The organism is Rhodococcus sp. MH15 (assembly GCF_019266045.1).
GTDB lineage: Bacteria > Actinomycetota > Actinomycetes > Mycobacteriales > Mycobacteriaceae > Rhodococcus_F > Rhodococcus_F qingshengii.
This window is the reverse complement of sequence record NZ_LPNP01000054.1, coordinates 1-57,671: the sequence shown is the minus strand read 5'-3', so window position 1 is coordinate 57,671 and position 57,671 is coordinate 1. Positions and strand designations below refer to the sequence as shown.

The following is a 57,671-nucleotide window of genomic DNA, read 5'->3' as shown; positions in this document are numbered from 1 at the left end:
GCTACGTAAGTTGGGTGGATTCCTGCCTTCATGGTGTCCCTTTCAATGGTCGCCGGGTCGACGTCGCCAATCGACATCGTGAACCGGAACCGGACTCGGCCGTTCAGTATGCCAGATGCGGTACCTCACCGGATAATCCGCGTCTCGCACGCCTCGGGGTGGCTGTACGAAGTTGTCAACGCACTGTCGCTCGGTTTTGTTCCGCCCACGCAAAAGGCCCACAACCAGCTGGTTGTGGGCCTTTTGACGTCGAATCGATCAGTCGTCGATCGCACCCGGTGCGGTCTTGGAGACCTGCATCAGGAACTCGAGGTTGTTCTTGCTCTTCTTCAGTCGATCGATCAGCAGATCGATGGCCTGATGCGAGTCCAGACCGGACAGGACGCGACGGAGCTTGTGCAGCACCGCAGCTTCGTCCGGGCTCAGGAGCAACTCGTCCTTACGCGTGCTGGACGGGTTGACGTCCACGGCCGGGAACACGCGGCGTTCGGCGATCTTGCGATCGAGCTTGAGCTCGGCGTTGCCGGTGCCCTTGAACTCTTCGAAGATCACGGTGTCGCCGGTGGATCCGGTCTCGACCATTGCGGTAGCGATGATGGTGAGCGATCCACCGTTCTCGATGTTGCGGGCAGCACCGAGGAAACGCTTCGGCGGGTAGAGCGCCGTCGAGTCGACACCACCGGAGAGGATGCGTCCCGACGCCGGCGAGGAGTTGTTGTACGCACGACCCAGACGCGTGATGGAGTCGAGCAGTACGACGACGTCCTTACCCATCTCGACCAGGCGCTTCGCACGCTCGATTGCCAGCTCGGCAACTGCGGTGTGATCTCCCGGCGGGCGGTCGAAGGTGGAGGAAATGACCTCACCCTTCACGCTGCGCTGCATGTCGGTCACTTCCTCGGGACGCTCGTCCACGAGGATGACCATCAGGTAGCACTCAGGATTGTTGGTGGCGACGGCATTCGCGATCGCCTGCAACACGCTGGTCTTACCGGCCTTGGGCGGGCTCACGATGAGGGCGCGCTGGCCCTTACCGATGGGCATCACCAGGTCGATGACACGCGTGGTGAGAATGTGCTGCTCGGTCTCGAGGCGCAGACGCTGGTTCGGGTACAGCGGCGTGAGCTTGTTGAACTCGGGGCGCTTCTTCGCGGCCTCGACGTCGCCGCCGTTGACCGTGTCGATACGGACCAGCGGGTTGAACTTCTGACGCTGGCTGCCCTGCTCACCGTCACGCGAGACGCGGACGGCACCGGTGATGGCGTCGCCACGGCGAAGGCCGTTCTTGCGGATCAGGTTCATGGAGACGTAGACGTCGTTGGGACCGGCGAGGTACCCGGACGTACGCACGAAGGCGTAATTGTCGAGGACGTCGAGGATGCCGGCGACCGGCTGCAGGACGTCGTCCTCACGAATCTCGGTCTCGCGTGAATCGTTGGGTGCGCCACCCTCACCGCGGTCACGACCACGGCCACGGCGCTCGCGGAAACGGCGTCCGCGGCGTCCGCGTCCACCCTCTTCGTCGTCGTCCGGCCCGTTGTTGCGGTTGTCCGTGCGAGGACCGGCGTTGTTCTGGCCGGCGTTGTTCTGATTGCCGCGATCCTGACGGTCCTGGCGATCCTGGCGATCCTGGTTGCCCCGGTTGCCCTGGTTCTCGCGCTGGCCCTGGTTGTCCCGCTGGCCCTGGTTGTCCCGGTTTCGCTCGCGGCGGGGACGCTCGTTGCCCTGCTCGGCGGGAGCCTGATCAGCGTCGGACTTGCCCTCGGTGCGCGCAGGACGCTCGGCCGGAGCCTCGGCCTTGGCGGTCTCGGCGACCTTCGAAGAATCGGCGGCCTTCGCGGTGTCCGCGTCGGACTTCACCGAAGGAGCTTCCTGCTCGATGCTCAGTTCACCCTGGTCGGGTGAACCTGCACGACGAGCGGCGCCACGACGCTGACGTCCGCGACGGGGTGCGCTCTGATCGGAATCCTCGGCGGATTCCGTACGCGCAGGCGCGGCCTCGGCAGGAGCCGATTCGGCTGCCGGAGCTGTTTCGGCTGCGGGGGTTTCGGTGCGTGCGGCGCGAGTGCTCTTGGCACGAGTGCGCGCAACGGGTGCGTCGTCGAGAGTGAGTTCACTCTGTGCGGGTGCAGCCTTTGCGCTGCCGCCCTGGCGCTCCTTGATGGCTGCGATCAGGTCACCCTTGCGCATGCCGGAAGTGCCTTTGATGCCCAGTTCACCCGCAAGAGTGCGGAGTTCGGTGAGCACCATGCCGGAGAGTCCGGCACCACGGCGCGTTTCGGCACGCTTCGTGGAGGTCGCCACCGCACCGTTCGATGCTGAAGATGACGCCTGAGAATTGTCGCCTGATTCCGACCCGGCGGGTGCAGAAGTGGCGATGAGGTCCGTATCGGTCACGGAGGTCCTTTCCTTCCCTCACTCGCACTGCGCAAAGTCGAGGGTTCGTCCCGCAGTTCGATTGAATACCGAACTCGGTGGTGCCGTACGTGGTTGCTGTCCAGAACTGCCGGCTTGTCCGCCGTCACATGATTGTCGGAAACTCTCGCCTCAAACTTTTCATGCGCTCGCAAACCTGCCCAACGCGCCTTCGTCGACGATTCACTCCCCCGTGTGTTGAACCCCAGAGTGATGGAACCTCTGAGTGTTCGATCCGCGGAGGATTCAAACCTTCGGAGAAGGTACAAGCGTGAGGATCATGCCTGCGAGAATCATGCCAAGGACTGTGGACCCCGATTGGGAAGGAGTTTTGCCCCCTGGTGATGCACCGGCGACTGACGCGCACGATGTACGGACATAGCCCAGGATAGCGCCCAAACCTGAGTCCGGCAAGAATTTGGACGACTGGGTGTGTCAGTTCACTACCGATCGGTAGTGGGCGATCACCTGGACCAAGGCAGGGATCAGACCGTCGTCGTGGATACTTCGACGCCGTCGGCGATGTCCAATTCGAGCACACGTAGTCCGTCTGCCCGCGCCGCTTCCGCGAGTTCGACGGGGAAAGGTTCTGTGCTGAGCGCCAACACGGTGGGGCCGGCTCCCGAAACGGTCGCAGCAATACCCGCCTCGCGCAGGATCCCGATCCATCGCGTCGTGAGCGGAAGCGCGGGTGCGCGCTGTGCCTGATGCAGGCGATCCTCGGTGGCCGCCATCAACAGATCGGGCCGAGCAGTGAGCGCAACGACGGCGAGCGCGCTGCGGCTCGCGTTGAACGAGGCATCCTGGTGCGGAACCAATTCGGGCAGGAGCCCGCGAGTGTGTGCGGTGGACGACCGCTCCTCGGGAACCAGTGCCACAGCACGGATGTCGGGATGGACGTCGAGTTTCGCCGCGGAGTAGATCGGCTCGTCGCCTTCGACGGCCGGTGGGCAACTCCACGAGACGACTGCGCCACCGAGAACACTGGCAGACGCGTTGTCCGGGTGACCTTCGAACTCGGACGAGAGTTGAACCAACTGCTCTTCCGTCAAGCCGATCTCGGCATCGAGAGCGCGCGCCAGACCGTTGGCTGCTGCCAATCCACCGACAGCCGCGGAAGCCGAGGATCCCAACCCGCGCGAATGTGGAATCGCGTTGCGGCACAACACGTCCAGGCCACTGGCCCACACTCCGGCCGCCTCGAGACCACGCTCGATGGCGCGGACCACGAGATGCGAAGGACCCCAGGGCACGTCGGCAGCGCCTTCACCTTCGACGCGAATCTGAAGGCCTGAATCCGTTGTGGTGACCACGATTTCGTCGTACAACCCCAACGCCAGGCCGAGGGTGTCGAACCCCGGCCCCAAGTTCGCACTCGAGGCCGGGACGCGAGCAGTCACCGAAAGGCCGATAGGCAGGGTTATAGTCATGTCAGACACCGGATTCCGCGGAGTGGTCGATGAATCCACGGACACTATGCAAGCTCGAGGGCAGCCGCGACGGCAACGGGATCGACACCGATCGGCTCGACGTTCGGCATACCCTTCAAAGCCGTGTCAGGATCCTTGAGACCGTTACCGGTCACCGTGCACACGACGGTCAGGCCCGGCTCGAGCCAGCCCTCTGCACGTGCGGCGAGCAGGCCGGCGACGCTGGCTGCCGACGCCGGTTCGACGAAGACGCCCTCGGTGGCGGCGATCAGACGGTAAGCCTCGAGGATCTTCTCGTCGGTGGCGGCACGGAATGCACCGTTCGACTCTTCCTTCGCGGCGACAGCGCCGTTCCAGGAAGCGGGAGAACCGATTCGGATTGCGGTGGCGATGGTTTCGGGATCCTTGACGGGTGCACCGTTGACCAGCGGAGCCGCTCCGGCTGCCTGGACGCCGAGCATGCGGGGCTTCACCGTGGTCAGACCGTCCGCGTAGTACTCGGAGTATCCGCGCCAGTACGCGGTGATGTTTCCGGCGTTTCCGACCGGGAGTGCGTGCACGTCGGGAGCCTTGCCGAGGACGTCCATGATCTCGAATGCCGCGGTCTTCTGGCCTTCGATGCGCACCGGGTTGACCGAGTTGACGAGACCGATGGTGGGGAATTCGGCCGTGGTCTTGCGTGCCAACTCGAGGCAGTCGTCGAAGTTGCCCTGGACCTGAATGATCTTGGCGCCGTGCATGACTGCCTGCGCAAGCTTGCCCATGGCGATCTTGCCCTGCGGGATGAGCACGGCGCAGGTCATGCCGGCCTTGGCTGCATACGCAGCGGCCGAGGCGGAGGTGTTGCCGGTGGACGCGCACAGAACTGCGCGCTGGCCACGGGCCAAGGCGTCGGTGACGGCCATCGTCATGCCGCGGTCCTTGAAGGAACCGGTGGGGTTGAGGCCCTCGACCTTGAGGTAGACGTCGCAGCCGGTGATCTCGGAGAGGTGGCCGGCCGGCAGGAGCGGGGTGCCGCCTTCGCGCAGGGTGACGGTCTTCCAGTTGTCACCGATCGCGAGACGGTCCCGGTATGCCTCGATGAGACCCGGCCATGCCTTGTGGACGGGGTTGACGATGCCGGTCATTGTTCAGTGCCTTCCAGTCGCAGCACGCTGGTCACAGCGGTGACGAATTCGAGTTCGTTGAGGGCCGCCACGGTCTCGGAGAGAGCCGCGTCGGTTGCTACATGAGTGACGACCACCAGACGCGCGCCGGCGCCGGCGCCCTCCTGGCGGACGACGGAGATGCTCACGCCGTGCTTGGCGAACTCGGCGGCGACTGCGGAAAGCACACCTTCCTTGTCCGCGACCTCCATGTTCACGTAGTAGCGCGTGAGGATGTCGCCCATCGGGGCGACCTTGAGCTTGGCGTACTTGGACTCGCGGGGGCCGCGGCCGCCGTGAACCTTGTTGCGCGCAGCCATCACCAGGTCACCCATCACCGCGGAAGCGGTGGGGGCGCCGCCTGCGCCCTGGCCGTAGAACATGAGCCGGCCGGCGTTCTCTGCTTCCACGACAACGGCGTTGAACGCGCCGTTGACCGAGGCCAGCGGATGGCTGAGCGGAACCAGCGCCGGGTACACGCGAGCGGAAATCCGCTCCTTGCCCTTGGGCGTGACGATGCGCTCGCAGATCGAGAGCAACTTGATCGTGCAGTCGAGTGCCTTCGCCGACGCCAGGTCGGCGGAGGTGATCGTGGAGATTCCTTCGCGGTACACGTCCGCGGCAGTGACGCGGGTGTGGAACGCGATCGACGCGAGGATCGCTGCCTTCGCCGCGGCGTCGTAGCCTTCGACGTCCGCGGTCGGGTCGGCTTCCGCGTATCCGAGGCGTCCGGCTTCGGCCAAGGTCTCTTCGTAGTCGGCGCCGGTCTCGTCCATCGCCGAAAGGATGAAGTTGGTGGTGCCGTTCACGATTCCGGCGACCTTGTTGACACGGTCTCCGGCCAACGACTGTGTGAGCGGGCGGATCACGGGGATCGCGCCGGCAACAGCGGCCTCGAAGTACAGGTCGACAGAGTTGGCCTCTGCAGCCTCCGCCAATTCACCGGTGTGGTCCGCGAGCAGCGCCTTGTTGGCGGTCACGACCGACTTACCGGAGTTGAGGGAAGAGAGAATCAGCTTGCGAGGGAGCTCGATTCCGCCGATCACCTCGACCACGATGTCGACGTCGTCACGACCGACCAGGGACTCGGCGTCCGTCGTCTGCAGTTCCTCGGGAATTCCGCGGTCCGAGCCGATACGGCGGACGGCAACCCCCCGCAGTTCCAACGGGGCGCCGACGCGAGCTTCGAGTTCCTCGGCCTGCTCACGAATGATCCGGACGACCTCGCTCCCGACGTTGCCGAGGCCGAGAACGGCCACACCGATAGCGCGATGCGCCGATTCGCTCGTCACTGCGATACCTCCAAGCTGAGCAGATCTTCCACTGTTTCCCTCCGCAGAATCACGCGTGAGACTCCGTCACGCACCGCCACCACGGCTGGGCGGGTGAGCAGGTTGTACCTGCTCGACATCGAATAGCAGTATGCACCGGTCGCTGCTACCGCTAGTAAATCACCGGGCCCGACGTCCTCGGGCATCCAGGTGTCCCGAATGACCACGTCACCGGACTCGCAGTGCTTACCGACGATACGTGCAACGACGGGATCAGCCTCGGAAGTTCGCGAAACCAACTTGGCTTCGTACTCCGCACCGTAGAGGGACGTGCGGATGTTGTCGCTCATCCCGCCGTCGACGCTGATGTAGCGGCGTGTCAGCGAGCTACCCACCGTGACGTCCTTGATGGTGCCGACCTCGTAGAGCGTCACCGTGCCAGGTCCGGCGATGGCGCGGCCGGGTTCGACGGCAAGCGTCGGCTCCGGCAATCCGGCCAGTGCGGACTCGTTGCGCACGATGTGGCCGAGCTTTGCTGCCAGTTCGTCGACGGGCGGCGGGTCGTCGGAGGGGATATACGAGATCCCCATGCCGCCGCCGAGGTCGATGATCGAAATCTGCTTGGTCTTCTCGACTCCAAACTCGGTGACGACGTCGCGGAGCAAACCGATCACGCGGTGCGCTGCCACCTCGAAACCGTCGACGTCGAAGATCTGCGAACCGATGTGGCTGTGCAGGCCGACCAGGCGCAAGTTGTCGGCAGCGAAGACGCGACGGACCGCGTCGATCGCCGCTCCCCCGGCCAGCGAGAAACCGAACTTCTGGTCCTCGTGTGCGGTGGAGATGAATTCGTGAGTATGCGCTTCGACGCCGACGGTCAGTCGGATCAACACGTCCTGAACGACACCGGCCTCACCGGCGACACGATCGAGTCGGTCGATCTCGATCGACGAGTCGAGCACGACGTGTCCGACGCCCGCGGCGACACCAGCGGCCAGTTCGGCGACTGACTTGTTGTTGCCGTGCATGGCAATTCGCTCGGCCGGGAAGTCCGCGTGCAACGCGATCGCCAGTTCGCCGCCGGAGCAGACGTCGAGCGAGAGGCCTTCGTCGGCGACCCAGCGTGCGATCTCGCCACAGAGGAATGCCTTGGATGCGTAGTGCACCTTGGCATCCGGGCCGAAGGCGCGGGCCATGTCACGGCAGCGTGAACGGAAGTCGTCCTCGTCGATGACGAACAACGGAGTGCCGTACTTCTCGGCAAGTTCACCGACCTTGACACCCGCGAGGGTCACTTCACCGTCGTCGCCGCGAGAAGCGTTGCGCGGCCACACCTGCGGTGAGAGTTCGCCGAAGGCTTCGGGGCTGGTCGGACGGTCGGGCAAGCCGGGGGCCTGCAACTGCTCGGCATGCTTGGGGCCGGCGGGGTGCGCGTTCACATTTGCTCCGGTGCGGTGACGCCGAGCAGTTCGAGACCGTTGGCCAGGACCTGTCGGGTGGCGGCGCAGAGAGCCAGACGCGCGCGGTGCACGTCGGTGGCGTCGTCGTCGCCTTGCGGAAGGATGCGGCACGCGCCGTAGAAGCGGTGGTACGCACCCGCGAGTTCTTCGAGGTAGCGGGCAATACGGTGCGGCTCACGCAGATTCGCAGCGCTCGACACGACGCGTGGGTACTCGCCGATCGTGCGGATGAGGTCACCCTCCTGCTCGACGGTGAGCAGGGCGAGGTTGCTCGCGTCGGCGGACAGACCGAGGTCTGCGGCGTTGCGAGCGATCGCCGAGAGGCGTGCGTGCGCGTACTGCACGTAGTAGACGGGGTTCTCGCTGCTGGTCTTGGTCCACAGGTCGAGGTCGATGTCGATGCTCGAGTCGACCGACGAGCGGATCATGACGTAACGCGAGGCGTCGACGCCGATTGCCTCGACCAGGTCGTCGAGGGTGATGACGGTGCCTGCACGCTTGCTCATCTTGACGGCAGTGCCGTCCTTGACGAGGTTGACCATCTGGCCGATCAGCACCTCGACGGTGTCCGGATCGTCGCCGAATGCGGCAGCGGCAGCCTTGAGACGGCCGATGTAACCGTGATGGTCGGCGCCGAGCATGTAGATACAGAGGTCGAACCCACGTGCGCGCTTGTTCTGGAAGTAGGCGATGTCACCGGCGATGTAGGCGGCGTTGCCATCGCTCTTGATGACGACGCGGTCCTTGTCGTCGCCGTAGTCGGTGCTCTTGAGCCACCACGCACCGTCTTCGTGGAAGAGGTTGCCCGAACCCTTGAGGGATTCGACGGCCTTCTCGACCGCACCGGATTCGAAGAGCGAGTTCTCGTGGAAGTAGACGTCGAAGTCGACGCCGAAGTCGTGCAGGGTCTGCTTGATGTGCGTGAACATCAATTCGACGCCGATGGCGCGGAAGGTTTCCTGCTGCTCGTCGGCAGGCAGATCCATGACGTCGGGACGCTGCTTCAGAACCGAGGCGGCGATGTCGGCGATGTATGCACCGGCGTAACCGTCTTCGGGAGCAGGTTCACCCTTCGCTGCAGCGATCAGCGAACGCGAGAAGCGGTCGATCTGGGCACCGTGATCGTTGAAGTAGTACTCACGTGTTACCAAACCACCCTGCGCGGACAGAATGCGTCCGAGCGCGTCTCCGACTGCGGCCCAACGGGTTCCACCGAGGTGAATCGGTCCGGTGGGGTTGGCGGAGACGAATTCGAGGTTGATCTTCTTGCCGGCGAGGGAGTCACCCGAGCCGTACGACGCACCGGCTTCGAGAACCGACACGACGATCGCGCCCTGGGCGTCCTTGTCCAACCGAATGTTGAGGAAGCCGGGCCCGGCGATCTCGGCGGATTCGATTCCGTCGGCAGCGGTGAGGGCTTCGGCGATCCAGCCCGCCAGCTCGCGGGGATTCGTGCCGACCTTCTTGGCTACCTGCATGGCAATGTTGGTGGCGTAATCGCCGTGCTCGGGGTTGCGTGGTCGCTCGACGGTGAGGGTTTCGGGTAGCACGGATACGTCGAGGCCACGATCGGCAAGGACGCTCGCTGCGGTTCCGCGGAGCAGTTCGGCAAGGTCAGCTGGAGTCACAGGTATTCATCCTATTGCCTGCACACCGGAAGTGGAGACTCGCCTCACGCCTCGCTCTCCGTGAACGTGCGCGGGGCCGCTGTGGCGTGTCGCACGCCACTCTCAAAGTTTGCCCTCAGACTCGGAAAGTACAGTGGTAATGCCCGAGCTACCACCGCGTACCTTCATGCGCGGGCGCGCCACACCTCAAGCCCACACACCGAAAGAGCCCAATCGATGCCAAGCGGTTCCGATAGTCGCGGTCCCAACAAGAACTCCGGGGCCAAATCAGCCAAGGCCATCAAGGCCGCCAACAAGAACAGTCGGCCGGCCAAGAAGGGCAAGGGCGGCGTCCCCGCTCCCCGCCAGATCCCCTGGCTGTCGATCGGCGCCGGTGTGGCTGTGCTCGCACTCATCGCCGTGCTCGGTATCAATCTGTGGCCCAAGGTCGAGGAGCGGCAGGCCCTCGAGCCGTACAAGTACAGCTCCGAGAACAAGGATCCGTCCGACAAGATCGACGGCGTCCTCAAGATCGAGTACCCGGCCGGCCAGCACGTCGATTCCACTCAGCGCGTGGCGTACGACCAGACCCCGCCGTTCGGTGGCCCGCACGACGCCACCTGGGCTAACTGCACCGGAACCGTGTACGCCGACCCGATTCGCACCGAGAACGCCGTCCACTCGCTCGAGCACGGCGCCATCTGGATCACGTACAACCCCGATCTCGTCGACCAGGACCAGATCGACAGTCTCGCCGGACGCGTGAACGGCAAGTCCTACATGCTGATGTCGCCGTACCCCGGTCAGAGCAGCCCCATTTCTCTGCAGTCGTGGGGCCATCGCCTCGAGATCGACAAGGCCGACGACGATCGCATCGATCAGTTCATCACTGCGCTGAACCAGAACCCGAACGTCTATCCCGAGGTCGGCGCGAGCTGCACCAACCCGCTGTTCACTCCGTCGACGTCGCCGTTCGATCCGACACCTCCGGGCGCCGACGCCATCCAGATGGACGGCACGGGCGCTACCCCGGCCACCGACGAACAGATTCCCGCCGGTGGATAGTTCGACGAACACCGATCAGTCTTCGAAGCCGAGTCAGCGCACCGCACTGCTGATCATCGGTCTGATCGGCGCGATCGCCGTCGGTTTTGCGCTCGGCGCACTGACCAACCTCCTCGGACCCGATGCGAAGTCGTCACTGACCGTTCCGGCTTCGGATTCGGTGGACGTGGGCTTCGCGCAGGACATGAGCGTGCATCACAGCCAGGCCGTCGACATGGCGTCCATCGCCCTGACGAAGTCCACGGACAACGACGTACGCACGCTGGCGTTCGACATCTTGACCACGCAGCAGAACCAGCTCGGTCAGATGCAGGCGTGGCTGACCATGTGGGATCAGCCGCTGTCCAAGGTGGGCCCGTACATGGAGTGGATGTCGTCGGATTCGGGCTCCGGCCATGGATCGCACGGGACTTCGGCCACGATGGACATGAGTCATTCCGGGCCGGTCGACACCATGCCCGGCATGGCGTCCCCCGAGGACCTTGCGGCTCTCCGCGCAGCGGAAGGTCTGCAACTCGACACCTTGTTCCTGCAGCTGATGCTTCGTCACCACGAAGGTGGGCTTCCGATGATGGAGTACGCAGCAGCCGACGCCACCGAGGGGCCGGTGCGCAGCCTGGCGCAGACGATGGTCAACACGCAGCAGAGCGAGTCCAAGCTGATGACCGACATGTTGGCAGCTCGCGGCGCAGTGCCACTGCCCATGAACTGAGCAGAACTGAACTGAGCCGAGAATGTTCAGACCCAACTGGGCCTGGTCCTGAATTTCAGGACCAGGTCCAGTTTTCTACTTCCGGCATGTCTTCGAGGTGCTCGACGATGTAACGCGAGTGCTTTTCGAGTTGTGTGCGGCAGAACTCCGCCAACTCGGACGCCCCGGCCGGCCGACGCTTGGAGCGTCGTAGCGCCTCGATCACCAGGTGGTAGCGGCTCATCTTGTTGAGGACGACCATGTCGAACGGTGTTGTGGTTGTTCCCTGTTCACTGAATCCGCGAACGTGGAAGCGCTCGGGACTCGGACGCCCGTGAATCAGTTCGTGCACGGCACGCGAGTATCCGTGGAATGCGAACACGACGTCGGTCTGCGCGGAGAACAGATCGAGGAAGACCCGCTCCCCGAATCCGTGGGGATGCTCGGTTGGCGTCAGCAAGGCCATCAGATCGACGACGTTGACGACGCGGGTGATCAGTTCGGGTGTGTGATCGCGCAGCAACTGTGCAGCAGCCAGGATCTCCTGCGTCGGCACATCTCCCGCGGCGGCCAGGACCACGTCCGGTTCCTGTCCGCGAGCCTCGGTTCCGGCCCATTCCCAGACCGAAGCGCCCGCCGCGCAGTGCTCGTGCGCTTGCTCGAGCGTGAGGTACTGCAGGTGCGGTTGCTTGTCCACGACTATCAGGTTGACGTGGTCGGTACTACGCAGGCAGTGATCCGAGATCGAGAGCAACGTGTTGGAATCCGGCGGCAGCCACACGCGGATCACACTGGGTGCCAAGGGAATAACGGCGTCGATCATGCCGGGGCCCTGATGACTGAATCCGTTGTGATCGTTGCGCCAGCACGTACTGGTCAGCAGCACGTTGAGCGAAGCAACAGACGCCCGCCACGGCAGGTCGACGGCATGTTGGAGCCACTTGGCGTGCTGGATGAGCATCGACACGCTCACCATCGCAAATGCTTCGTAGCTCGCGAACATCCCGTGTCGGCCCGACAGCAGATAGCCCTCGAGCCATCCCTCGCAGAGGTGCTCGCTGAGGACCTCCATGACACGACCGTCCGCGGACAGCCCGTCGTCGTAGTCGGTGATCGGCAGTTGCCAGCAGCGATCGGTTGTCTCGAATACGGCGCCGAGGCGATTGCTCGACGTCTCGTCCGGACAGAAGAGTCGGAAGATCCCGCCGCTGTCCTCGGTTTCCGTGGCGGCGTAGATGTCGCGCAGAAGCTCGCCGAGCACTCGCGTCGTCTCGTGGAAGGTCGAACCCGGGGATTGGATGGGAAGCGCGTACTTTTCGAGCGGCGGCATCGGGAGATCGACGCGAAGTCGTCCACCGTTCGCGTAGGGAGTGCTCCCCATGCGCTTGTCCCCCGTCGGCGACAGCGCCGCCAGTTCCGCGACGAGTGATCCGTTGGCGTCGAACAACTCGTCCGGACGGTACGACCGCATCCACTCTTCGAGTTGCCGCAGATGTGATTCGTTGCTTCGCACGCCGGACAACGGCACCTGGTGCGCACGATGTGTGCCCTCGACCAAGATTCCGTCGACGGTGTGTGGACCGGTCCATCCTTTCGGCGTCCGCAACACGATTGCCGGCCACGAACCCGTCCACTCCTCTCCGCGGCGTGCGGCACCCTGCATCTCGCGGATCTTCTCGTACGCCTGCGAGATCGCTTGATACAGCTGAGGAAACACCGCGTCGGGGTCGTCACCGGAGACGACGATCGGCGCCCACCCCTGTCCACCAAGATAGGCCTGGATGTCTTCGTCGCTGCTGCGTCCGTAGACCGTCGGCCCGGCGATCTTGGCACCGTTCACGTGCAGGATCGGCAGCACCGCGCCGTCGCGTCGTGGATTCAGGAACGCCGGGAGCTTCCACGAACCGGACAACGGCCCGGTCTCCGCTTCGCCGTCGCCGATCACACAGGCCACCACGAGGTTCGGATGATCGAAGGCAGCGCCGGCCGCATGGGCAAGGGCGTAGCCGAGTTCGCCGCCTTCGTGGATGCTTCCGGGTGTCTGCACACTCACATGGCTGGGCACTCCGCCGGGAGCGGAGAATCGCCGACACATCCGGTGGATGCCCTCGGCGTCGTCCGAGACTTCAGGATAGATCTCCGAGTACGTTCCCTCGAGATACGTCGACGCGACCAGCGCCGGACCGCCGTGCCCGGGACCGGTCACGTACAGCCAGTCTGCGCCGGTGGCGACGATGTGCCGATTGAGGAGCGTGTAGATCATCGACAAGCCGGGGCTGGTCCCCCAGTGCCCGAGCAGTCGGGGCTTGATGTGCTCGGCACGCAACGGTTCCCGCAGAAGCGTGTTGTCCTTCAGATAGATCTGCGCGACGGTCAGGTAGTTGGCCGCTGCCCACCACTTCAGGTCGAGCGCGAGCTGGTCTTCGGAATAGTGGTGATCGGTCATCAACGACTCCCGTACCTCACGAGGGTGCCCGAGCAGTCCGCCCGAGCCTGTGCTCAGAGCCGAGCCTAGGCGTAAAAAGCATCCGAGTCAGTCGGTACAGATGATTCGACGACCATGGTCCCCGGCCGCATCCTCGACTACCTCCCGCGACGACGCCATGCCGAGGCGGGTGCCGGTTTGGTCTTGTCCCCCCGCAATGCGCTACGCTAACGCAGCCCAATCGGCACACCGAGTATTCGGTGCGCCCCCGTAGCTCAGGGGATAGAGCGTTCGCCTCCGGAGCGAAAGGTCGCAGGTTCGAATCCTGCCGGGGGCACCACGAAGACGCAGGTCAGCGATTGATCGTCGACCTCTTCACGGTGCCACACCAAAATATTCAGGGCAATCTACCCGACTACTGTCGATCTCATGCCTCGCATCGATCCTGCTCCCACGTACACGATGCGTCAGCTTGCTGCGTTTGTCGCGGTAGCCGAGACCGGAACGATCAGTGCCGCGGCCGAGCGCCTGCACCTCTCTCCTTCCGCCCTGTCCGCGGCGCTCACCGAACTCGAACGCGCGCTCAAAGTTCAACTGTGCGTTCGCCGTCGCTCATTCGGCATTCAACTGACCCGCACCGGTGAATCCGTTCTGGTGCGCGCCCGGGCGCTACTTCAGCAAGCCGGGGAACTCGAATCCGATGCGCTCGGAACCGGCGGAAGCGTGTCGGGGCCCATCGCGATCGGCTGTTATCCCGCTCTGGGGCCGACGGTGTTGCCGTCGATGATCGCCGGGTTCACCCGTGAGAATCCTGACGCGCAGGTGGAGTTCCGCGAGGACACTCAGAATCGGCTCCAGACACATCTCGAGAACGGCGAGTTGGACCTCGCAATCGCTTACGACCTGGACCTGTCTCCACAATTGCGCACAGTTCCGTTGGCCATCCGCGAACCCTTGATCGTCCTGGGTGCAGAACACCCACTCGCGCGGTCCGAGCGACCGATCCATCTTCCGGACCTCGCGGAACACCCGATGGTTCTCCTCGACGCGCCGCCGAGCACCAAACACGCGCTCGACGTCTGTCGCGCAGGCGGATTCGCCCCGAAGGTTGCCTACAGAACTGCGAACTTCGAGACGGCGCGGGCATTTGTCGGCCGTGGCCTCGGCTGGACGCTGCTACTCCAGCGGCCCAAGATCGACGTCACGTACGAGGGGCTCGAGGTGGTCGTCAAGACCATCGCTTCCCCCGCCGTGCCGTCGGTGCACGTAGTTCTCGCTTGGCACCAGAACACTCGCCTCAGCCGCGTCGCACGCGCTTTCATAGAATTCGTTTCACCCTCAGAAACTGCCCAATAGTCCCGCTACCAGGCAGCGGAGCTGGTTCCACGTATTTTCCGTGCAAGAACCTCCAATTCTTTCGCTTTTCAATTGTTGTGGCGCACGTCATTGTTTCTTCAAGCCACATTCATCTCGAAAGGCACTTCATGACCTCCATCGCCTCACCGACCGCAACGCGCGCCGCCGCGACGGTCAAGGCGCGTAAGGCCGCCCTCGGCAGCTTTGTCGGCACCGCCATCGAGTGGTACGACTTCTTCATCTACGGCACCGCCGCCGCACTCGTGCTCGGCAAGCAGTTCTTCCCCGGCACGTCCGATCTGGCCGGCACCCTCGCCGCCTTCGCCACCCTCGCCGTCGGATTCGTCGCGCGTCCCATCGGCGGAATCGTGATGGGCCACTTCGGCGACCGCATCGGACGCAAATCCATGTTGGTCACCTCGTTGATGCTGATGGGCTGCGCCACCGTTGCCATCGGACTGCTACCCAACTACGCCGCTATCGGCGTCTTTGCCCCCATACTCCTGGTGACCTTGCGATTCGTTCAGGGACTCGGTGTCGGCGGCGAGTGGGGCGGCGCAGTTCTGGTCGCCACCGAAAACGCACCGGAGGGCAGGAAGGGGCTGTACGGCAGCGCACCACAAATCGGTGTTCCCGCAGGCGTACTGGTGGCCAATCTCGTCTATCTCCCCCTCGCCGCCTTCATGGACGACGATTCATTCAACTCCTGGGGATGGCGAATCCCGTTCCTGCTCAGCGCAGTTCTGGTGGGCGTTGCGATGTGGATCCGTCTCGGCCTCGAGGAAAGTGACGAGTTCACCGCGTCGAAATCCGAGGCACCGGCGGAGTCCATGCCGATTCTCGAGGTTCTCACCAGACACTGGAAGACTGTGCTCCTCGCCGGTGGAACCTTCATCGCCACCAACGGAATCGCGTACGCGTACATGGTTTACGTCCTCAAGTACGGCGAGACCGAACTCGGCTTCAGCAAGACCACGATGCTCTTTCTTCTCATCGCATCCTGCCCGTTCTGGATGGCGGGAATGGCTTTCAGCGCTCACAAGTCGGACACTCTCGGACGCCGGACCGTCTACATCCGCAGTTCGATCACCCTGGTAGTGGCGGCAGCGGTGTTCTTTCCGCTGATCGACACAGCGATCGTTCCGGTGATGCTCGTATCGATGATCGCCCTCGGCTTCACGCTCGGCTGCTGCGCCGGCCCACAAGCGGCACTGTTCGCCGAATTGTTTCCCGCACACATCCGCTACAGCGGAGCGTCACTCGGCTACCAGATCGGCGCAATCCTCGGCGGCGGTCTGGCCCCGATGATCGCCACCGCGCTCTACGCCGCCTTCGACACCTCGTTCGCCATCACCGCCTACTTCGTGATCATTGCCGTGATCAGCCTGGTTTCCATCCTGCTGCTCCCGGAACCTCAATTGATCCCGAAAAACACTGCCGCACAGAAAGCCTCGTGACCATGTCGACCTACTTTCATCCGAAGAAGTACGCACCCGAGGACTTCGCCTCCCTGGCGCCTTCGGCCGACACACTTCCCGTCGTGATCGTCGGAGCCGGCCCCGTCGGCATGGGCGTAGCCATGGGCTTGGCGCAGCGCGGCATTGCCGTCACGATTCTCGAAGCGGCCGATCAGGTCTCGTTCGGCAGTCGCGCGATCTGCGTGTCACGCCACAGCCTCGAAGTTGCCGAACGCCTCGGCTTCGGTGCCGAGCTCGAAGACATCGTTCTGCCGTGGGTGGGTGGTCGGAGTTACTACCGCGATCAGGAAGTACTGCAGTTCCGCATGGCATCCGCCGAGCACGACGCGCGTGGACCCATGGTCAACGTCTCGCAATCCGAGTTCGAGCAGATCATGACCGACAAGCTGCTCGCTCACCCACTGGTGAAATTCCACTGGTCGTCGTCGATCGCCGGCATCTCCGTCGGTGACAACGAGGTGACTCTGACCGTCGACACCGCGTTCGGAACCCGCGAACTGCGCGCGGCGTGGGTCGTTGCCGCCGATGGTGGACGCAGCAAGATGCGCGAACTCAGCGGAATCCGCTTGCAGGGCAACAGCTACGAGGGCAACTACGTCATTGCCGACATTCATTGGGAATCGGAACTCCCGGCCGAGCGTCTGGTGTGGTTCGACGCACCCAGCAACCCGGGGTCCACGATCATCATGCATCGCCAACCACGGGACATCTGGCGCATCGACTACCAGCTCGACGCCTCGGACGATCCGGAAGCGGAGACGCAAGAAGATCGCATCCGTGACCGCATCACGCGTCACCTCGAATGGCTCCAGAGCGACATCCCCTGGACCCTGGAATGGTTCGGCTTCTACCGCGCCCACGCACTCGCTCTGGAAGATTTCACTCACGGCCGTGTGCTTTTTGCCGGCGACGCCGCGCATCTCGTTCCGATCTTCGGTGTTCGCGGCCTGAACTCGGGCATGGAAGACGCCGAGACCTTGGTGTGGCAACTAGCCGCCGTCATCAACGGAGCTGCCGATTCCACCATCCTCGACGCGTATTCGAAGGAACGTCGCAGCGCGTGGCAGCAGAACGTCGACAACGCAGGCAAGTCGACGCTCATCATGTCGCCGGGAAGTCACGGCTACCGGACCACCCGCGATGCCGTACTCGAACTCGCCACCAAGCGAAGCGAATTCGCGCACCTCATCAACCCGCGCCAGTCGAGTGCGACGCACGCCCGGCTCTCCCCGCTGACGTGGCCGACAGCTGCGGGCGCCGAGGGCCTACTACCCGGCGATCCGTTGGAAGACAGGGTCGTCCAGGTCTCGGCGGACGGTTCATCTACCTCCTTGAACAGTCTGCGCGGTACTGGATTCGGCCTGCTGGCTTTCGGACTGTCAGCTGAGCTGGTATCCGAACTCGACACGCAAGCCGAAATCCTTGCTCAGGCCCTTGCACCGGAAACCGTACGCGTGATCACCGTGGGAACTACCGACTCCACGGTTCCCGATGCCGAAGGCAATCTCGCATCTGCCCTCGGCGCTCGTGTCGGCGAGATCTTTGTGATTCGGCCCGACGGATTGGTGCTGTGCCGCATCAGCGATCCCACGCAATTGAACGACTTGGCCAAACACCTCACCGCCGGCACTGCGCCGACGCACTTCGATACGGCACAGTCGGCGACAACTGCGGTGGTCGACGACGAGGGCCACCGCGAACACGTCTGGTTGGCACTGTCGAACGCACTGGATCAGGCTGATCCGTCCGACCGCGAAGCCATGTTGGTGCGCCTTGCCTTGATTCTCGGTTCGCAAGCTACGTCGACGACCTTCGACGTAGCACTGAAAGACGCTGCCCTGAAATCTGCCACGCGATAGTTCAGACACAGCAACTCGGCCGCGCAGGATTGTCCCCTACGCGGCCGAGCGCATTCGCGGATGAAGCGAGTATTCAGTTGACCTCGGCCAATTCCTTTTCTTCCTCAGCGCGCATTTCACGCACGGATCTTCCCCGCTGCGACCTTCCACGTACCAGCGGCGAGACGGTGATCGCCAAGCCCACCAGCGCGACCCCGGTGACCAGGATCAGTCCGGGATGGAACTGCTCGAATCCGGCGGTACCGGCGCCGGATGCGGTGTGCGATCCAGCGGTTACGAGGGCAGTGGTCAGAGCGAGCACGAGCGCCGCACCGACCTGAGCGGAGGTGTTCACCAGCCCGGACGCCAAACCCTGCTCCGAGTCGTCGACACCCGAGGTGGCCTGGGCCATGATCGAGGTGTACCCCAGCGCGAATCCGAGTCCGAGCAGGATGACGCTCGGCAGAATCGCCACGACGTACGACGGTGAATCGCTGCCCGCGAAGAGGAACCAGAGGTACCCGACGCTGAGCGACGTCAGTGCCGCGATGATGAGCTTGGCACTGCCGTACAGGTCGACCAGCCGTCCGACGAACGGTGATCCGAAGGCGACGATGATGCCCGCGGGGAGCAGTGCCATCGCCATCTTCAGGGGCGACCAGCCGAGGGCCGACTGCAGGAAGATCGTCATCATGAACTGGAAGCTCAGGTAGGAACCGAAGAGCGCGATGATGGCCAGATTCGCACGAACGATAGTGCCGACGCGCAGAAGCCCAAGTCGCACAAGCGGATGCGCCACCTTCTTCTCCACGAAGAAGAACGTCGCCAGAAGCACGGCTGCGACGGCGAACGAACCCAGCGTCATCGGGTGTGCCCATCCACGGGTCGGAGCCGAAACCATCGTGTACACCGTGAGAAGCATTCCCGTCACCAGGGTGACGGCGCCGACGAGATCGTGTCCCCCGGTATCTGCGGGACGGTCCCGCGGAATGAGGAAGTACCCACCGATCAGCGCGATGACGGCAAACGGAACCGGCATCAGGAACGTGAATCGCCAACCGGCACTGGTCAACAGCCCACCGAGGATCAGACCGGACGAGTAACCACTGGCGCCGAACACGGAGAACACCGACAGCGCACGGTTACGGGCCGGACCTTCCTTGAACGTCGTGGTGAGAATGGACATTGCGGTAGGAGCGGTGAAGGCCGCGGCCAATCCCTTCACGAATCGTGATGCGATCAGCAGTGTTCCGTTGTCGACAAGGCCACCGACCAGCGAGGCGATTGCGAACACGGTCAGTGCGATCAGGAAGACCTTCCTGCGCCCGAGAAGATCGGCGGTACGTCCACCGAGTAGCAACAGGCCGCCGAATCCGAGGACGTAGCCGTTGATGATCCACTGCAGCGAGGTAGTGGACAGGCCCAGTTCATTGCCGATGGACGGAAGCGCGACGCCCACCATCGACACATCGAGACCGTCGAGGAACAACACGAGGCAGAGCACCGCGAGGATGCCCCACAGCTTGAGGGACCAGCCCTCCCCTGTGGCCGGATCCGAGGATTCCGTAGAAACCGGGGCTTCCGGCGAATCGAATGGTTTGAGTGTCGAGTCTGTGCAAGTCACGTCAGCGAGAATAGATGCACATGCACATAATGCACAAGCATTTAATGCAATTGCACGTAATCGAGTCTTCAACTAGAATGCGGTCGTGACGTCGGAATCCGAATTGCGCAACACCTGGCGCTCGCTGTCGACCAGCTACAACGACATCGCGTGCGAACTCGATCGCCAGATGCAGTCGGCGCATGGGCTGAGCATGAGCGACTTCGAGGCCCTCGACCGACTCATGGACGCCACGTGCGAACGTCCACGCATGCAGGAGCTTGCCTCGGAGATGTACCTGAGTCCCAGCGCGCTCTCCCGTAGCGTGGCCCGTCTCGAGAAGGCCGGACTGGTTCAGCGAGCACTGTGCGAGGCCGACCGGCGCGGAGTCTTCGTCGACGTCACCGACAAAGGACGTCAGGTACACGCGGACGCCAGCAAAATCCAACTGGCCGTACTGGATTCACGCCTGCGGGAGCAGTAGCCACACGTCAGCGGAGCACGACACAGCGCCCGGCCACCGGGCGAGGGCCGTTCCGGACTAGACTGAGCACATACCGACGCGCCTTTCTGTTGCCGTCGGCGATCGACAGCAGCGCAGCCAGCACGCTTTCACGCGGTCCTGGCCGAGGCAATCTGCCAGCGTTCCTGCGGCTTCTGCTAGTCCCTCAGGCTCCTGCCTGACATCTCTACCTGCTCCTATCGAGAGATACACAATTGAACAACGCACGCACCCTTGGAGTCATCGGACAGTCGAGCAAACCGGCAGAACGCCGGTTGCCGATCCATCCTGCGCATTTCGATCGCATCGATGCCGAACTACGTTCTCGGATCTACCTCGAAGAAGGCTACGGCCACCCCTTCGGCTACTCCGACGACTACCTCTCGCGCCTCGTTGCCGGAATCCGCACGCGCAAGCAGATTTTGGCGGAAACCGATGTGGTTCTGCTACCGAAGCCGTTGGTGCGTGACCTCGCCGAACTACGGTCAGGTCAGGTTCTTTGGGGCTGGCCGCACTGTGTCCAGGACACCGAACTGACACAGATCGCGATCGACAAGAAACTGACTCTCATCGCCTTCGAGGCCATGAACTTCTGGCACAGCGACGGATCGTTCAATCTGCATGTGTTCCACAAGAACAACGAGCTCGCCGGTTATTGTTCGGTACTGCACGCCCTGCAGTTGATCGGTTCCACCGGTGACTACGGCCGGCGTCTCACCGCTGCCGTGATCGGTTTCGGAGCCACTGCACGCGGCGCGGTCACAGCACTCAAGGCGCACGGTATCCACGAAGTGGACGTCCTCACCCAGCGTGGAGTCACCGCCGTCAGCTCCCCCATCCACTCGGCGCGCATGGTCTCGTTCGACAACAACAACGGTGACGTCCGTGGCAGCCACGTCATGCTCGACAACCACAGCGTGCCGGTGCCCGGTTTCTTGGCCGAGCACGACATCGTCGTCAACTGCGTACTGCAGAACACGGACGCCCCACTGACGTTCCTGACCGAGGAAGATCTCATGGACTTCCAACCCGGCAGCCTCATCGTCGACGTCTCGTGCGACGAAGGCATGGGGTTCAGCTGGGCTCGTCCCACCTCGTTCGCGGATCCGACCTTCATCGTCGGCGACAACATCACTTACTACGGCGTCGATCACAGCCCGTCGTACCTGTGGAACTCCGCGTCGTGGGAGATCAGCGAATCACTTCTTCCCTACCTGCCCACTGTGATGGCAGGAGAGACGGCCTGGAAGGCAGACGAGACCGTCGACCGCGCCATCGAAATCCGTGACGGCGTCATCGTGAATCCCGCCATTACGCGTTTCCAGCACCGCTCGTCGGACTACCCGCACGCTGTCATCGCGGAGTAGGCGCCCCGATCAGGCCTGGCCGGCTGCCGCATTGATCGGCGCCATGTCGAAATAGTCGCGCCAGGCTTTGATCTTTCCGTCCTCGACTTCGAACACCCCCATGACCGGGAGCGCTACCTCGGCGCCGTTGATGGTGAAGACGTCGACGCGCTCGTTCATGACGGTGTTGCCGTCCGCGACCTGACGCTTGATCTGAAAGTCGATGTTGCCGAAGGCACCGACAAACTGCTCGATGAACGCCCGGACGGCCTCGCGACCGACCACGGGCTCCATCGGGATGTTGTGATAAACGACGTCATCGGTGAAGTAGTCGACGATCTTTGCAACATCGGCGTCTGCCCACAGCGCACAGAAATCGGTGATCAGTTTGTCCGATGTCATTGTGTTCCAGCCTCTTTCGAATCGTCTTCGTGGGGTTCGATGATTGCCAGGATGCTTTCGATCTCGCCTGCCGGTATCCCGAAGTACTCGGTCACGAAAACCGTGACGGCCGGTGCCTGGCCGGGTGTTCCGAGGTCGAGCAGATACCGGGCTACTACGCTCTCGCCCCACTCACGCAGCGCGAGTTCACGTATCGCCACGATTCCGCGATATTGCTGGCCTTGTTCGAGCTCGTTGCTGATGAAGGCGCCGCTGTCACCGGTTCGCTGACCGTTCTCGACCCGCCAGGCGTCGGCGGCGAAGCGGACCTTCGTTGCGTCATGAGTGAGCAATGCGTTCACGTATTCACGCGCCATGGCGACGCGTCCGCTGACCGCACACTCCGTGGAGTGCTTGGCAATTGCGCCCAGGATCGACTCCGACAACTCAGGTCGGCAGATCACGAGATCCGGCAGGTACGGATGAGATTCGTTGTAGAGCAGCGGCGAACCGTCGATGCGGCTGCAATGCAGTCCCGCCGCCTGTGCGACGCCGACGGGTGCAGCCGAATCCCATTCCCACTGCCCACCGGCGTGCAGGTACGCGTCGACCTCGCCGCGCACCACCGCCATCGCCTTGGCGCCGGCCGATCCCATGTGCACCACGTCGGCGCCGAGTTCGGCTGCCACCGCTTCGGTGAATGCGGGTGGTCGCGATCCGCTGACTACTACGCGGAGCGGCGAGTTGGCGGCAACCGAAGCTGCCTCGTCGCCACTGGAGTACACCGCTCCGAGCGCCGGCTGAGCAACCGCGGCTGCGGTAATTCCGCTACCGCGCTCCCAAAGCGCCACGTGCACTGCCCAATCCGCATGATTCGGCAAGCCGTATTCCTTGGAGCCGTCCAGCGGATCGATGATCCAGACCCGAGCTGCATCCAGACGACTGCGATCGTCGGCAGATTCCTCAGAGAGCACGGCATCGCCCGGCCGCTCGGCAGCCAACCGGTCGAGGATGTAGGAATCGGCGGCCTTGTCGCCCCGGCGACCCAGTTCACGACCGCCGTCGACACCAAGACCCTCGGCTCGGATCCCCAGGAGGATCGCACCGGCGGCCTGCGCCAATTCCGCCGCGAGTGCCTCGTCGGCGATTCTGCTGTGTGTGGATTCGCTCACCGGTCCAACACTTCCATAATTCGCAGCGCAAGTTCGGTAGGCGTTCCGTCTTCGGGTCTGATCACCAACTCGGGACTTGTCGGAGCTTCGTAGGGATCGTCGACTCCGGTGAATCCCGTGATTTCCCCGGCCCTGGCCTTGGCGTACATGCCCTTGGGGTCTCGGGCTTCACATTGCTCGATCGGGGTGTCGACGTAGACCTCGACGAACTTCAGCCCGGCGGCCTCGTGCGCCGCCCGCACTCGATCACGATCTTCGCGGTACGGGCTTATCAGGCAGGCCACTGCCACTGCACCTGAATCAGCGAACAACTGCGCCACCGAGCCGACTCGGCGGACGTTCTCGGCGCGGTCATCGGCACTGAATCCCAGATCCGCGTTCAATCCGTGCCGGAGGTTGTCGCCGTCGAGGCGGTACGCCGGGATACCCGCGGCCACCAACCGCCGCTCGAGTTCCACCGCGATCGTCGACTTACCCGAGGCCGAGAGACCGGTGAGCCACACGGTGGCGCCGGCAGTCGCACGTTCCTCGCGAGAAACCTCCGAACTGTGCCAGACGACGCGCGATTCCTTGAGCGTCGGACCGTTGATCATTCCGGCGGCGACGGTATTGCCCGTGGTCTCGTCCACGAGAATGAAGCTGCCCGTCACGCGGTTGCGGCGGTAGGGATCGAACATCAACGGCTGCTGCGTCTTGATCGAGATGCGGCCGATCTCGTTGAGGGACAGAGATTCTGCCTTCTCGTCGCGGTGCAGAGAATTGACGTCCAGCCGGTAGTCGAGCTTGACGATCTGCGCTTTCGTGGAGCGCGTGGTGTGCAGCAACGAGTAGCGATTGTTCTCCGACAGAGTTGTCTGTTCGGTCAACCAACAGACCATCGCATCGATTTCCTGCCCGACCTGCGGCCGGTTGTTGAGCCGACACAATTGGTCCCCGCGGCTGACGTCGAGATCGTCGGTCAGCTCGATGCATACGGCCGAGGGCGCAAACGCTTCGTCGATCACGTCACCGCCCGGCCCGTGGACTGCCTTCACCGTCGAGGTGAATCCTGAAGGCAAAGCCACGATTTCGTCGCCGGGCTTGAAGACGCCGCTGGCCACCGTTCCGGCGTATCCACGGAAATCGTGGAGGTCGGCGTCGGTTTGCTTCTGCGGACGGATCACGTACTGCACCGGAAACCGAGCGTCGATCAAGTTGCGATCCGACGCGATGTGCACCTGCTCGAGATGGTGCAGCAGAGAAGGCCCGTCGTACCAGGACATGTTCTCGGTCCGGGCAACGATGTTGTCCCCCAACAGCGCCGAGACCGGAATGAACGTCAGGTCGTGAACGTCCAACTTGATAGCGAACTGTCGGAATTCTTCCTTGATCTCCTCGAACCGTTCCTGAGACCAGCCCACCAGGTCCATTTTGTTCACACACAGCACGAGGTGGGGTATCCCCAGGAGAGTGGACAAGAAGGCGTGCCGCCGCGTCTGTTCGAGCACCCCTTTGCGAGCATCCACCAGGATCAGGGCAAGGTCGGCCGTCGACGCGCCGGTCACCATGTTGCGGGTGTACTGCTCGTGCCCGGGAGTGTCCGCGATGATGAACTTCCGATGAGGGGTCGCGAAATACCGGTGGGCCACGTCGATCGTGATGCCCTGTTCACGCTCGGCGCGCAATCCGTCGGTCAGTAGCGCGAGGTTGGCGTACTCGTCGCCGCGTTCTCGACTGCTCCGTTCCACGGCCTCGAGTTGGTCCTCGAAGATCGACTTGGAGTCGTAGAGCAAGCGGCCGATGAGTGTCGATTTTCCGTCGTCGACACTGCCCGCTGTAGCGACTCTCAGCAGTTGCGGCATCAGAAGTACCCCTCTTTCTTACGATCTTCCATGCCAGCTTCGGAAATCCGGTCATCAGCTCTGGTTGCGCCACGCTCCGTGATACGGCTCGCCGCAACTTCTTCCACGACAGCGCCCGGTGTTTCGGCCGACGATTCGACGCATCCGGTACACGTTGCGTCGCCGACCGTACGGAAGCGCACCAACGCCTCGTAGGACTCTTCGCCGGCGCGAAGCTCGAGGAAGCGGGTGCGTGCCAACAACATTCCGTCGCGTGGAACCACCTCGCGACGATGGGCGTAGTAGATGCCGGGGAGGTCGATCTGCTCGCTCTCGATGTACTGCCAGATGTCGAGCTCTGTCCAGTTGGAGAGCGGGAAGATCCGAATATGTTCGCCCTTACGGTGTTTGCCGTTGTACAGGTTCCACAGTTCAGGTCGCTGCACCTTCGGATCCCATTGCCCGAACTCGTCCCGGAAGCTGAACACCCTCTCTTTGGCGCGCGCCTTCTCCTCGTCTCGGCGAGCACCACCGAACACGGCGTCGAACTTGTTGTCGCGAATTCCGCGCAGCAACGCGTGCGTCTGCAGGCGATTGCGACTGGAACCGACTCCGGTGTCCTCGATGACGCGTCCGGCGTCGATGTCGTCCTGCACGCTGGAGACGACAAGACGCAGGTTGAAGCGATCGACCGTCTGGTCGCGGAATTCGATCACCTCGTCGAAATTGTGACCGGTGTCGACGTGCATCACAGCGAACGGCAGTGGGGCAGGCCAGAATGCCTTGGCCGCTACGTGCAGCATCACGACGGAATCCTTACCTCCGGAGAACAGGAGGACCGGCTTTTCGAAAGTCGCTGCGACTTCGCGGAAAATATGGACCGCCTCCGCTTCGAGTGCTCGCAGATGCGACAACTCGTAGGCGGGCGGGGTCTGGAGTGTTGCCATGTCTTTCGCTCCTGAGCATCACGTACTCCGTGCGGAACACCATTTCCGCATCGGTACATTTATGTACCGGACTGGTTCTAAATTGAACGCAATCACAGAATAGAACTCGTTCTACCCAAAGGTCAATGACCGGCAATCAGACGTCACAGACCGCGAACCGGACTCCTGCCACCAACTTCCGCCGTCACCGCATCCGCCGCCGCAACCAGCGCCGCGGCGCGGCGCTCGATCTCGGCGCCCGTGATCGCCCCACCCACATACAGAGTGAGCACAAGGGCCTGATGCCCCTCGGCGTCGTAGGTCGGGGCGGCAATGAGACTCACCGGATGCTCGTCGTCAGAGCTGATGTCGCGTCCGAGATACACCCTCTCGCCCAGGCTCGAGACCATCTCACCGAGCAGTTCACGCACCTCCGGCGGAAGATCGTGCGTCGCAACGCCCGCCATCAGCGTGTGCAGTCGCTGCCCGACGGGATCCAGACTCTCGACCAGATACCCCGCAGCCCGACACTCGCGGACCACGTTCCACAGACGCTCGCGATCCAAGCGCACCGGTAGGCTCGGCTCTTTGCTCAGCCAACTGTCCATGTCGTGATCCGAACCCCAGAGGACGTACATCAGTCCGACCGGTGGAGCGAACGGGTACACCTGACCGACCTTGGCGGCGCGACGCGCGCCGATCGGTCCGGTCACTTCGAGAACGCTGATCTGATCACCGATCACACCGGACGCCGTGCACGTCGTCCCGAACTCCGTGCTCACTTTCTCCAGATGGGTGCGGGCAATGGGTCCGACGGCAAATCCCCGCTGAGCTGCACGTCCGGCCGCGATCAAGGCCGGACCGAGCCCATAGGTCTTCGACACCTCGTCCCGAGTCAGGTATCCACGATCAGCCAGCGCCGTGAGGATTCCCAAGCAGGTGGGCTTGCTGATCTCGAGCGCGCGGGCCAGTTCCGACAGCCCGAACCGCTGATCAGGGCGGCCGACGAGGTAGTCGAGCACCTGAACCACCCGTTCGGTGGGAGGCGATTGCCTCCCCCTCGAGCGTGCTGCTTCAGGCGCCTTCTCCGGTCCACCCATTGACCACTCCCTAGAACGCGTTCTATTGTCAAAATACCCAACATCTACCAAATAGGTACATATTTGTACCACGACGCTCTGGACCGGCGACATAGTCGGAACTGTGAGGAGCCAGCGTGCTGACGGACCCGTTTGCCGAGGCGATCGCCGAAGCCGAGAAATTGATCGAGACTGCGCCGCACATCAGATCCGAACAGGATCTACTGGAGGGATACCAATATCTGGCCGGCGGAATCATTGCGACGACGCATGCCGCCTGGGCCGGCGAAAAGACCCATCCGAGTTTCATCCAGGGCACCGGACCATTCACCAAGATGGGCCTCGACAACCCCGACACTCTGTACTTCGGCGCCCGTATCAACGACGACAAGGAATACAAGGTCACCGGAAAGCGCGGCACCACAGCCGATCTCAGCTTCCAGGTGTTGAGTGGGAACTACACCAACTCGAACGTTCCCGGCAGCGAAATCGCCTTCGACGACCGCGAGCTGGAGATAGACGACGACGGTAACTTCGTCGCTTGGTTCGGCCCCGGCCCTGCCGACGGCCGAGCCAACTACTACACCCTGGCGCCCGGATCCTCGCAGCTGGTCGTTCGCGAGGTCTACAGCGACTGGAGTCAGCAGCGCGGTGTGATCCGCATCGAGCGCACCGATTCGATCGGGATCGCGCCGCCACCTCTCACCGCCGAAGAGACCGAGAAGCGTTACGCCCGGGCTGGGAAGGCACTGGTCACGCGGGTCAAGACGTGGCTCCAGTTCCCGGAGTGGTTCTACCTCAAGCTCACGGTCAACACCATGACCGAACCACGCCTGACACCGGGCGGGCTGGCAACGCAGTACTCGTCGGTGGGACATTACGAACTCACCGACGAGCAGGCGATGATCATCACCGTTCCCGCCTCCGACGCACCGTATCTCGGCTTCCAACTGGGGAGCCTCTGGTACATCTCACTGGACTACGTCAATCATCAGACCTCCCTCAACAACGGCCAGGCACAGGTCGATCCGGACGGGATGGTTCGAATGGTGGTCAGCGAGAAGAACCCCGGTGTCACCAACTGGATCGAAACCGTCGGACATCCGCGCGGCATTCTGCAGTTCCGTTGGCAGCGCGTGTCCCGCGAGCTGACGCCGCAGGACGGTCCCACCGTCGAAATCGTCGCCGTCGCAGATATTGCGAAGCACCTGCCGCATTTCGACACCAACGCCATCACCGCCGAGGACTGGGCAGCACGCATTGCCCAGCGCCAGGCCGCCATCGACAACCGAATGCTGGGGTAATCATGACCGCCTTGCTCGAAGACCGTGTAGTAGTCATCTCCGGAGTCGGCCCGGCACTCGGCCGCGCTCTGGCCCTTCGATGTGCGTCGGCCGGCGCGAGTCTTGTTCTCGCAGCACGTACGCAATCGCGACTCGACGACGTTGCGAAGGAAATAGTCGATGCCGGTGGGCGCGCCGTCACCGTTGCCACCGACATCACCGACCAGGCTTCCGCCGAGAATCTGGTGGCCGAGTCCATTGCCGCCTACGGCAAAGTGGACACTCTGATCAACAATGCATTCTCGATTCCGTCGATGAAACCGTTGGCTCGCACCGATTACCAGCACATCCGCGACAGCATCGAACTGACCGTACTGGGTGCGTTGCGCCTGACTCAGCTGTTCACGCCGGCACTTGGCGAGTCGGACGGCTCCGTGGTGAATATCAATTCGATGGTGTTGCGGCATTCGCAAGAGCGTTACGGCAGCTACAAGATGGCGAAGTCGGCCCTGCTCGCCATGTCGCAGTCCCTGGCCACCGAACTCGGCCCGCAGGGAATTCGTGTCAATTCGATTGCACCCGGCTATATCTGGGGAGACACCCTCAAGGGATACTTCGCGCACCAGGCGGAGAAGTTCGGCATGACTGTCGAGCAGATCTACGAGCACACTGCGTCGAACACCGACCTCAAGCGCCTGCCGACGACGGATGAAGTATCCGACGCGGCGATCTTCCTGGCGTCTCCGATGGCCAGCGCGATCACCGGCCAATGCATCGACGTCAACTGCGGCGAATTCCATCACTAGGAGCACCATGACTGAACGCACTCACGTCGGCACCGTCGAGGATCTCCATGCCTCGGCGACGCGGATGACCGGCCTGACGGACTTCGGCGTCGACGATTACACCGAAGCTCTGTCGGTCCTGCTCGAGTCTTACGACCGTGACGAGGATCTGACGCCCTTCGGCAGCAAGATCTCTCGGGTATTCCTTCGCGGCGCCCTGGTGGCCCGTCTGCTCAGCGAATCGGCGTGGAAGGAGCATCCGGAGCACGCCGACGTCAAGATCGAGCGGCCGATCTTCGTCACCGGATTGCCACGGACGGGCACCACTGCCTTGCACCGCCTCCTCACGGTCGACCCGGCTCACCAGGGCCTCGAGATGTGGCTGACCGAGTTCCCTCAGCCTCGCCCGCCTCGCGATACGTGGGAATCGAACCCGGTCTTCGCCAAGATCGAGGAGACATTCGGTCAACACCACGTCGAGCATCCCGAATTCATGGGCGTGCACTACATGTCGGCCAGCGAAGTCGAAGAATGTTGGCAACTCTTGCGTCAGACGTTCAAGTCCGTGTCGTACGAGTGCCTGGCGAATCTACCCACGTACTCCGCATGGCTGAAGGACCAGGAGTGGTCGAACGCCTATGCACGACACAAGAAGAACCTGCAGCTGATCGGTCTGCCCGATCAGGATCGACGGTGGGTCCTCAAGAACCCGAGCCACCTGTTCGCGCTCGACGAATTGATGGAGGCGTACCCCGACGCGCTTGTCATTCAGACTCACCGCTCCCCTACGACGATCATTCCGTCGGTGTGCAGCCTGGCCGCCCAGGCGACAGAGGGTTGGTCGAACACGTTCACCGACAAGGTGATCGGCGAAAGTCAGCTCGAATTGTGGGCCAGGGGGCTCGAGCAGTTCGACAGTGCACGCGCACACCACAATCCCGCGCAGTTCATCGACGTCGACTATCAGGACTTCGTCACCGATCCGCTGGGAACCGTCGAGAACATCTACACGCACTTCGACATCCCGTTGACAGCTGCCGCGCAGCAGTCGATGGAGGCCATGCACGAGGAAAGCCGCTCGGGTGCTCGCAAACCTTCGCACAAGTACACGCTCGAGGAGTTCGGTCTGACGAAGGAGCAGGTGGAAGAGCGATTCGGAACTCGCTGACCACCGCTGGCCGACGACCTTGCTGACAACTGAAGCCCCGCCGATCGGCGGGGCTTCAGTGATCAAAACGCGGTCAGCTGCTGAGATGCTCACCCAGCAGTCGGTCCAACTCGACCGGCGCCTCGTCCGGAATCCAGTGGCTCACGCCGCTGAGAACCTCGAACCGGTACGGGCCGTCGACAAACGCGGGGGTGAGCGCAGACCCTTTGGGGCCGATGGCGGCGTCGCCGTCACTCCAGACGTGCAGGGTCGGCACGGTGACCCTGGCAGTTGCGGGGTTCGGCTTGGTCATCCACATCGCGCGGTACCAGTTCAGACCGCCGCGTAGCCGACCGGGAGCCAGCATGGCGTTCAGATCGCGCCGCGCGTTCTCCGGCGTCTGCCCGCTCGAAATCAGGAACTTTTCACCTGCCGACGTGGAGGACAGAATCTTCTCGGGGACGAAGGGTAATTGGAACGCCCCCATGTACCACGACTTCAGTCCCTGTGTGCTGGTCACCATCGCCTTGACGAACGCCAGTGGGTGCGGAACCGACACCGCGGTCACGGTATCGAGCAAGTCCGGCCGTTCGGCGGCCACCTGCCATGCGACTGCGGCACCCCAGTCGTGGCCGACCAGGTGCACTTTGCCCACCGCGAGCGCGTCGATCAGTGCGACAGTGTCAGCGGCGAGTTCGGACCCACGGTACGCCCAGCGCGCTTTCGGCCTGGCGCCGGGTGAGTACCCTCGCTGATCCGGTGCGACGGTCCGGAAGCCGCGGGCGTGCAGTAACGGCGCAAGGTGATCCCATGAGCGGGAATCCTGCGGAAACCCGTGCAGGAGAACCACGACCGGACCGTCGGCGGGTCCTTCGTCGCGTACGTCGAAGGTCAGCCCGGACCGGGAGTACGAGGTGAGGCGATCCGCCGGTGTAGTCATAGCGCCACGCTAGTCTTCGCGGCCCTGGTAACCGGAGCCTTTTCACCGGCACGCAGGAACTGACCTGTCTTTTCGATTCCGAATCCGGGGGCGAATTCACCTTCGCGGTAGACGAGTCGGCCGTTGATCACCGTAGCGACCGCTGCGTCGTCGCTGCGGTTGACCATCCGGCTGATCCCGCCGTACTCGGGAACCTTTGCCTCGAACAACCCGTCCACCGACTCGTCGAGCCCGGCCGGGTCGATGACAACGAAGTCCGCGCGGTCACCCTGGCGTAGATGCCCGGCGTCGATGCCGTACCAGTCCGCCAGTTCGCCCGTCAGGCGGTGGATTGCGCGCTCGATGGTGAGGAACGGCTTGCGGTCACTCTGAGCGTCCTTGACGCGCTTGAGGAGTCGCACCGGGTAGTTGTAGAACGCCATGTTGCGCAGATGCGCGCCGGCATCGCCGAAGCCCATCTGCACACCGGAACTCGCGGCGAGTTTCTTCGCGAACTTGGGCCGGTGATTGGCAATGGTGGTGCGCCAGCGAAGATCTCGCCCGTACTTCACCACCAGGTCGAGGTACGCGTCCACCGGGTGCACTCCGCGGATGTCACCGACCTGACCGAAGTTCTTGCCGATCAACGTCTCGTCCGGGCATCCCACGATGACCGCATCGTAGAAATTGCGATGCCAGATGCGGGGTGAGAACTTGTTGTCGTAGTCCTTACGGAATGCGCGACGGTACGACTCGTCCTGGAGCAGTTCGTTGCGCTCCACCTGGTCCTTGAGGTGCAAAGCGGCGGCGCCGGCACCGAACTCCTCGAACACGACCAGGTCGATTCCATCCGCGTAGACGGTGAAGGGAACCGGAAGGTGCTGCCACTTGAAATCGGTCTTCGCGAAGCGATTGAGCAGTGGGGCCGCAGCGAGCATGAAGTACACGATCACCGGGTAGGCCTTCGAATCCGCACCGGAGAGCAGCGACGTCTTGAGCGGTTTCTTGCGTCCGATCGCCGAGCTTTCGGCGAAGAACGCCGCGACGTTCGGATGCAGGTTGATGGTCGGAGCGCTCTGCAAGATCTTTCCGCGATCACGAAGGATGCGATTGAGGAATCGGAACTCTTTCCACCGTGCATACGTCGACGGCAAAGAGCGAGAACGATATTCGTCGCCGTCGATCTTGTCGAGGGCATTGGTCATCGACGACAGGCCCAGCATCCCAGCGTCGATGGCGTCCTCGAGCATCGAGCCCATCCGGCCGAGTTCCGAGCGAGTCGGCTTGACCTTCTTGTCGGTGCCGCGCCCCAGTCCGAGTACGTGCGTGCGGATGTCGGAATGACCGATGAAGGCCGCGACATTGGGTCCGAGGGGAAGGGCTTCGAGGGCGGCGGTGTACGCCGCGGGACCGGTCCAGGTCTTGTTCGCTTCGAGGATGCGCAGCACCGCGTCGTGGGGAACTGCTTCGACCCGGCTGAACAGATCCGCGATCTCGCGCGGCGTCGAATACACCGTCGACAGCGAGCAATTGCCGAGCACGACCGTCGTGACGCCGTGGCGAACCGATTCCGGAAGCCCTGGACTGACCAAGGCTTCGGCGTCGTAGTGCGTGTGGACGTCGACAAAGCCGGGGAGAACCCATTTGCCGGCCGCGTCGATCACTTCTGTGTCCGTCCCGATCTCGAGGCGCGTCGTGGACACCTCCGCGACCACGCCGTCTCGAATTCCGAGATTACGACGCAGACCTGGAGCCCCCGTCCCGTCGAACCACAACCCGTCGTTGACCACGATGTCGAAAGCAGACACTGTCGGACTCCTCGCCTCACGTATGTGTTACCTCACGTTATAGACAGCGTTGAGTAAAAGTCAATGAACCTTCCGAACCAATACATAAGATGACGGAATGGCTGCAGTCCCCCGCTCCCCCGAAGACCGTCAGAGGCAAATCCTCGAGGTGGCAGTACAGATGCTGCGGACCGAGCCTTTCGACCAACTGTCGATGGATCGCGTCGCAGCCGAGGCCGGTGTCTCGCCGCCACTGCTGTTCCACTACTTCAAGAACAAGAAGGGTTTCCAGAACGCCATCCTCGAGGCCGCCTCGGCCGATCTCGAAGATCGAATGCGACCGGATCCCGAGCTACCCATCACGTCCCAGCTGCGCTCAGGTATCGAGACATTCGTCGACGCCGTTATCGAGCACCCCACCATTTACCTCGCCGTGATGCGTATGGCCGGCAGTGGCGACGTTCGAATGCGCACGATCTACCGAGGCATGCGCCGCACTTTCACCACGTGGATCGTCGCTGCGCTGACGAATCTAGGCATCGAATCGAACGCGACCGTGGAGGCGACAATCGCCGGGTGGCAGGCATTCATGGAGGAAATCGTCGTCAACTGGATCGACGAGCCGACGCTCGAGCGAGGCGAAATGGTCGACCTTTGCGAACGAATCTTCTACCACTGCCTACCGGCAGCGGGCATCAGCGTGGAGCAAATAGTGGCAGCCACCGTTGCCGCGACGGCCAGTGAGTCCGGCGCAACACAACTGTGATCTTCGTGCCGGGGTTTCACAGGTGGTCACGATTGGGTATCTTGCTTGCAGTGGCACTGGACCACGACCCCAACACATGAAGGATCCAACATGGAGTCTGTCGAAAACGTATTGCCCGAGGGTGTCAAGCTCGAAGACGTCTTGAGTGTCCTCAAGGTCGCAGTTGCGGGCATCGGCCTCATCAGCGCACTTTCGGCATTCAGCTGATCGCAAAGCGTCATCGACAGGCCGGACTTCGGGGAGTCCGGCCTGTTTTTTGTTTACGTTCCTGAACAATCCGTGAACTTTTCAGCAACTTCAGCGCAAAGCGGTCATTTCGACCCAAACAAGCGTCCAGTTTGCTAACTTGTGTCTGCGACACAAGGTCGTACAGAAACACCACGCAGACACAACCTTGTACATACACACCTGTACATACGACACGGAGGACCGAAACATGGGTTCCATCAACACCCTCAGCGCCGTCATCGACATCATCAAGGTCGTCCAGCCGTTGATCGCCAAGCTCAACCTCAGCTGATTCGCTTGCACCACACCCCTGCCAGGGCGTAACTCGAAATGGGGCCGACATCGTCGGCCCCATTTTCCGTAGGTGCTCTATCTCAGCCGAGTGCCTTCTTGATCTCTCCTGCCAGTACCGACGCCAGCTGCGGCGGCACCGCATTGCCGATCATCGTGCGCACCGCTCCCCACTTGCCCTCGAAGACGTAGTCGTCGGGAAAGGTCTGGAGGCGAGCAGCTTCTCGAACGGTCAACGATCGCGTGTGTTTCGGATGCACGTTGCGTGAAGCCGAGATCATCCCGAAAGTGGTTCCGACCGTGGACGCCGGCTCGTCCCACCGGAGGCGCTTGTACGTCGTGTTGTACCCGGACGACGGTCGCATGGCCGGATCTTCGTTGTCGTGCGCCGACATTCCTTCCGGTACATCACGCAGCCACCGCAAGACGTGCTCGGGATGCTCGACGGCCCAGTGCAGCGGGTCCGTCTCGCAAGCCTGCCCGGATTCCAGCGGGGCCAGGTCGACGGTGGCATCGCGAAAAGTCCTCAGCGGCGCAACACCATTCACGCCGTGAGTCTTCGGCGGAAAACGCAGCGGCCCGATACCACTGTCGCGGCGGGTCGCCACGATGAACACTCGTTCCCGGAACTGCGGGACGCCGTAATCCTGCGCATTGACCGTGTTGACCGACGCGTCGTAACCGCATGCAGCCATCTCGCCGAGAATCCGGTCGACGACCATCCCACCGTCCGGGTCTTTCATGCTCAGCAGCAGCCGAACATTTTCCATCACCACGACCTTCGGCCTCACCAGATCGGCGAGCTCGAGTAGGTTCCGGAAGAGATGGTTGCGCGGATCGTCGCGGTCTCGCCGGCCGGCGAGACTGAAACCCTGACACGGCGGCCCCCCGGCCAACACATCGATATTCACCTGTGCCAGAAGATCTTTCACACGGGCTTCGTCGATCGCCCGGATGTCCTCACCGAGGCACTTCGCGCCGGGGAAGTTCCGATCGAAGGTCGCGCGCGCCTCCGGCACGACTTCGATGTATCCCTCCACCGAAAACCCCGCCATCCGAAAGCCTTCGGCCATACCGCCACAACCGGAGAACGCCGTCAATACGGTGGGGCCACCGTTTCCTGCCCCCGCGACCGCACGCCTGGCCACCGAGGCGGGGTCGTTGACCGGTGTCGCTCGACGCGCACGGGTACTACCGCTCGACCGCTTCCGGGGGGCCGCGTACGTGCCCTCACGCTTGGCCGCTTCCAACGCCGAGAGGGCCGTGAGGACTGCTCGCTCAACCGGTGGCTTCGGATATGCCTTGTCGAGTTCCCACGCGGAGACGACTGCTGACGAGACTCCCGCCTGGCGGGCGAACTGGAACTGACTGATCCCCACGTGCAAGCGCCGCGATCGCAGGTCCTGTCCCGAAATCAATTCAGTGCCTCACTCATGTGGTCCGCTCGCTCCGGCAGCCCAGACTATCGCAGCCAACCCCGCGAACCAGGACCACACAAGAGAGACCGGCAGGCGATATGCCTGCCGGTCTCCGACACGAGCGGATGACGGGACTCGAACCCGTGTGAACGGCTTTGCAGGCCGGTGCCTAGCCACTCAGCCACACCCGCGTCAGTGAGTAACTCTGCCCCGAGTCGCGGCGCCGAACCACAGTTCCGCTCAGCATGATTCGAGTGCAATCCCACCAACTGTTCCAGTCTCTGGGAAAACCGTGAGCCCTTCGGGAACAAATCGGTCAGTCTCGATGCTGACTCCCTCGGTGGGCGCAGGTCATTCGATTGCGGCCCGAATTTCGCCCGAACGACCGAGCAGTTCGCCAGACCAAGACAACCCAGAAGGTTTCATGAGTGCCGAGAACACCGCCATCGCCCCGCCTGTGAAGGCAGCTCCGCTCTTGGAGACGGCCCCGCTGGATACGAGCAGTGTCGACCGCAAGCCGAGCGTCGGGAAGATTCTTGCCCTCGGTTCCATGACCGCGCTCGGGCCCTTCACCATCGACATGTACCTGCCCGCGCTGCCGGATATCGGCGCCGATCTCGGAGTCTCGTCGTCAACGGTTCAGCTGACGATCACCGGAACCCTCATCGGCCTCGCACTCGGACAGCTGTTGGTCGGGCCGCTCTCGGACACTCTCGGCCGCAAGAAGCCGCTGCTCGCCGGGATCGGTGTGCACATCCTGGCTTCGCTGCTGGCGGTCTTCGCACCGAGCATCGCTGTCCTCGGCATCCTGCGGGTTTTCCAGGGCATGGGCGCGGCGGCCGCGGCAGTGGTCACCATGGCGATCGTCCGCGACCTCTACAGCGGTAACACCGTTGCCGTCGTGATGAGCCGGCTGATGCTCGTGCTCGGCGTTGCGCCGATCCTGGCGCCCAGCATCGGTGGCGCCCTCCTCGTCGCCCTCGACTGGCGCGGGATCTTCGTCGTCCTGGCACTGATCGGCGTCGGCACAGCGATGATCGGTGCGTTCGGACTGTCCGAAACATTGCCGAAGGAAAAGCGTCGCCCGAGCGGATTGACGTCGGTTCTCCGTACCTACGGTTCGCTGCTCGGCGACCGCACGTTCATGGTCCTCACGCTCGTATCCAGCGTCGGCATGGCGTCGTTGTTCGCGTATGTCTCGGGCGCGTCGTTTGTCTATCAAGATCAGTACGGCCTCAATCAACAGGAGTTCGCGCTGCTCTTCAGTGCGGGCGCGATTGCGTTGATCGGCGCTTCGCAGGTCAACGTCCGACTGCTCGATCGGTGGACTCCTCAGCAGATCACCAAGTGGGCCCTCGTGGCTGCCGTTGTCTCCGGGGCCGTCGTCATTGCTGTCGCGGTCTTGGAACTGGGCGGGCTCGCCGGATTCGTGATCGCACTGTGGGTCATGGCCGGTGCCATCGGGTTCGTTCTTCCCAACGCCCCGGCACTGGCGCTCGCTCGTCACGGCGAAGCGGCCGGTACTGCCGCGGCAATGCTCGGGGCATTCCAGTTCGGCGTCGGTGCGGCCATCGCGCCGGCAGTCGGCCTGCTGGGAAACACGAGCACAGCCCTGGCCGTCACGATGACGGCGTGTGTGTCGCTCGGTCTGATCGCTCTTCTGGCTACGACCCGAAAGAGTGAATCGGTCTAACCGGCAGCGGAGAACCACTCGCTGTAGAAGGTGGCAAGTCCCAGGACGCACGAGATCGCGACGAAGATCCAGAATCTTGCGATCACGACGGTTTCCGGCCAACCGAGTAACTCGAAGTGATGATGGATCGGGGCCATCTTGAATACGCGTCGACCGGACGATCGGAAGACCAGAACCTGGATGATCACCGACAGGATCTCAGCGACGAACAGGGCGCCGATGATGACCATCAGCAGCTCGGTGTGCGTCGTGACGGACAGGCCGACAACCAGGCCGCCGAGTGCCAAGGAGCCGGTGTCGCCCATGAAGATCTGAGCCGGGGCGGCATTCCACCAGAGGAAGCCGAGGCACGCCCCGCCTGCGGCGGCAGCGACGATCGCTAGATCGAGAGGGTCACGAACGTCGTAGCAACCGGCGGCAGGCTCGAGGACACACGAGTTCCGGTACTGCCAACCGGCGATGACGACGTAGGTCCCCAGGATCATGCCCATCGAACCGGCCGCGAGACCGTCGAGGCCGTCGGTGAAATTGACGGCGTTGGACCAGGCGAACACCAGAATGCAGAAGAAGACCACAAAGCCGATGGCACCCATGGAGAACACCGAGATGTCACGAACATGGGACAGGTACTGGCTTCCGGGAGTGACTCCGTTGTTGTTGGAGAACTGCAGGAACAAAATGCCGAAGATGATGGCACTCGCCAGCTGACCGACAGTCTTTGCCGTCTTGTTCAGCCCGAGATTGCGCTTCTTGCGGATCTTGATGAAGTCGTCGAGAAAGCCGACGATTCCCAGTGACGTCGCCAGCGCGAGAACCAGCCAACCGGATGCAGACAGCCGCGGTAGCCGCGAGCCGAAACCGATGATGTGTGCCGCCAGGTAGCCCGCCCACATGCCGGCGATGATCGCGATGCCGCCCATTGACGGGGTGCCACGCTTGCCCTGATGGCTCTGCGGACCCTCGATCCGAATCTCGTGCCCGAGCCCCTGCCGCGAAAGCACACGAATGAGAAACGGAGTCAGGAAGAGCGCGACGAACAACGAGACGCCACCCGCTACGAGGATTGAAATCACCCGTGGGACTCTACAGACGTAAGCGGCTGCGACACACAATCAGACAAGGCACCCGACCGCTTGCCAGCATGGGATGATCGAACCTATGTCTCCCCCCGCGCCGCTCCCCCTCGACCCCATCGAAGAGGCGCATCGTCAGTGGACGGAGCACGGGTGGAGCGACGTCGCCGACGGTATGGCTGCGGTCACGTCGGTGATGCGTGCGCAGCAGATCATGATGGCGCGGGTCGAAGAGGTACTCAAGCCGCTCGGGTTGACCTTCGCTCGCTACGAACTGCTGACGCTTCTCACCTTCACCAGGTCGGGCGCACTCCCGATGGCCAAGGCGAGCGCCCGACTCCAGGTTCACCCCACCAGCGTCACCAATGCCGTCGACCGTTTGGAGAAAGCGGAGTTGGTCAGGCGGGTCCCGCATCCCAGCGATCGCCGTGCAACGCTCATCGAGATCTCGGACACCGGTCGCGCACTGGCCCTCGAAGCGACCGAAATGCTCAACAGCAAGGTGTTCGCTCACCCCGGACTCCAGCAGGACAAGCTCGAGCAATTGGTGACGATCCTCACTGAACTTCGCAAGACTGCGGGTGACTTCGACACCGGCGGCGCACCGACCAAGTGGTGAACCGACCACCCGTACACACAAAGAAACTGCCCTCACACTCTCGACGAGTGTGAGGGCAGTTTCAGCGCTGTTGAAATTCAGCGCTGTTGAAATTCAGCGGTGCTTGAATTCTGCCGACCGCTTCTCCACGAACGCGGTCATGCCTTCCTTCTGATCCTCCGTCGCGAAGGTCGAGTGGAACACCCGACGCTCGAAGCGGACGCCCTCGGCGAGGGTGGTCTCGAAGGAGCGGTTGACTGCTTCCTTGGCCATCATCGCAATCGGCAGCGACATCTCGGCGATGGTGGTTGCGGTCTTCAAGGCATCGTCGAGCAGATCGGCGGCCGGAACGATCCGGGCAACCAGGCCTGCACGTTCGGCTTCTTCTGCGTCCATGTTGCGGCCGGTGAGGCACAGCTCCATGGCCTTGGCCTTGCCCACGGCGCGCGTAAGGCGCTGCGAGCCACCGATACCCGGAATGACACCGAGCTTGATCTCGGGCTGGCCGAACTTCGCGGTATCCGAAGCGATGATGAAATCGCAGAGCATCGCAAGCTCGCAGCCACCACCGAGCGCGTATCCGGAGACGGCGGCGATCAGCGGCTTACGAGCTGCTGCGACGCGATCCCACGGGGTGAAGAAATCCTCGACGTATGCGTCCATGTACGTCTTGGACTGCATTTCCTTGATGTCGGCACCGGCGGCGAAGGCGCGCTCGGAACCGGTGATCAGGATGGCTCCGATGCCGTTGTCCGCCTCGAGGTCGGCAACCGCGGCGACGACCTCGTTCATCAGCTCGGAGTTCAGCGCGTTGAGAGCCTTCGGGCGGTTGAGCGTGATGACGCCGACGCGACCCTTACGCTCGAGGATGATGGTGTTGAAGTCGGTCACTACTGTCCTTCGGTCGAACGGTCACGGATGTCGTTGATGATGGCAGAGAAGTCCTGACCGCCACCGCCCGCGGCATGGAAGCGACTGTAGAGTTCGGCTGCCTTGAGTCCGATCTCTGCATCGACGCCGTTGTTGCGCAGCGCATTTGCTGCCAGACCCAGGTCCTTGTCCATCAGTGCAACAGCAAAGCCGGGCTGGTAGTCGTTGTTGGCCGGGCTGGTGGGCACAGGTCCCGGAACCGGGCAGTTGGTGGTCAGTGCCCAGCACTGTCCCGAGGCGTTGGACGCCACGTCGAAGAGCGCTTGGTTGCTCAGGCCGAGCTTTTCGCCCAACACGAACGCCTCGCTGATCGCGATCATCGAAATGCCGAGGATCATGTTGTTGCAGATCTTGGCTGCCTGGCCGACACCGGCGTCGCCGCAGTGAACGACCTTGCGGCCCATCACGTCCAGCAACGGTGACGCGGCTTGGAAGTCAGCCTCGGAACCGCCGACCATGAATGCCAGCGTGCCTGCGGTAGCCCCGACGACTCCACCGGAGACCGGAGCGTCGACGCTGCGGTGACCGGCCGCTTCGGCCTTGTCGTGTGCCTCGCGGGCGTCGGCGACGTCGATGGTGGAACAGTCGATGAACAGGGTGCCCGGTGTTGCCACCGGCAGCAGCTCTTCGTACAGACCCAGAACGTGCTTACCGCTCGGCAGCATCGTGATCACGACGTCGGCACCGCGAACGGCGTCGACCGCCGAATCCGCCACCGATGCACCGTCTTTGACTGCCTGCTCCAGCGCCGCAGGTGCCAGGTCGAAACCGACGACCTTGTGTCCGGCCTTGACAAGATTGGCCGCCATCGGGCCACCCATGTGACCGAGTCCGATAAATCCAATGGTGCTCATTAGTGATGCTCCTTCGGCGGTGATCAGTTGCCTTGCGGTTGAGGGGCGAGTCCGAGCTCGTTGTCGCCCAGCGGGGCGAAGTAGGCGTCGACGGATTCTGCCGTGACGTCGTCGAGAGTTGCCGGCAACCACTTCGGGTTTCGGTCCTTCTCCACGACCTGGGCGCGAATGCCCTCGACCAGATCGTGTGAGGCGAGCGCAGCGGTCGAGACCCGGAACTCCTCGTTGAGGACTTCTTCCAAGCTTGCTGCTTCCTTGGCATGCCGCAGAGATCGCAGGGTCACCGACAGTGCAATCGGGGACTTGCCGAGAATCTGCTCCGCTGCCTTCTCCGCTTCGGGGATTCCACTTGCGCGAAGACGCTCGACGATGGTGGATACGTCGTCGGCCGAGTACGCGGCGTCGATCCAGCTCTGCTGGGCCAACAGTTCCGACACCGGAGCCGGCTCCGCGTACTGCGCCACGGCGTCGGCAACCAAAGACGACGCGAGTGCGGCGATGAACGTCTCGATGTTCTCCGACGGGATGAAGTGGTCAGCGAAACCTGCTGCGATGGCATCGCCGGCGCTCAGTCGCGCCGTGGTGAGCGCGATGTGCGTCCCGAGTTCACCGGGAGCACGCGAGAGCAGGTAAGTTCCGCCCACGTCTGGAATGAAACCGATTCCGGTCTCGGGCATTCCGATCATCGAGCGCTCGGTCACGATGCGAATGTCGCCGTGTGCGGACACTCCGACGCCACCGCCCATGACGATCCCGTCCATGATCGCGACGTACGGCTTCGGGTAGTTCGCGATCTCGGAGTTGAGGATGTACTCCTCACGCCAGAAGTCGAGCGAACCGGTCTTGCCGTCCTTGGCGTCATGGTAGATCGAGACGATGTCGCCGCCGGCGCACAGACCACGCTCGCCGGCGCCCGTGAGTACGACTGCCTTGACGTCGTCGTCGGACTTCCATTCCTCGAGGGCCTTGGCCATCGCCTTGACCATCGAGTGGTTGAGGGCATTGATCGCCTTGGGACGGTTGAGAGTGATGAGCCCCAGTCCGTCACGCTTTTCGATCAATACCTCGAGCTCGTCGCTCATGCTGCTCCCTGCTTTCCCTGACCTGATGCGACCACGCTGCGGGCGATGACCACCCTCATGATCTCGTTGCTGCCTTCGAGGATCTGATGAACCCGAAGATCGCGGACGATCTTCTCGATCCCGTACTCAGCAAGATAGCCGTACCCGCCGTGAAGCTGGAGGGCCTTGTTGGCTACGTCGAATCCGGTGTCGGTGGCAAAGCGCTTGGCCATCGCACACAACTCCACGACGTCGGACGCTCCGTCTTCGAGTGCGGCAGCGGCGCGCCACAGCAACGTCCTGGCCGCTTCGAGTTCGGTACGCATGTCGGCGAGCTGGAACTGCAGGGCCTGCGACTCGATCAGTGCCGAACCGAAAGCTTTGCGGTCCACCAGATATGCGACTGCCTTCTCCAGCGCTGCCTGGGCCCCACCAACCGAACAGGCGGCGATGTTCAGCCGGCCGCCGTTGAGACCTTTCATGGCGATGCGGAATCCGCTGCCCTCTTCACCGAGCATGTTGGCGGCAGGAACTCGCACGTCTTCGAAGATCACCTGACGGGTGGGCTGCGCGTTCCAGCCCATCTTGATCTCGTTGGCACCGAACGACAGTCCGGGCGAATCCTTGGGCACGATGAACGCCGAGATCCCCTTGGCACCGGCAGATCCGGTGCGTGCCATCACGACGTACACGTCGGAAGTGCCTGCGCCGGAAATGAACTGCTTGACGCCGTTGAGGATGTAGTCGTCGCCGTCACGAACGGCCTTGGTGCTCAGGCCCGCAGCATCGGAGCCAGCGCCGGGTTCGGTGAGGCAGTAGCTGCCCAGTTGATCCATCGAGCAGAGTCCGGGAACCCACTTGTGGCGCTGTTCGTCGTTGCCGAACTGGTCGATCATCCACGTGACCATGTTGTGGATGGAGATGTACGCGGCGATCGACGGATCGCCCTTGGCCAGCTCTTCGAAGATCCGGGCAGCGTCGACGCGACTCAGCTCACTGCCACCCACGTCTTCACGAATGTAGATACCGCCCATTCCCAGGGACGCCGCCTTACGGAGGACGTCCACCGGGAAATGCTTGGTCTGATCCCACTCCACTGCGTTGGGCGCCAGATGCTCGGCCGCGAAGTCGCGGGCAGTGTCACGAATCGCCCGCTCGTCATCGGTCAGAGTAAACATGGAAAGTGTTCCGATCAGTTCATCGTGGGGATGACGAAGTGGTTGGTCTCTTCCTTCTTGCCGGAAGGCCAGCGCTGCGTCACGGTCTTGGTCTTGGTGTAGAAGCGGAAGGAGTCGGGACCGTGCTGGTTCAGGTCACCGAATCCGGAGCGCTTCCAGCCACCGAAGGTGTGGTACGCGATCGGGACCGGGATCGGCACGTTCACGCCGACCATGCCGACGTTGACGCGAGCGGTGAAGTCACGCGCGGTGTCGCCGTCGCGGGTGAAGATGGAGACGCCGTTGCCGTACTCGTGTTCGGTCGGAAGACGCAGTGCCTCTTCGTAATCGGCAGCGCGGACCACCTGAAGGACGGGTCCGAAGATCTCTTCCTTGTAGATGCGCATGTCCGAGGTGACGTTGTCGAACAGGGTTGCGCCGGCGAAGAATCCACCTTCGTGGCCTTCGAGGGTGAAGCCGCGGCCGTCGACGACTGCCGTTGCGCCCTCGTCGATGCCGATCTGCACGTAGTTGTTGACGCGGTCGAGGGCATCCTGGCAAACGAGCGGTCCGAAATCGACGCCTTCGTCGTCACTGCGACCGATCTTGAGCTTCGCGACGCGCTCCTTCAGCTTCGCAACAAGAGCGTCCGCGGTCTCCTCGCCGACGGGAACGGCAACCGAGATGGCCATGCAACGCTCGCCGGCGCTGCCGTAGCCTGCACCGATCAGGGCGTCGGCAACCTCGTCGAGGTCCGCGTCCGGCATGACGATCGCATGGTTCTTGGCGCCACCGAAGCACTGTGCGCGCTTGCCGTGAGCTGCGGCCGTCTCGTAGATGTACTGAGCGATCGGCGTGGAGCCGACGAAGCCGACGGCCTTGATGCGATCGTCGGTGAGCAGAACGTCGACAACTTCCTTGTCACCGTTGACCACGTTGAACACACCCGCGGGCAGTCCCGCTTCGAGGAACAACTCGGCCAGGCGCAGCGGCACGGAGGGGTCGCGCTCGGAGGGCTTGAGGATGAAGGCGTTACCGGCGGCGAGGGCGGGGCCGGCCTTCCACAGCGGGATCATCGCGGGGAAGTTGAAGGGCGTGATACCGGCGACGACGCCGAGCGGCTGACGCATGGAGTACACGTCGATGCCGGTGCCGGCACTCTCGGTGAATTCACCCTTGAGCAGGTGCGGAGCGCCGACGGCGAACTCGATGACCTCGAGGCCGCGCTGGATGTCGCCCTTGGCGTCGGCGACGGTCTTGCCGTGCTCGGACGAGAGGAGGCGGGCCAGAGAATCCATCTCGGCCTGGGCGAGCTGCAGGAACTTCATCAGCACGCGGGCACGCTTCTGCGGGTTGAACGCTGCCCACACCTGCTGCGCCTCTTCGGCATTGGCGATGATGGCTTCGGTCTCGGCCTTGCTCGCGAGGGGAACGCGGGCCTGCACCTTGCCGGTGTTGGGATCGAACACGTCCGCAAATCGATCAGATGTCCCGGGAACACGCTTACCACCGACGAAGTGCGTCAACTCGTGAACCGTCGCATTTTCAACCATTGTGCTAACCCGTTCCTTGCTCGTATGGACCGCCCAGGAGGCAGCAGTGAATATGTCTACCATCCTATAGTTGGATGTCCATGTATGTCTAGAGCCCAAAGGCTGTGCGCCATTATTAACCGCGGGGGGTTAATAAAGGCGCACAGCGCGGAGCGCGGCTGCCGCTTCCTGCGCGACTACTGCATCGGTGACGTCGTATCCGTCCGATCCCCCACCAGGTCCGCCGGAAACTGCGACAACCTTGCGCGCCGAGAGATGCACCGCATCGACGCCGACGGCAGCGATTGCCGGGATGTCGTCGACGGTTATTCCGCCACCGGCCATGATCTGGATCCGGCCCGCGGCATGTTCGACCATTCGACCGATCTCGTCGAGTCCCTCATTGCAAGTGTCCGCACCCCCGGACGTCAGCACGCGGGTCACGCCCAGGTCGATCAGTTCGTCCAGCGCGGTCAGACGGTCGGTCACCACGTCCATCGCACGATGTACTGTCACCTCGACCCGCGCACGGTCCACGCATCCGATGATGCGGCGCAGCACGACGGTGTCGATCGAATAATCTTCTGTCAGCGCGCCGATCACGATGCCGGAAGCTCCACCGGCCACAGCAGCATGTACGTCGTGCTCCATCACCCACACTTCGTCGGGTGAGAACACAAAACCTCCGGCGCGCGGACGGATCAGCGGGTGAACCGCGATCCCCACTTCCGACGCAGCCTCGATCACTCCGATGCTGGGCGTCAATCCCCCCGTCGGGCCGAGTGCCGCACACAACTCGACTCGAGTCGCTCCCACCGAACGCGCGATCCTCGCCCCCCGCACGTCCTGCACTGCCAGCTCCAGAACCGTCATGTCAGAAGGGCTGCCACGACGGCTTGTGTTCGAGCGCATACCGGTAGTAGTCGGCAAGTTTGAGTGAACTGGCCGCAGCTTCGTCGATGACGACGGTGACATGGCGATGCAATTGCATCACCGAAGCCGGGCAGAAAGCAGACAACGGACCTTCGACGGCAGCGGCGATCGCGTCAGCCTTGCCTTCTCCGGTCGCGATCATCACCAGATGCCTTGCATCGCTGATGGTTCCGAGCCCCTGGGTGAGCACGTGATGTGGGACGTCGTCCACACCGTCGAAGAAGCGTGCGTTGTCGATCCGGGTCTGCTCGGTCAGCGTCTTCACGCGGGTTCTCGAGGTCAACGACGATCCGGGCTCGTTGAAGCCGATGTGGCCGTCGGTACCGATGCCGAGCAACTGCACGTCCACTCCCCCGGCCGCCGCGATGCTCTGGTCGTACCGGACGATCTCCTGCTCCGGGCACGGCGCTTCACCGTTGGGACTGGACACCATCGCGGGATCCAGGTTGACGTGATCGACGAACTCCGACCGAATCACCGAGTAGTACGACTGCGGATGGCGTTTCGGCAATCCCAGGTACTCGTCGAGCAGGAATGCCCGAGCCAGCGAGAAGTCGAGTTCGGCGTCGCGATGCCTCGCTGCCAGTTCACGATAGGTTCCGATCGGCGACGACCCCGTTGCGAGACCGAGCGTCGTCGCCCCGGCTCTGACGTAGCCTTCGACGATGTCCGCGACGGTCGAGTCGACCTCCGCGGGTGTCGGCTGAATTACGATTTCCATGATTTTTCCTTTCCGGCGACTCTTCCGCCGAGTAGTACACGCCCCAGGCGCAATTGACGATCGGTGACCACGATGTCGGCTCGGCAGCCCACGACCAGCGATCCGATCAGGTCGCCAAGTCCCAGCAGACGCGCTGGGCTCCGAGTTGCCGCTGCGACAGCATCTTCCAGCGCGACGCCGCCGTCGAAGACAGTGCTGCGAAGCACGTCGAGCAATCTTGCAGTCCCTCCGGCGATGGCACCGGAACTGCCGTCGGTGGTCGCGAGTCTTGCTACACCGTCGGCAACCGTGACGTCGAGCGCACCGAGTTGGTAGTCGCCGTCGTCCATTCCCGCAGCGGCCATCGAATCGCTGACCAAGGCGATCTGGTCCGGTCCGACAGCATCGAAGACCATCGACACGGTCTCGGGTGCAAGATGCACACCGTCTGCGATCAGTTCCACCACCATCTCGCCTCTCGCGGCAGCCGCCAGGCACGCCGCGACGGGACCCGGAGATCGATGGTGCAGGGGCGGCATCCCGTTGAAGAGGTGGGTCGCGCTGATCTGTCCGGCCCAATCCCCGTGCACCGCAGCATCGATCCGCGCCGACGTCGTTGCCGCGTCGGCATCGGTGTGACCGAAACTCGGCACGATGTTGCGATGACGCATGATCGCGAGCAACTCTTCGAAATTCTCGGTCTCGGGCGCCAAGGTCATGGACCGCACGGTCCCACGCGCGGCGTCACACACGGCTTCGAGCAGATCCGGATCACCGGGAATGATCGCCGCCGGATCCTGGGCACCGCAGCGGACGCCGTTGATGAACGGCCCCTCGAGGTGGATACCCAGAAGTTCTCCGCGTTCGACCAGATCGGCGAGCATCGTTGCTTGTCGCACCAGATCTGCGCGCGGTGCGGAGACCAGGCTGGCCAGCATTCCGGTCGTGCCGTGCTCGCAATGGTGCGCCGCCGCGCGGCTCGCTCCATCGGCGTCGGTGTTCGGGAAACCAGCACCCGCGGCGCCGTGGCTGTGGACATCGATCAAGCCGGGCATGATCACCGCGTCGGTGCGTTCCGGAATGACGACGACGGGTGTGGACGCCACATAGTCCGCAGCCGAGCCGACCCAACTGATCTTTTCGCCGTCCACGACGACGACTCCGTCGTGAATCTTCCCGGCCGGAGATCCGATCACAGTTCCCCGCAATACGATCGGATCGCCGACAGTAGCCGAGCCTGATGTACTCATGCCGACTCGCGAATCCGCGCGACGGCCGCTCTACCCTCGATCGGGTTTCGCGCGCCCCGCGCCGCCGCGGCCATGTCCTTGCACACCGCCAGATCGAGAGAGGCCAGTTGCGCGCGAACTGCGCCCAATGCCGGGACCGACATCGACAGACTCGTCACGCCCAAACCGACCAGAACCGGAGCCAACAGCGGGTCAGACGCGGATTCTCCGCACACACCAACAGGTTTTCCGGCATCGGCGCCCGCCTGACCGACCATCGCGATCAGATCGAGGACCGCCGGCTGCCACGGATCGAGCAGTTGCGCCAGGCCTCCGGCCATACGATCCACGGCGCAGGTGTACTGGCTCAGATCATTGGTACCGATACTGACAAAATCGAGGTGCTCGAGGATATCCTTCGCCCGCAACGCTGCAGCTGGAACCTCGATCATCGCTCCGACCTTGCCGATCCCCCGCGAACGCGCAAGTTCTGCAAAGTCCTTCGCCTCGTCGGCCGTAGCTACCATCGGCGCCATGACCCACAGATCGGCACCCGTCGCATTGCCTGCCGCCGCGAGGGCGTCGAGCTGGCTGATGAGCGTGTCGGGATAAACCGTGCCGACACGGAGCCCGCGGATACCAAGGGCCGGATTCTCCTCGACCCCGAGATCGAGAAACGGCAACGGCTTGTCCGAACCCGAATCGAGAGTGCGGACCACCACCTTCTGTCCGGCGAAGTGCCCGAGCACCGACGCGTACGTCTGTGCCTGCTCCTCCACCGACGGTGCGTCGTGACGCCCGAGATACGAGAATTCGGTACGAAACAGTCCGACGCCCTCGCAATCCGCCGCTCCGGCCCGCGCGGCGTCCTCGAGGGTTCCGATGTTGGCCGACAACCTCACCGCGAACCCGTCACGCGTGCGTCCTGGACCCTGTGCCGAAGCCGACTGCTCTGCCACGAACGATGCTTCGAGGACAGCGCGCTCGCGCATTTCTGCCGAGGGATCGATGGTGACCGTCCCGGTGGTGCCGTCGAGGATGAGAAGTTTCCCCTCCGCCAGCAGATCGGTTCCCGAACAGTTGACCACGGCCGGGATTCCGAGCGACTTCGCCAAGATAGCCGTATGGCTGGTCGGACCTCCTTCGGCAGTCAACAATCCGACCACGTCACTGGTGCCCAGCGTCGCTGTATCCGCCGGAGCGAGGTCGCGCGCCACCAGTATGTACGGGTAACCGGGAGTGGGGATTCCGGGCATCGGCTCCCCTCGAAGAACGGCCACGGCTCGCTGCCCGAGATCGCGCAGATCGGTTGCCCGTTCGGCCATGTACCCGCCGAGCGCCGTGAGCTTTTCACAGAAGGCGTCGAAGGCAACTGCGACGGCGTGTGCGGTCGGCAGCCCCGATTCCAGGTTCGCCTTGGCTGCCTTCACGATGCCCGCGTCGCGCGCCATCGCAGCCGACGTCGTCAGGATCTCCGCGGAGACGCCCTCGACTGTCTTTGCACGCGAGAGCAGTTCCTCCGCGACGGCGTCCAGTGCCTCACGGATCCTGATCAGCTCCGCCTCGGGACTGCCTGTGATCGGGTCCGACGCCGAGGTCGGCTCAGGCGTGGAGAATCGCAACCACGGCGCGCAGACCGAACCCGCGCTCACTCCGATACCCGCGATGCGGTGGTCCACACTCGCCGTCATCAGGCTTCGTCCAGTTCGGATGCGAGAAGCTCTGCGAGCGAACCGACCGCAGCGTCGGAGCCGTCACCGTCAGCACGCAAGGTCACCGAATCCCCGAATGCTGCACCGAGAGTCATGACAGACAACATGCTGGAGGCATCGACGGGTTCGCCGTCGCCGAGCGCGATGGTGACGTCTACCGGTAGATCGGCTGCGGCGCGCGCGAAGAGCGCTGCGGGTCGTGCGTGGAGTCCGACGCGGGATCCGATTGTCGTGGTTGCGATCGCCATGTTCAGCGTCCTTCCAGTTCCTTGTCGAGCTTGTTTTCCAGTTCGGCGACGAGCGGGGCGTCGGTGCGGCTGTCACCTTCGGCAGCCAGTGCCAGTTCGGCCTCGAGCAGCGCTGGGTCGGGCTCACCTGCAGCCACCTCGACCTCTTCTTCTCGTCCTGGCGTGCGCAGATTCCACTTCTTGATGACGAAGCTGAAAAGGAAGTAGTAGATCACGGCGTAGCCGAGTCCGATCGGGATCAACATCCATGCGTTGGTTGCCTTGCCGAAGTTCAACACGTAGTCGAAGAAGCCTGCGGAGAACGTGAATCCGTCGTGAATCCCCAGCGCATTGACCAAGGCCATCGACGTTCCGGTCAGGAGCGAGTGGATGACGTACAGGGGCCACGCGACGAACATGAAGGAGAACTCGAGCGGCTCGGTGATACCGGTGAGGAATGCGGTCAGGCCGGTGGAGAGCATGATGCCGCCGACGAGCTTCTTCTGAGAAGGCTTGGCGTTGCGCCAGATTGCGAAGGCTGCAGCGGGGAGGGCGAACATCATGATCGGGAAGAAGCCGGTCATGAACGTACCGGCGGAGGGGTCGCCGGCGAAGAACCGGTTGAGGTCACCGCGAACGATCTGACCGCTCGCGTCCTGGTAGTCGCCGATCAGGAACCATACGGCGGAGTTCAAGATGTGGTGCAGGCCCGTGGGGATCAGGAGGCGGTTCGCTGCGCCGTAAATGCCGCCGCCCACAACAGTATTGGAAGCAACTGCTTCACCGACCCAGTTGAGGCCGGAGTTGAACAAGGGGTACACGAATGCCATCAGGACACCGACCACAAGACCGGTGATCGCTGTCAGGATGGGAACGAGCCTGCGCCCGTTGAAGAACCCGAGATAATCGGGAAGCTTCGTTCGATAGAACCGCTGCCACAAGATCGCCGACAGCAAGCCCATCACGATACCGGCGAGCACACCGTAGTTGATCAGGGATTGATCCCCGTTCGGGTCCGTCTTCCCTTCGAGGACGATCGGCGACATCGCCTTGAACACGCCGTCGATCACCATGTAGCCGACGACGGCTGCCAAGGCAGTCGATCCGTCGGCCTTCTTGGCCCAGCCGATCGCGATACCGACGGCGAAGATCAGCGGCAGCCACGTGAAGACTGCTTGTCCTGCCGCAGAGATCACTGCAGCAGCACTGTGCATCGAACTGAATCGCCCGAGCAGGTCGTCCTGGCCGAGGCGGAGCAAGATTCCCGCAGCCGGCAGAACGGCGATCGGAAGCATCAAGCTTCGGCCGAGGCGTTGAACCCCGGCGAACACTTTCGATTCCTTCTTCGGGGTGTCTTCGAGAGTCATCAAGGACCTTCTTCGTTCGCCGGGCCGCGTCGCGATCGGCCGCTGGTTCTGGAAATTCGGGTGTCGTACACGTGCAGGTTTCGTGAAAATGCAGGTCACGGTTCTTGCTCGGAAGTGAGGCCGAAACCGTTTTGTCGAAACTGTTGTGGAGCCGGACTTCCAACGGGTACTGTCCGGTCATAACCAGTTGTAGTTTTACCTGGTGGAGGCGAGTTGTCAACACCCAAATGTGACATACGTAACCGGGATAGCCTCGACCAGCAACTAGTCAGCCCACCTGCACGACCGTTCAACGATCACGACCAACCCGACAATCAGGAGCAGCAAATGTCGAAAGCGGAAGCAATCATCAAGGGCCTCGGCGGCGCAGAGAACATCGTCGAGATCGAGGCTTGCATCACCCGCCTGCGTACCGAGGTCAAGGACGGAGCGAAGGTGAACGAGTCCGCTCTCAAGGCTGCCGGCGCACACGGCGTACTCAAGGCCGGAACGGTTGTCCAGGTCATCGTCGGGCCCGAGGCCGACACCCTTGCCGAGGACATCGAGGACATCCTGTGACGGTCGTCCTCGCCCCGCTCCCCGGTCGGGTCGTCGCACTCGCTGACGTACCGGACCCGGTGTTCGCTCAGCAGATGGTCGGCTCGGGCGTCGCGATCGAACCCGCTCGCGGTCAGGGCCCACTCACGGTCGTGGCGCCGATCAGCGGAAAGATCCTGAAACTTCACCCCCACGCGTTCGTGATCTTCGGCGAGAAAGCCACCGGCGTGCTGGTCCATATCGGCATCGACACGGTCAAGCTCGAAGGCGACGGATTCACCCTCATCGCCGCCGAGGGTGACACCGTCGATGCGGGTGATCCCATTGTCAGCTTCGATCCAGCGCACATCGACACGACCGGTTACTCGGCGATCTGCCCGGTAGTCGTGATGGATTCCAAACCGGACACCGTCGAATCCCCTTCCGTCGGTGGGGACGTCGCCACTGGCGACACTCTGTTCGACTGGTCGGCGTAACGCAAAGGGCGAGCACACCGGAAGGTGTGCTCGCCCTTTGCGTTACGAACGATGACTATTGGTCGCCGCGCGTTTTGGGCCGCGCTTGGCCCTGGACTTCCATCTGCAACTGGTAGCGGTCGGATCGGTACCAACTGCGAGTGTGCTCGACCGGTGCGATCTCGCTGAACGACACTCGATCGAAGTACAGAACCGGAGCGCCCTTACGAGTGCCCAGGAGAGTCGCGATCTCCGTACTGGCACCATCGGCACTGACTGTCTGCTCTGCCCGATCGATCGGCTTGTCGTACTTGTCGGCGGTTGCCCGATAGATCGAACCCGTCAAGTCCATGTCGAGTAAACCCGGCAACAGTTCGGGATTGAACCAGCCGTCGTCCACGCTCACCGGCTCGCCGTCGGCAAGGCGCAAGCGCTTGACGTGGTAACCGTCGGAACCCGGTCGCATATTCAGTGCGGCAGCAGTGTTTTCGGGGACCGGCCCCTGTTCGCTGACCAGGACCACTGTCGTGGGGTGATGCCCCTGGGCGCGCATTTCCTCGGTGAAGGATGCAAGGTGCAGCTTGGATTGGACAGCACGGTGCGCAACGAAGGTTCCCTTGCCACGCACGCGAACGAGGTGTCCGTCATTGACCAGTTGCCCGATTGCCTCGCGAACGGTGATCCGACTGACGCCGTAGTCCTGCATCAGGTTTCGCTCGCTGGTCATCAAGTCGCCAGGCTGGAGTTCTTGGGTGCACTTGCGCAGGAGAATGGTGCGCAACTGTTCATGTTTGGGTATTGCGCTGTCGCGCAAATGAACGGGCATCACAGCGACTGTCCCTCCGAGAAATGAATAGTCGTCTATTCGCCGACGACAACGACCTGAAATCGCAGGCAGGTCCCGACCGGACCGGTCCAATTAACGATACTGGAATTTACGACAGGAAACTAGCACCAGTCCGGAGTTGTCCGATTTCAACCGTCCAACCGTCGGTAGATGGACCGTATTTCGTCCAAGGCGACGTTCTGCTGAGCCATGTCCAATCCCAATGCCGCAACCGCCTCGCGCAACCGCCTGATATCCAGATCGTCGATCGCCGCGCGAAAAGGCACCTTCGGTAGCGCAGGGAGGGCAGCCGCGATTCCGAACCAATTCTCGACGTCCATCGAAACAGTCGACTCGTCTTCCACTCCCCCGATCAACTGCTCCAGGTCGACCCCGCGAAGTCTCAGCAACCTGAGCGGATCGGTGTCGATTCGCTCCGCGGTCAAGAACGCCACGGCCGCAGCGTGTTTGCACGGCCAACCGACATCGGGGCAGGTGCAGTCGAAGCGAAAAGCCGACGGGCCGTCCGGTATCAGTTGAGCAGCAAGCATGTCCGGGACAACGCCGGACACCAGTGCGGCAAGACTTCCCGGCACGCGGCGGATCTTGGTGATGATGTCGTCGATATCCGATTGGTCAAGGGTGTCGATCGACAGCGTGGAAACGAACGGTTGAAGTTGGCTGCCCTGAACCTCGGCCGTCACCACTCCTGGTTCGATGTCGAGCGCCAAGACCTGACCCGAACGCGCATACGTTCGCCCACGCGTGACACGAGGTTTGTCGCCGATCTCTTCGACGACCCGAACAAAAGCCTTGCCCCAGAACGTCCTCCCGAACGCTGGACGAGGCTTGACCGGCGCGGGTGCCCGCCGTCGAGGCCCGGTGTACTCACTGAAATCGGGGCCTTTACCGCGCGGACTCATTCGCCCACCGCGTCGTCGCCGAGTCGCAACAACTCGTCCAGTTGCTCGACGCTCATCTCCGTCACCCAGTTCTCACCGGTCCCGACTGCAAGTTCGGCGAGTTCACTTTTACTCGCGATCATCGTGTCGATTCGCTCTTCCAAGGTTCCGACGCACACCATCTTGCGTACCTGAACGTTCTTTCTCTGACCGATGCGGAAGACACGGTCCGTCGCCTGGTTCTCTACCGCCGGGTTCCACCATCTGTCGAGGTGAACCACATGGTTGGCCGCCGTGAGATTCAGACCCGTGCCGCCGGCCTTGAGCGAGAGCACCATGATGGGCGGGCCGCCTTCACCTTGAAATGCCTCGACCATTGCGTCGCGCCCGGCTTTCGACACTCCGCCGTGGAGAAACGGAACTTCGATGGTGAACCGGTCGGCCAGGTACGGCACCACCAATTCGCCGAACTCACGAAACTGTGTGAACAACAGAACCTTCTCGTCGTCGCCGATGACCGACTCGACGATGTCCTCGACCAGTCCGAGCTTTCCCGAACGGTGTTGCCCGCGGCGCATCACCGGCGAACCGTCGCGCAGGAAGTGCGCGGGATGATTGCACACCTGTTTGAGTTTGGTCAGCGCAGACAGGACGGCGCCCTTGCGCTTCATCCCTTCCGTCCCCTTGATCTGCGCCATCATCTCGTCCACCACGGCGCGGTACAACGCGGCCTGCTCTTCGCTGAGATTCGCTCGAACCGTCATCTCCAACTTCTCCGGAAGATCCGCGATCACGGCGGGATCGGTCTTCACGCGCCGCAGCACAAAGGGGGACGTGACGGCTCGCAGTCGAGAGACGGCAAGCTGATCTTTTTCCCGCTCGATCGGTACGACAAACCTTTTGCGGAACATCTGCTCCGAGCCGAGCACACCGCGATTGGCAAAATCGAGGATGGACCGCAGCTCGTCCAGTCGGTTCTCCACCGGCGTTCCGGTCAGAGCAACGCGATGATCCGCGGGGATGCTGCGAGCAGCTCTCGCCTGAGATGTCTTGGCGTTCTTGATGTGTTGAGCCTCGTCGAGCACTACGCGCCGCCAGTCGAGATCCTTGAGGGCCGCGACGTCGCGGGTCATGAGCGCGTAGGTGGTGATCACGAGGTCACTCTCACGAACTGCCTGTTCCAACTCCGCCCCGGTAGCGCGATCCGAACCGTGATGAACGTAGACGCGCAAGCTCGGCACGAATCGCGCCGCTTCACGCTGCCAGTTACCCACAACCGACATCGGGCACACCAAAAGGGTTGCTGTCTTGGACTTCTCGTGCGCAAGTAACGCCAACAGTTGCAGCGTCTTACCCAGACCCATGTCGTCGGCCAGAACGGCGCCGAGCCCGAGAGCACTCATGTACGCCAACCAGTCGAGACCGCGTCGTTGATACGGACGCAAAGTCGCGTTGACCGTCGACGGTACCGCGACCTGCCGCGGAGCCACCGACTGGTCGAGCAGTGCCGAGGCCCATCCGGTTGCTTTCACTTCCTCGACCGGCAGGTCTTTGAGGTCGTCGGCGATCAAGTCCTTGATCAGATCGACGATCGCTCGGTCCCCGCTCGAGTGCCGCTGACTGACAAAACGAGCCGCGCGGGCCAGGACGTCTTTGTCCGCCTGAACCCACTCGCCGCGCAACTGGACCAGATCGGACTTCGCCTCGACCAGTCGGGTCATTTCCTCGGCGGTCAGTACCTTGTCTCCGAGCGCCAATTCCCAATCGTATTCCAGCAATTGGTCCATACCGACCGTACGATTCTCCGCAACGATCGGAGACGCCGCCGAGGTCACCCGCACACGCAGGGATGGTGACACCACGTTCCAGGCACGCGGAAGCAGCAGCGTGATCCCTCGCTCTCGCAGGACTATCGCGCCGTGTCCGACCAGGTCCATCACGACTGGAGTGGGCAGCAACAGGTCGAGACTGTCCTCGTCGCGCGGCACGTCGCGAAAACGTGGGTAAGCCTTGATCGCCTCTTCGAGTTTGCGGCTGCCGAGCTGGATACGTTTGGGATCTGCCCGGTGCAGACGAACCCGTTCGGGCGCTTCACCTTCGGGACGCAAACACACTTGCAGACGCCACAGCGCATCGTCGTCGGGATCGGAATTGTCGTCGAGTTCAGGCTCGATCAGCCGCAGAACCAAGTCCGGCTCTCCGGCGGTGAACGTCGACCCCCATTCGGCGAGTCCCTCGGCCGCTCGTACCGACACGTCGTCGAAAGCGTCCCCGGACAACACGGCCTGCCACAGCGGGGTCTGCAGCACCGGATGTGAGTCCCCGAGAGCACGACGAACGATCGGGTCCGTGAGTTCGTTCGTGATGTCTTCGATCGTCGCCCTCGGCGAACCGACCGCCCGCTGCACCGGCGGCATCGCCACTACCAGTTCACCGATCCAGGCGCGCTGGCGTTCCCCCACTGACAACTGCCAGCGTGGCCACCAACTTCCTTCAGCCCGCGTCAGTGCGGGGACCACCCGTCCGGCGCGCACCCACCGGTCTATTCCTCGCGCCACGTGTACGAGAAAGTGCAGGTCTCCCGCAATTCGCTGATCGTCGGCCTTGAACCGCAGCAGAAGAGCGACTGCGTCCGGCGGCGCCAACGCAACAGCTGCGTACTCACTCTGCAAAGGCCCGCCAGGTACGGGCGGCATAGCGACATTCACACGATGACGGAACTTGCGATGCAGGACAACACTGACCGGATCACGGGGATCGTCGGTCCCGGCACCCTCGTGCCCGTCGACCCACAGTTTGAGCCCCGATCCCGGTGACCAGAGTCCATGCAGCATCCGACCATCCAATCAGGTGCCACCGACACCACTTCCCGCCTACCGGGCAATAGGCTGGCAGGCATGACGACGGCATACGGCTTCACCGAGTACGGCGGACCCGACACACAGTCCTACTTCGACGTCACCTTGCCCCCGCCCGGTGCCGGCCAACTGCTGGTGTCGGTCCGAGCGGCGGGCGTCAACCCCGCTGACTGGAAAGTTCGCGCGGGTACTCGAAAAGATACTGTCCCGGTGACGCTGCCTGCGGTTCTGGGCCGCGAAGTGTCCGGTGTTGTCATCGGAGTAGGTCCGCGGGTCACCGAGTTCGAGGTCGGCGACGAAGTGTTCGGCGCTACCGCGACCGGCTTCGGCGGCTACGCCGCGTCGACATTGCTCAACGTCTCCTCGACAGCACACAAGCCGCCTACCGTGTCCTGGGCCGATGCCGCAGTGCTGACGGTTGCGGCAGGAACGGCCTACGACGCACTCCACGATCTCGGTCTGAAACCCGGGGCGACACTCCTGCTGCTCGGCGCCGGCGGCGGCGTTGGTCGCAGCACGATCGCGCTTGCTCTGGCGCGGAGTATCAACGTGATCGGTGTCGCGAGCGAGTCCAAGAGAACCGCGATCGAGGAAGCGGGAGCACGTTGGGTTGCGTCGGGGGACGGCTTCGCAGACGACGTGTCCGCGTTGTCCCCAGTCGGAGTGGACGCGGTTTTCGACCTGGTCGGCGGGGACACTCTCACTCGCGGCGCTGAGCTCGCCCGACCGGACGCACCGATCCTGAGCATCGCCGATCCTCTGGCGGCGAGCCGACTCGGCGGCGGTGGTGTCGAACGCCGAAGAACTACAGCAGTATTCACGGAGATCGCGGCGCTCGTGGCCGACGGGATCCTCGACCCGTCCGTGTCCGGGCGGTACCCATTCTCCCGCGCTGGGGAAGCGCTCGCTGCAGTCGAAGACGGCCATGCCGCCGGCAAAGTGGTGATCGAGTTCGGCTGATTCCTGTCGGCCCACGATGGTTCAATCACCGTCTACGACGGACGGCGTTGAATCACCGTCTACGACGGACGGCGTTGAATCACCGTCTACGACGGACGGGGGCACAGGTGGTTGCACGGTTATTTGCGATCCTGTCGACGCTCGTGCTCGTATGTCTCGTCGCGTCCTGCGGATGGTTCGGGGACGAGCGTCTCGAGTCGGCCCCGGGCAGCCCGACACGATCGGAGCTCGAATCGCTGCTGTCCCGGACCGCGATTGTCGACAACCGCCCACATCCGGGTGGATACGAGCGCGGCTGCGGTAACGGCGAGGCCCCGTTGACTGAACTAAATGCCGAATGGTGCAGGTCTGAAGGGGTGGGGTCGATGTGGGTCGGTAGCTTGCGGACATGAGCGAAGGGGAAAGTTCGAGAGATCTGTCGGGGCTTGTGGTG

General features: G+C 63.0%; 49 protein-coding genes and 2 tRNA genes (1 of these 51 running past the window's edge). 18 read left to right on the top strand and 33 right to left on the bottom strand.

Annotation, left to right across the window (positions count from 1 at the left end):
- From rpmE to argS, 7 genes are all read right to left on the bottom strand, one after another.
- On the bottom strand, positions 1–32 hold the 5' end (the start) of the coding sequence (gene rpmE / locus ATN37_RS02600) for a 50S ribosomal protein L31 (protein ID WP_003941310.1). 205 nt of this gene lie to the left of the window's left edge; 32 of the gene's 237 nt are visible here — the first part of the coding sequence; its start codon is at positions 30–32; its stop codon lies off the left edge, out of view.
- 226 nt (positions 33–258) lie between these two features.
- A complete protein-coding gene (gene rho / locus ATN37_RS02595; RefSeq protein WP_007726195.1) occupies positions 259–2,397 on the bottom strand; it encodes a transcription termination factor Rho in 2,139 nt (712 codons plus the stop codon).
- A gap of 503 nt (positions 2,398–2,900) precedes the next feature.
- Positions 2,901–3,845 carry a homoserine kinase gene (gene thrB, locus ATN37_RS02590; protein ID WP_007726194.1) on the bottom strand — a complete coding sequence of 315 codons (945 nt, stop codon included), beginning with the start codon at positions 3,843–3,845 and terminating at the stop codon, positions 2,901–2,903.
- Between the two features lie 44 nt (positions 3,846–3,889).
- Positions 3,890–4,972: a threonine synthase gene (thrC, locus tag ATN37_RS02585; protein ID WP_003941280.1), complete on the bottom strand. Its 1,083-nt coding sequence runs from the start codon at positions 4,970–4,972 to the stop codon at positions 3,890–3,892.
- On the bottom strand, positions 4,969–6,282 hold the full coding sequence (locus tag ATN37_RS02580) for a homoserine dehydrogenase (protein ID WP_007726192.1): 1,314 nt from the start codon (positions 6,280–6,282) through the stop codon (positions 4,969–4,971). The genes thrC and ATN37_RS02580 overlap by 4 nt, the downstream gene beginning before the upstream one ends.
- Positions 6,279–7,700: a diaminopimelate decarboxylase gene (gene lysA, locus ATN37_RS02575; protein ID WP_003941384.1), complete on the bottom strand. Its 1,422-nt coding sequence runs from the start codon at positions 7,698–7,700 to the stop codon at positions 6,279–6,281. Before lysA ends, ATN37_RS02580 begins: the two co-directional genes overlap by 4 nt.
- Positions 7,697–9,349 carry an arginine--tRNA ligase gene (gene argS / locus ATN37_RS02570; protein ID WP_099698502.1) on the bottom strand — a complete coding sequence of 551 codons (1,653 nt, stop codon included), beginning with the start codon at positions 9,347–9,349 and terminating at the stop codon, positions 7,697–7,699. The genes lysA and argS overlap by 4 nt, the downstream gene beginning before the upstream one ends.
- Positions 9,350–9,565: 216 nt before the next feature.
- Between argS and ATN37_RS02565 the strand changes: the two genes are divergently transcribed.
- Together ATN37_RS02565 and ATN37_RS02560 are read left to right on the top strand one after the other, a co-directional pair.
- On the top strand, positions 9,566–10,393 hold the full coding sequence (locus tag ATN37_RS02565; RefSeq protein WP_003941378.1) for a DUF3105 domain-containing protein: 828 nt from the start codon (positions 9,566–9,568) through the stop codon (positions 10,391–10,393).
- Positions 10,386–11,105 carry a DUF305 domain-containing protein gene (locus ATN37_RS02560; protein WP_030537330.1) on the top strand — a complete coding sequence of 240 codons (720 nt, stop codon included), beginning with the start codon at positions 10,386–10,388 and terminating at the stop codon, positions 11,103–11,105. Before ATN37_RS02565 ends, ATN37_RS02560 begins: the two co-directional genes overlap by 8 nt.
- A 55-nt stretch (positions 11,106–11,160) precedes the next feature.
- On the opposite strand, the gene ATN37_RS02555 is transcribed toward ATN37_RS02560, so the two are convergent.
- On the bottom strand, positions 11,161–13,530 hold the full coding sequence (locus ATN37_RS02555) for a phosphoketolase (protein ID WP_099698501.1): 2,370 nt from the start codon (positions 13,528–13,530) through the stop codon (positions 11,161–11,163).
- A 243-nt stretch (positions 13,531–13,773) separates the two neighbouring features.
- Here ATN37_RS02555 and ATN37_RS02550 point away from each other — a divergent pair.
- From ATN37_RS02550 to ATN37_RS02535, 4 genes are all read left to right on the top strand, one after another.
- Positions 13,774–13,849, top strand: a tRNA-Arg gene (locus ATN37_RS02550).
- Between the two features lie 89 nt (positions 13,850–13,938).
- Positions 13,939–14,865: a LysR substrate-binding domain-containing protein gene (locus ATN37_RS02545; protein ID WP_064689462.1), complete on the top strand. Its 927-nt coding sequence runs from the start codon at positions 13,939–13,941 to the stop codon at positions 14,863–14,865.
- Between the two features lie 128 nt (positions 14,866–14,993).
- Positions 14,994–16,322 carry an MFS transporter gene (locus tag ATN37_RS02540; protein ID WP_116056458.1) on the top strand — a complete coding sequence of 443 codons (1,329 nt, stop codon included), beginning with the start codon at positions 14,994–14,996 and terminating at the stop codon, positions 16,320–16,322.
- A gap of 2 nt (positions 16,323–16,324) precedes the next feature.
- Positions 16,325–18,202: an FAD-dependent monooxygenase gene (locus ATN37_RS02535; RefSeq protein WP_218694712.1), complete on the top strand. Its 1,878-nt coding sequence runs from the start codon at positions 16,325–16,327 to the stop codon at positions 18,200–18,202.
- Positions 18,203–18,275: 73 nt separating this feature from the next.
- Here the strand turns inward: ATN37_RS02535 and ATN37_RS02530 are convergent, their stop codons facing one another.
- A complete protein-coding gene (locus ATN37_RS02530; RefSeq protein WP_007726177.1) occupies positions 18,276–19,805 on the bottom strand; it encodes an MFS transporter in 1,530 nt (509 codons plus the stop codon).
- Between the two features lie 85 nt (positions 19,806–19,890).
- Here ATN37_RS02530 and ATN37_RS02525 point away from each other — a divergent pair, with 85 nt between their 5' ends.
- Both ATN37_RS02525 and ATN37_RS02520 read left to right on the top strand, forming a co-directional pair.
- Positions 19,891–20,268 carry a MarR family winged helix-turn-helix transcriptional regulator gene (locus tag ATN37_RS02525; RefSeq protein WP_003941367.1) on the top strand — a complete coding sequence of 126 codons (378 nt, stop codon included), beginning with the start codon at positions 19,891–19,893 and terminating at the stop codon, positions 20,266–20,268.
- 233 nt (positions 20,269–20,501) lie between these two features.
- Positions 20,502–21,653: a N(5)-(carboxyethyl)ornithine synthase gene (locus tag ATN37_RS02520; protein WP_007726175.1), complete on the top strand. Its 1,152-nt coding sequence runs from the start codon at positions 20,502–20,504 to the stop codon at positions 21,651–21,653.
- A 9-nt stretch (positions 21,654–21,662) separates the two neighbouring features.
- Here ATN37_RS02520 and ATN37_RS02515 read toward each other — a convergent pair whose 3' ends face one another.
- From ATN37_RS02515 to ATN37_RS02495, 5 genes are all read right to left on the bottom strand, one after another.
- The gene (locus ATN37_RS02515; protein ID WP_007726173.1) at positions 21,663–22,034 is read right to left on the bottom strand and encodes a limonene-1,2-epoxide hydrolase family protein; all 372 of its coding nucleotides are present in this window, start codon (positions 22,032–22,034) and stop codon (positions 21,663–21,665) included.
- Positions 22,031–23,185 carry a 3'(2'),5'-bisphosphate nucleotidase CysQ gene (locus ATN37_RS02510; RefSeq protein WP_063316879.1) on the bottom strand — a complete coding sequence of 385 codons (1,155 nt, stop codon included), beginning with the start codon at positions 23,183–23,185 and terminating at the stop codon, positions 22,031–22,033. The genes ATN37_RS02515 and ATN37_RS02510 overlap by 4 nt, the downstream gene beginning before the upstream one ends.
- Entirely contained in the window at positions 23,182–25,026 is a 1,845-nt protein-coding gene (cysC, locus tag ATN37_RS02505) for an adenylyl-sulfate kinase (RefSeq protein WP_003941334.1), read from the bottom strand. The genes ATN37_RS02510 and cysC overlap by 4 nt, the downstream gene beginning before the upstream one ends.
- Positions 25,026–25,952 (bottom strand): sulfate adenylyltransferase subunit CysD, encoded by a 927-nt coding sequence (cysD, locus tag ATN37_RS02500; RefSeq protein ID WP_003941285.1) that lies wholly within the window; start codon positions 25,950–25,952, stop codon positions 25,026–25,028. Before cysD ends, cysC begins: the two co-directional genes overlap by 1 nt.
- A 143-nt stretch (positions 25,953–26,095) precedes the next feature.
- On the bottom strand, positions 26,096–27,031 hold the full coding sequence (locus tag ATN37_RS02495) for a helix-turn-helix domain-containing protein (RefSeq protein ID WP_030537323.1): 936 nt from the start codon (positions 27,029–27,031) through the stop codon (positions 26,096–26,098).
- 116 nt (positions 27,032–27,147) lie between these two features.
- Between ATN37_RS02495 and ATN37_RS02490 the strand changes: the two genes are divergently transcribed.
- From ATN37_RS02490 to ATN37_RS02480, 3 genes are read left to right on the top strand one after another with little or no spacing between them, the layout of a single operon-like run.
- Entirely contained in the window at positions 27,148–28,314 is a 1,167-nt protein-coding gene (locus ATN37_RS02490) for a hypothetical protein (RefSeq protein WP_064075259.1), read from the top strand.
- 2 nt (positions 28,315–28,316) lie between these two features.
- Positions 28,317–29,099 (top strand): SDR family oxidoreductase, encoded by a 783-nt coding sequence (locus ATN37_RS02485; RefSeq protein ID WP_054801046.1) that lies wholly within the window; start codon positions 28,317–28,319, stop codon positions 29,097–29,099.
- 7 nt (positions 29,100–29,106) lie between these two features.
- The gene (locus ATN37_RS02480; RefSeq protein ID WP_003941406.1) at positions 29,107–30,246 is read left to right on the top strand and encodes a sulfotransferase; all 1,140 of its coding nucleotides are present in this window, start codon (positions 29,107–29,109) and stop codon (positions 30,244–30,246) included.
- Positions 30,247–30,319: 73 nt separating this feature from the next.
- On the opposite strand, the gene ATN37_RS02475 is transcribed toward ATN37_RS02480, so the two are convergent.
- Together ATN37_RS02475 and ATN37_RS02470 are read right to left on the bottom strand one after the other, a co-directional pair.
- Positions 30,320–31,165 (bottom strand): alpha/beta fold hydrolase, encoded by an 846-nt coding sequence (locus ATN37_RS02475; RefSeq protein WP_054186753.1) that lies wholly within the window; start codon positions 31,163–31,165, stop codon positions 30,320–30,322.
- Complete coding sequence (locus tag ATN37_RS02470; RefSeq protein ID WP_214924760.1) at positions 31,162–32,952, bottom strand: amidohydrolase family protein; 1,791 nt, start codon at positions 32,950–32,952, stop codon at positions 31,162–31,164. Before ATN37_RS02470 ends, ATN37_RS02475 begins: the two co-directional genes overlap by 4 nt.
- A gap of 97 nt (positions 32,953–33,049) precedes the next feature.
- On the opposite strand from ATN37_RS02470, the gene ATN37_RS02465 reads away from it, so the two are divergent.
- Positions 33,050–33,697: a TetR/AcrR family transcriptional regulator gene (locus ATN37_RS02465; protein ID WP_054186755.1), complete on the top strand. Its 648-nt coding sequence runs from the start codon at positions 33,050–33,052 to the stop codon at positions 33,695–33,697.
- Between the two features lie 394 nt (positions 33,698–34,091).
- Complete coding sequence (locus ATN37_RS32340; protein WP_003941303.1) at positions 34,092–34,217, top strand: hypothetical protein; 126 nt, start codon at positions 34,092–34,094, stop codon at positions 34,215–34,217.
- A gap of 82 nt (positions 34,218–34,299) precedes the next feature.
- Here the strand turns inward: ATN37_RS32340 and dcm are convergent, their stop codons facing one another.
- Both dcm and ATN37_RS02455 read right to left on the bottom strand, forming a co-directional pair.
- Positions 34,300–35,595 (bottom strand): DNA (cytosine-5-)-methyltransferase, encoded by a 1,296-nt coding sequence (gene dcm, locus ATN37_RS02460; protein ID WP_054187334.1) that lies wholly within the window; start codon positions 35,593–35,595, stop codon positions 34,300–34,302.
- 159 nt (positions 35,596–35,754) lie between these two features.
- Positions 35,755–35,825 (bottom strand) — tRNA-Cys (locus tag ATN37_RS02455).
- Between the two features lie 233 nt (positions 35,826–36,058).
- On the opposite strand from ATN37_RS02455, the gene ATN37_RS02450 reads away from it, so the two are divergent.
- The gene (locus ATN37_RS02450; RefSeq protein WP_100084653.1) at positions 36,059–37,327 is read left to right on the top strand and encodes a multidrug effflux MFS transporter; all 1,269 of its coding nucleotides are present in this window, start codon (positions 36,059–36,061) and stop codon (positions 37,325–37,327) included.
- Here ATN37_RS02450 and mraY read toward each other — a convergent pair.
- Positions 37,324–38,400, bottom strand: a complete 1,077-nt coding sequence (gene mraY, locus ATN37_RS02445; RefSeq protein WP_003941316.1) for a phospho-N-acetylmuramoyl-pentapeptide-transferase — start codon at positions 38,398–38,400, stop codon at positions 37,324–37,326. The two genes, ATN37_RS02450 and mraY, sit on opposite strands and share 4 nt — an antisense overlap.
- Before the next feature lie 85 nt (positions 38,401–38,485).
- Here mraY and ATN37_RS02440 point away from each other — a divergent pair, with 85 nt between their 5' ends.
- Entirely contained in the window at positions 38,486–39,019 is a 534-nt protein-coding gene (locus ATN37_RS02440) for a MarR family winged helix-turn-helix transcriptional regulator (RefSeq protein ID WP_054187333.1), read from the top strand.
- 93 nt (positions 39,020–39,112) lie between these two features.
- On the opposite strand, the gene ATN37_RS02435 is transcribed toward ATN37_RS02440, so the two are convergent.
- The 11 genes from ATN37_RS02435 to ATN37_RS02385 form a co-directional block, all read right to left on the bottom strand.
- Complete coding sequence (locus ATN37_RS02435; protein ID WP_003941374.1) at positions 39,113–39,889, bottom strand: enoyl-CoA hydratase; 777 nt, start codon at positions 39,887–39,889, stop codon at positions 39,113–39,115.
- Complete coding sequence (gene mmsB / locus ATN37_RS02430) at positions 39,889–40,782, bottom strand: 3-hydroxyisobutyrate dehydrogenase (RefSeq protein ID WP_003941308.1); 894 nt, start codon at positions 40,780–40,782, stop codon at positions 39,889–39,891. The genes ATN37_RS02435 and mmsB overlap by 1 nt, the downstream gene beginning before the upstream one ends.
- A 23-nt stretch (positions 40,783–40,805) precedes the next feature.
- Positions 40,806–41,864, bottom strand: coding sequence for an enoyl-CoA hydratase/isomerase family protein (locus ATN37_RS02425; protein ID WP_218694708.1), 1,059 nt, complete (start codon positions 41,862–41,864; stop codon positions 40,806–40,808).
- Positions 41,861–43,021 carry an isobutyryl-CoA dehydrogenase gene (locus tag ATN37_RS02420; RefSeq protein ID WP_064075262.1) on the bottom strand — a complete coding sequence of 387 codons (1,161 nt, stop codon included), beginning with the start codon at positions 43,019–43,021 and terminating at the stop codon, positions 41,861–41,863. The genes ATN37_RS02425 and ATN37_RS02420 overlap by 4 nt, the downstream gene beginning before the upstream one ends.
- Positions 43,022–43,035: 14 nt before the next feature.
- Positions 43,036–44,553, bottom strand: a complete 1,518-nt coding sequence (locus ATN37_RS02415; protein WP_003941275.1) for a CoA-acylating methylmalonate-semialdehyde dehydrogenase — start codon at positions 44,551–44,553, stop codon at positions 43,036–43,038.
- Between the two features lie 129 nt (positions 44,554–44,682).
- Positions 44,683–45,405: a copper homeostasis protein CutC gene (locus ATN37_RS02410; protein WP_209909215.1), complete on the bottom strand. Its 723-nt coding sequence runs from the start codon at positions 45,403–45,405 to the stop codon at positions 44,683–44,685.
- Position 45,406: 1 nt separating this feature from the next.
- The gene (gene nagB / locus ATN37_RS02405; RefSeq protein ID WP_218694706.1) at positions 45,407–46,186 is read right to left on the bottom strand and encodes a glucosamine-6-phosphate deaminase; all 780 of its coding nucleotides are present in this window, start codon (positions 46,184–46,186) and stop codon (positions 45,407–45,409) included.
- The gene (locus ATN37_RS02400; protein WP_218694704.1) at positions 46,174–47,415 is read right to left on the bottom strand and encodes an N-acetylglucosamine-6-phosphate deacetylase; all 1,242 of its coding nucleotides are present in this window, start codon (positions 47,413–47,415) and stop codon (positions 46,174–46,176) included. The genes nagB and ATN37_RS02400 overlap by 13 nt, the downstream gene beginning before the upstream one ends.
- Entirely contained in the window at positions 47,412–49,085 is a 1,674-nt protein-coding gene (ptsP, locus tag ATN37_RS02395; RefSeq protein ID WP_218694702.1) for a phosphoenolpyruvate--protein phosphotransferase, read from the bottom strand. The genes ATN37_RS02400 and ptsP overlap by 4 nt, the downstream gene beginning before the upstream one ends.
- Positions 49,085–49,354 carry an HPr family phosphocarrier protein gene (locus ATN37_RS02390; RefSeq protein ID WP_218694700.1) on the bottom strand — a complete coding sequence of 90 codons (270 nt, stop codon included), beginning with the start codon at positions 49,352–49,354 and terminating at the stop codon, positions 49,085–49,087. The genes ptsP and ATN37_RS02390 overlap by 1 nt, the downstream gene beginning before the upstream one ends.
- Positions 49,355–49,356: 2 nt before the next feature.
- Positions 49,357–50,700 (bottom strand): PTS transporter subunit EIIC, encoded by a 1,344-nt coding sequence (locus ATN37_RS02385; protein WP_003941307.1) that lies wholly within the window; start codon positions 50,698–50,700, stop codon positions 49,357–49,359.
- A 327-nt stretch (positions 50,701–51,027) separates the two neighbouring features.
- On the opposite strand from ATN37_RS02385, the gene ATN37_RS02380 reads away from it, so the two are divergent.
- A complete protein-coding gene (locus tag ATN37_RS02380; RefSeq protein WP_003941324.1) occupies positions 51,028–51,258 on the top strand; it encodes a glucose PTS transporter subunit EIIB in 231 nt (76 codons plus the stop codon).
- Positions 51,255–51,713 (top strand): glucose PTS transporter subunit IIA, encoded by a 459-nt coding sequence (locus ATN37_RS02375; RefSeq protein ID WP_019749215.1) that lies wholly within the window; start codon positions 51,255–51,257, stop codon positions 51,711–51,713. The genes ATN37_RS02380 and ATN37_RS02375 overlap by 4 nt, the downstream gene beginning before the upstream one ends.
- 55 nt (positions 51,714–51,768) lie before the next feature.
- On the opposite strand, the gene ATN37_RS02370 is transcribed toward ATN37_RS02375, so the two are convergent.
- From ATN37_RS02370 to ATN37_RS02360, 3 genes are all read right to left on the bottom strand, one after another.
- The gene (locus ATN37_RS02370) at positions 51,769–52,518 is read right to left on the bottom strand and encodes a GntR family transcriptional regulator (RefSeq protein WP_007726130.1); all 750 of its coding nucleotides are present in this window, start codon (positions 52,516–52,518) and stop codon (positions 51,769–51,771) included.
- Between the two features lie 149 nt (positions 52,519–52,667).
- On the bottom strand, positions 52,668–53,441 hold the full coding sequence (locus ATN37_RS02365; protein WP_058037600.1) for an SWIM zinc finger family protein: 774 nt from the start codon (positions 53,439–53,441) through the stop codon (positions 52,668–52,670).
- Positions 53,438–56,254 (bottom strand): DEAD/DEAH box helicase, encoded by a 2,817-nt coding sequence (locus tag ATN37_RS02360; protein WP_218694698.1) that lies wholly within the window; start codon positions 56,252–56,254, stop codon positions 53,438–53,440. The genes ATN37_RS02365 and ATN37_RS02360 overlap by 4 nt, the downstream gene beginning before the upstream one ends.
- Before the next feature lie 63 nt (positions 56,255–56,317).
- On the opposite strand from ATN37_RS02360, the gene ATN37_RS02355 reads away from it, so the two are divergent.
- Positions 56,318–57,238: an NADP-dependent oxidoreductase gene (locus tag ATN37_RS02355; protein WP_042445331.1), complete on the top strand. Its 921-nt coding sequence runs from the start codon at positions 56,318–56,320 to the stop codon at positions 57,236–57,238.
- Positions 57,239–57,671: the final 433 nt, after the last annotated feature.

Excerpts from the sequence above, each read along its gene's own strand:
- ATN37_RS02380 (WP_003941324.1), top strand. The coding sequence starts at position 51,028 with ATGTCGAAAGCGGAAGCAATCATCAAGGGCCTCGGCGGCGCAGAGAAC.
- ATN37_RS02495 (WP_030537323.1), bottom strand. The coding sequence starts at position 27,031 with ATGGGTGGACCGGAGAAGGCGCCTGAAGCAGCACGCTCGAGGGGGAGG.
- ATN37_RS02545 (WP_064689462.1), top strand. The coding sequence starts at position 13,939 with ATGCCTCGCATCGATCCTGCTCCCACGTACACGATGCGTCAGCTTGCT.
- ATN37_RS02420 (WP_064075262.1), bottom strand. The coding sequence starts at position 43,021 with ATGTTTACTCTGACCGATGACGAGCGGGCGATTCGTGACACTGCCCGC.
- cysD (WP_003941285.1), bottom strand. The coding sequence starts at position 25,952 with ATGGCAACACTCCAGACCCCGCCCGCCTACGAGTTGTCGCATCTGCGA.
- cysC (WP_003941334.1), bottom strand. The coding sequence starts at position 25,026 with ATGCCGCAACTGCTGAGAGTCGCTACAGCGGGCAGTGTCGACGACGGA.
- ATN37_RS02565 (WP_003941378.1), top strand. The coding sequence starts at position 9,566 with ATGCCAAGCGGTTCCGATAGTCGCGGTCCCAACAAGAACTCCGGGGCC.
- ATN37_RS02515 (WP_007726173.1), bottom strand. The coding sequence starts at position 22,034 with ATGACATCGGACAAACTGATCACCGATTTCTGTGCGCTGTGGGCAGAC.
- ATN37_RS02465 (WP_054186755.1), top strand. The coding sequence starts at position 33,050 with ATGGCTGCAGTCCCCCGCTCCCCCGAAGACCGTCAGAGGCAAATCCTC.
- ATN37_RS02425 (WP_218694708.1), bottom strand. The coding sequence starts at position 41,864 with ATGAGCGACGAGCTCGAGGTATTGATCGAAAAGCGTGACGGACTGGGG.
- ptsP (WP_218694702.1), bottom strand. The coding sequence starts at position 49,085 with ATGACGGCGAGTGTGGACCACCGCATCGCGGGTATCGGAGTGAGCGCG.
- ATN37_RS02440 (WP_054187333.1), top strand. The coding sequence starts at position 38,486 with ATGTCTCCCCCCGCGCCGCTCCCCCTCGACCCCATCGAAGAGGCGCAT.
- ATN37_RS02535 (WP_218694712.1), top strand. The coding sequence starts at position 16,325 with ATGTCGACCTACTTTCATCCGAAGAAGTACGCACCCGAGGACTTCGCC.
- nagB (WP_218694706.1), bottom strand. The coding sequence starts at position 46,186 with ATGGAAATCGTAATTCAGCCGACACCCGCGGAGGTCGACTCGACCGTC.
- ATN37_RS02480 (WP_003941406.1), top strand. The coding sequence starts at position 29,107 with ATGACTGAACGCACTCACGTCGGCACCGTCGAGGATCTCCATGCCTCG.
- thrC (WP_003941280.1), bottom strand. The coding sequence starts at position 4,972 with ATGACCGGCATCGTCAACCCCGTCCACAAGGCATGGCCGGGTCTCATC.
- ATN37_RS02475 (WP_054186753.1), bottom strand. The coding sequence starts at position 31,165 with ATGACTACACCGGCGGATCGCCTCACCTCGTACTCCCGGTCCGGGCTG.
- ATN37_RS02385 (WP_003941307.1), bottom strand. The coding sequence starts at position 50,700 with ATGACTCTCGAAGACACCCCGAAGAAGGAATCGAAAGTGTTCGCCGGG.
- ATN37_RS02365 (WP_058037600.1), bottom strand. The coding sequence starts at position 53,441 with ATGAGTCCGCGCGGTAAAGGCCCCGATTTCAGTGAGTACACCGGGCCT.
- ATN37_RS02540 (WP_116056458.1), top strand. The coding sequence starts at position 14,994 with ATGACCTCCATCGCCTCACCGACCGCAACGCGCGCCGCCGCGACGGTC.
- ATN37_RS02370 (WP_007726130.1), bottom strand. The coding sequence starts at position 52,518 with ATGCCCGTTCATTTGCGCGACAGCGCAATACCCAAACATGAACAGTTG.
- ATN37_RS02415 (WP_003941275.1), bottom strand. The coding sequence starts at position 44,553 with ATGGTTGAAAATGCGACGGTTCACGAGTTGACGCACTTCGTCGGTGGT.
- ATN37_RS02400 (WP_218694704.1), bottom strand. The coding sequence starts at position 47,415 with ATGAGTACATCAGGCTCGGCTACTGTCGGCGATCCGATCGTATTGCGG.
- ATN37_RS02360 (WP_218694698.1), bottom strand. The coding sequence starts at position 56,254 with ATGCTGCATGGACTCTGGTCACCGGGATCGGGGCTCAAACTGTGGGTC.
- thrB (WP_007726194.1), bottom strand. The coding sequence starts at position 3,845 with ATGACTATAACCCTGCCTATCGGCCTTTCGGTGACTGCTCGCGTCCCG.
- ATN37_RS02555 (WP_099698501.1), bottom strand. The coding sequence starts at position 13,530 with ATGACCGATCACCACTATTCCGAAGACCAGCTCGCGCTCGACCTGAAG.
- mmsB (WP_003941308.1), bottom strand. The coding sequence starts at position 40,782 with ATGAGCACCATTGGATTTATCGGACTCGGTCACATGGGTGGCCCGATG.
- ATN37_RS02410 (WP_209909215.1), bottom strand. The coding sequence starts at position 45,405 with ATGACGGTTCTGGAGCTGGCAGTGCAGGACGTGCGGGGGGCGAGGATC.
- ATN37_RS02355 (WP_042445331.1), top strand. The coding sequence starts at position 56,318 with ATGACGACGGCATACGGCTTCACCGAGTACGGCGGACCCGACACACAG.
- ATN37_RS02450 (WP_100084653.1), top strand. The coding sequence starts at position 36,059 with ATGAGTGCCGAGAACACCGCCATCGCCCCGCCTGTGAAGGCAGCTCCG.
- ATN37_RS02390 (WP_218694700.1), bottom strand. The coding sequence starts at position 49,354 with ATGGCGATCGCAACCACGACAATCGGATCCCGCGTCGGACTCCACGCA.
- ATN37_RS02485 (WP_054801046.1), top strand. The coding sequence starts at position 28,317 with ATGACCGCCTTGCTCGAAGACCGTGTAGTAGTCATCTCCGGAGTCGGC.